Annotated in this window: 38 protein-coding genes and 1 pseudogene; 9 read left to right on the forward strand and 30 right to left on the reverse strand. The window is 63.0% G+C overall.

Annotated features, from left to right (window positions below; translation table 11 throughout):
- Positions 1-103: 103 nt before the first annotated feature.
- Positions 104-1,624, reverse strand: a complete 1,521-nt coding sequence (locus tag ACZYOF_RS22440) for an MFS transporter (RefSeq protein WP_463717135.1) — start codon at positions 1,622-1,624, stop codon at positions 104-106.
- Between the two features lie 176 nt (positions 1,625-1,800).
- Here ACZYOF_RS22440 and ACZYOF_RS22445 point away from each other — a divergent pair, with 176 nt between their 5' ends.
- Positions 1,801-2,658, forward strand: a complete 858-nt coding sequence (locus tag ACZYOF_RS22445; protein ID WP_282527563.1) for a LysR family transcriptional regulator — start codon at positions 1,801-1,803, stop codon at positions 2,656-2,658.
- A 97-nt stretch (positions 2,659-2,755) separates the two neighbouring features.
- Here ACZYOF_RS22445 and ACZYOF_RS22450 read toward each other — a convergent pair whose 3' ends face one another.
- From ACZYOF_RS22450 to ACZYOF_RS22480, 7 genes are all read right to left on the reverse strand, one after another.
- Complete coding sequence (locus ACZYOF_RS22450; RefSeq protein WP_463717136.1) at positions 2,756-3,793, reverse strand: tagatose 1,6-diphosphate aldolase; 1,038 nt, start codon at positions 3,791-3,793, stop codon at positions 2,756-2,758.
- A complete protein-coding gene (locus ACZYOF_RS22455; protein WP_463717137.1) occupies positions 3,790-4,683 on the reverse strand; it encodes a sugar kinase in 894 nt (297 codons plus the stop codon). Before ACZYOF_RS22455 ends, ACZYOF_RS22450 begins: the two co-directional genes overlap by 4 nt.
- Before the next feature lie 62 nt (positions 4,684-4,745).
- Positions 4,746-5,819: an ABC transporter ATP-binding protein gene (locus ACZYOF_RS22460; RefSeq protein WP_463717138.1), complete on the reverse strand. Its 1,074-nt coding sequence runs from the start codon at positions 5,817-5,819 to the stop codon at positions 4,746-4,748.
- Between the two features lie 5 nt (positions 5,820-5,824).
- The gene (locus ACZYOF_RS22465) at positions 5,825-6,829 is read right to left on the reverse strand and encodes a zinc-dependent alcohol dehydrogenase family protein (RefSeq protein ID WP_463717139.1); all 1,005 of its coding nucleotides are present in this window, start codon (positions 6,827-6,829) and stop codon (positions 5,825-5,827) included.
- A gap of 7 nt (positions 6,830-6,836) precedes the next feature.
- Positions 6,837-7,664, reverse strand: coding sequence for a carbohydrate ABC transporter permease (locus tag ACZYOF_RS22470; RefSeq protein WP_130578580.1), 828 nt, complete (start codon positions 7,662-7,664; stop codon positions 6,837-6,839).
- A gap of 8 nt (positions 7,665-7,672) precedes the next feature.
- On the reverse strand, positions 7,673-8,560 hold the full coding sequence (locus ACZYOF_RS22475; RefSeq protein WP_463717140.1) for a carbohydrate ABC transporter permease: 888 nt from the start codon (positions 8,558-8,560) through the stop codon (positions 7,673-7,675).
- Positions 8,561-8,621: 61 nt separating this feature from the next.
- Entirely contained in the window at positions 8,622-9,923 is a 1,302-nt protein-coding gene (locus tag ACZYOF_RS22480; RefSeq protein WP_463717141.1) for an ABC transporter substrate-binding protein, read from the reverse strand.
- 186 nt (positions 9,924-10,109) lie between these two features.
- Between ACZYOF_RS22480 and ACZYOF_RS22485 the strand changes: the two genes are divergently transcribed.
- Both ACZYOF_RS22485 and ACZYOF_RS22490 read left to right on the forward strand, forming a co-directional pair.
- Positions 10,110-11,144 (forward strand): LacI family DNA-binding transcriptional regulator, encoded by a 1,035-nt coding sequence (locus tag ACZYOF_RS22485; protein WP_463717142.1) that lies wholly within the window; start codon positions 10,110-10,112, stop codon positions 11,142-11,144.
- Between the two features lie 15 nt (positions 11,145-11,159).
- Positions 11,160-11,894, forward strand: a complete 735-nt coding sequence (locus ACZYOF_RS22490) for an SDR family NAD(P)-dependent oxidoreductase (protein ID WP_130578560.1) — start codon at positions 11,160-11,162, stop codon at positions 11,892-11,894.
- A 176-nt stretch (positions 11,895-12,070) separates the two neighbouring features.
- On the opposite strand, the gene ACZYOF_RS22495 is transcribed toward ACZYOF_RS22490, so the two are convergent.
- Positions 12,071-13,141: a glycoside hydrolase family 88/105 protein gene (locus tag ACZYOF_RS22495; RefSeq protein WP_463717143.1), complete on the reverse strand. Its 1,071-nt coding sequence runs from the start codon at positions 13,139-13,141 to the stop codon at positions 12,071-12,073.
- Between the two features lie 896 nt (positions 13,142-14,037).
- Here ACZYOF_RS22495 and ACZYOF_RS22500 point away from each other — a divergent pair.
- On the forward strand, positions 14,038-14,628 hold the full coding sequence (locus ACZYOF_RS22500) for a phasin family protein (protein WP_463717144.1): 591 nt from the start codon (positions 14,038-14,040) through the stop codon (positions 14,626-14,628).
- 7 nt (positions 14,629-14,635) lie between these two features.
- On the opposite strand, the gene ACZYOF_RS22505 is transcribed toward ACZYOF_RS22500, so the two are convergent.
- From ACZYOF_RS22505 to urtA, 7 genes are all read right to left on the reverse strand, one after another.
- Positions 14,636-14,977, reverse strand: coding sequence for an FmdB family zinc ribbon protein (locus tag ACZYOF_RS22505; protein WP_394565948.1), 342 nt, complete (start codon positions 14,975-14,977; stop codon positions 14,636-14,638).
- 88 nt (positions 14,978-15,065) lie between these two features.
- Positions 15,066-16,295, reverse strand: coding sequence for a formamidase (gene fmdA / locus ACZYOF_RS22510; RefSeq protein ID WP_463717145.1), 1,230 nt, complete (start codon positions 16,293-16,295; stop codon positions 15,066-15,068).
- A 28-nt stretch (positions 16,296-16,323) separates the two neighbouring features.
- The gene (gene urtE, locus ACZYOF_RS22515) at positions 16,324-17,013 is read right to left on the reverse strand and encodes an urea ABC transporter ATP-binding subunit UrtE (RefSeq protein WP_463717146.1); all 690 of its coding nucleotides are present in this window, start codon (positions 17,011-17,013) and stop codon (positions 16,324-16,326) included.
- Positions 17,014-17,081: 68 nt separating this feature from the next.
- Positions 17,082-17,837 carry an urea ABC transporter ATP-binding protein UrtD gene (urtD, locus tag ACZYOF_RS22520; RefSeq protein ID WP_130580551.1) on the reverse strand — a complete coding sequence of 252 codons (756 nt, stop codon included), beginning with the start codon at positions 17,835-17,837 and terminating at the stop codon, positions 17,082-17,084.
- 11 nt (positions 17,838-17,848) lie between these two features.
- On the reverse strand, positions 17,849-18,988 hold the full coding sequence (gene urtC, locus ACZYOF_RS22525) for an urea ABC transporter permease subunit UrtC (RefSeq protein ID WP_463717147.1): 1,140 nt from the start codon (positions 18,986-18,988) through the stop codon (positions 17,849-17,851).
- 19 nt (positions 18,989-19,007) lie between these two features.
- Positions 19,008-19,934 carry an urea ABC transporter permease subunit UrtB gene (gene urtB / locus ACZYOF_RS22530; protein WP_463717148.1) on the reverse strand — a complete coding sequence of 309 codons (927 nt, stop codon included), beginning with the start codon at positions 19,932-19,934 and terminating at the stop codon, positions 19,008-19,010.
- Positions 19,935-20,058: 124 nt separating this feature from the next.
- Positions 20,059-21,321, reverse strand: a complete 1,263-nt coding sequence (urtA, locus tag ACZYOF_RS22535; RefSeq protein WP_130580554.1) for an urea ABC transporter substrate-binding protein — start codon at positions 21,319-21,321, stop codon at positions 20,059-20,061.
- Positions 21,322-21,496: 175 nt separating this feature from the next.
- Between urtA and ACZYOF_RS22540 the strand changes: the two genes are divergently transcribed.
- Together ACZYOF_RS22540 and ACZYOF_RS22545 are read left to right on the forward strand one after the other, a co-directional pair.
- Complete coding sequence (locus ACZYOF_RS22540) at positions 21,497-24,865, forward strand: hybrid sensor histidine kinase/response regulator (RefSeq protein ID WP_463717149.1); 3,369 nt, start codon at positions 21,497-21,499, stop codon at positions 24,863-24,865.
- On the forward strand, positions 24,855-25,781 hold the full coding sequence (locus ACZYOF_RS22545; RefSeq protein ID WP_463717150.1) for a response regulator: 927 nt from the start codon (positions 24,855-24,857) through the stop codon (positions 25,779-25,781). The genes ACZYOF_RS22540 and ACZYOF_RS22545 overlap by 11 nt, the downstream gene beginning before the upstream one ends.
- 103 nt (positions 25,782-25,884) lie before the next feature.
- Here ACZYOF_RS22545 and ACZYOF_RS22550 read toward each other — a convergent pair whose 3' ends face one another.
- The 8 genes from ACZYOF_RS22550 to ACZYOF_RS22585 form a co-directional block, all read right to left on the reverse strand.
- Positions 25,885-26,787 carry an SMP-30/gluconolactonase/LRE family protein gene (locus tag ACZYOF_RS22550; RefSeq protein WP_463717151.1) on the reverse strand — a complete coding sequence of 301 codons (903 nt, stop codon included), beginning with the start codon at positions 26,785-26,787 and terminating at the stop codon, positions 25,885-25,887.
- A gap of 169 nt (positions 26,788-26,956) precedes the next feature.
- The gene (locus ACZYOF_RS22555; RefSeq protein ID WP_463717152.1) at positions 26,957-29,656 is read right to left on the reverse strand and encodes a nitrate reductase; all 2,700 of its coding nucleotides are present in this window, start codon (positions 29,654-29,656) and stop codon (positions 26,957-26,959) included.
- Positions 29,653-30,861, reverse strand: a complete 1,209-nt coding sequence (locus ACZYOF_RS22560; RefSeq protein ID WP_463717153.1) for an NAD(P)/FAD-dependent oxidoreductase — start codon at positions 30,859-30,861, stop codon at positions 29,653-29,655. Before ACZYOF_RS22560 ends, ACZYOF_RS22555 begins: the two co-directional genes overlap by 4 nt.
- 22 nt (positions 30,862-30,883) lie before the next feature.
- Positions 30,884-31,297: a globin family protein gene (locus ACZYOF_RS22565; protein WP_463717154.1), complete on the reverse strand. Its 414-nt coding sequence runs from the start codon at positions 31,295-31,297 to the stop codon at positions 30,884-30,886.
- A 21-nt stretch (positions 31,298-31,318) separates the two neighbouring features.
- On the reverse strand, positions 31,319-32,113 hold the full coding sequence (locus ACZYOF_RS22570) for an ABC transporter ATP-binding protein (protein WP_130580560.1): 795 nt from the start codon (positions 32,111-32,113) through the stop codon (positions 31,319-31,321).
- Positions 32,114-32,124: 11 nt separating this feature from the next.
- Positions 32,125-33,021, reverse strand: a complete 897-nt coding sequence (gene ntrB / locus ACZYOF_RS22575) for a nitrate ABC transporter permease (protein WP_463717155.1) — start codon at positions 33,019-33,021, stop codon at positions 32,125-32,127.
- Between the two features lie 62 nt (positions 33,022-33,083).
- On the reverse strand, positions 33,084-34,403 hold the full coding sequence (locus ACZYOF_RS22580) for a CmpA/NrtA family ABC transporter substrate-binding protein (protein ID WP_463717156.1): 1,320 nt from the start codon (positions 34,401-34,403) through the stop codon (positions 33,084-33,086).
- 413 nt (positions 34,404-34,816) lie between these two features.
- Positions 34,817-35,740: an intradiol ring-cleavage dioxygenase gene (locus ACZYOF_RS22585; RefSeq protein WP_463717157.1), complete on the reverse strand. Its 924-nt coding sequence runs from the start codon at positions 35,738-35,740 to the stop codon at positions 34,817-34,819.
- A gap of 134 nt (positions 35,741-35,874) precedes the next feature.
- Between ACZYOF_RS22585 and ACZYOF_RS22590 the strand changes: the two genes are divergently transcribed.
- Positions 35,875-37,149, forward strand: a complete 1,275-nt coding sequence (locus ACZYOF_RS22590) for a serine hydrolase domain-containing protein (RefSeq protein ID WP_463717158.1) — start codon at positions 35,875-35,877, stop codon at positions 37,147-37,149.
- Positions 37,150-37,200: 51 nt separating this feature from the next.
- Here the strand turns inward: ACZYOF_RS22590 and ACZYOF_RS22595 are convergent, their stop codons facing one another.
- The 3 genes from ACZYOF_RS22595 to ACZYOF_RS22605 form a co-directional block, all read right to left on the reverse strand.
- Positions 37,201-38,520 carry a TRAP transporter large permease gene (locus ACZYOF_RS22595; protein ID WP_282527540.1) on the reverse strand — a complete coding sequence of 440 codons (1,320 nt, stop codon included), beginning with the start codon at positions 38,518-38,520 and terminating at the stop codon, positions 37,201-37,203.
- Positions 38,517-39,032 (reverse strand): TRAP transporter small permease, encoded by a 516-nt coding sequence (locus tag ACZYOF_RS22600; RefSeq protein WP_463717159.1) that lies wholly within the window; start codon positions 39,030-39,032, stop codon positions 38,517-38,519. The genes ACZYOF_RS22595 and ACZYOF_RS22600 overlap by 4 nt, the downstream gene beginning before the upstream one ends.
- A gap of 76 nt (positions 39,033-39,108) precedes the next feature.
- Positions 39,109-40,107 carry a TRAP transporter substrate-binding protein gene (locus ACZYOF_RS22605; protein WP_463717160.1) on the reverse strand — a complete coding sequence of 333 codons (999 nt, stop codon included), beginning with the start codon at positions 40,105-40,107 and terminating at the stop codon, positions 39,109-39,111.
- A 228-nt stretch (positions 40,108-40,335) separates the two neighbouring features.
- Here ACZYOF_RS22605 and ACZYOF_RS22610 point away from each other — a divergent pair, with 228 nt between their 5' ends.
- A complete protein-coding gene (locus ACZYOF_RS22610; RefSeq protein ID WP_463717161.1) occupies positions 40,336-41,658 on the forward strand; it encodes a dicarboxylate/amino acid:cation symporter in 1,323 nt (440 codons plus the stop codon).
- A gap of 106 nt (positions 41,659-41,764) precedes the next feature.
- Here the strand turns inward: ACZYOF_RS22610 and ACZYOF_RS22615 are convergent, their stop codons facing one another.
- Entirely contained in the window at positions 41,765-42,226 is a 462-nt protein-coding gene (locus ACZYOF_RS22615; protein WP_130581956.1) for a hypothetical protein, read from the reverse strand.
- Between the two features lie 399 nt (positions 42,227-42,625).
- Between ACZYOF_RS22615 and ACZYOF_RS22620 the strand changes: the two genes are divergently transcribed.
- Positions 42,626-43,021 carry a helix-turn-helix domain-containing protein gene (locus ACZYOF_RS22620; RefSeq protein ID WP_130581961.1) on the forward strand — a complete coding sequence of 132 codons (396 nt, stop codon included), beginning with the start codon at positions 42,626-42,628 and terminating at the stop codon, positions 43,019-43,021.
- Between the two features lie 271 nt (positions 43,022-43,292).
- Here ACZYOF_RS22620 and ACZYOF_RS22625 read toward each other — a convergent pair whose 3' ends face one another.
- Complete coding sequence (locus tag ACZYOF_RS22625) at positions 43,293-44,375, reverse strand: isocitrate/isopropylmalate dehydrogenase family protein (protein WP_463717162.1); 1,083 nt, start codon at positions 44,373-44,375, stop codon at positions 43,293-43,295.
- Positions 44,376-44,601: 226 nt separating this feature from the next.
- Positions 44,602-44,733 (reverse strand): annotated as a pseudogene (locus ACZYOF_RS22630) (IS5/IS1182 family transposase); the annotation flags it as partial.

Consider the following 44,733-nt stretch of genomic DNA (forward strand, 5'->3'; position numbering starts at 1 on the left):
GAAGGGCGAAAATCAGTTGCCAAGGGTCATTGCCGGCGTCAAATTTACCGACGGCGTCGCAGAATCGACGACGCCAGCTAACCGCGCCGCCTGATCAGCCCCATCACCCAATTTCGGCCATAGCTCCGAAGATCAGGAAGCTCGACAGAGCCAGGATCCACACCGAGAGTCCTCCATAGAGCATCACCAACCTGAAGCCATGAACCAGTGCGTCTTGCACAGCAGTGTCCGCCGCCGGCAGGGAGTTCAGTTCCGGGAAGTCAGATATATGGGCACTCGCGCCCGCTATCCTTTCTGCAAGATGTTGCAGGCGCGGTGCATCAAGCACTCCAGGAAGCGCGCTCCTCAGCCAGGAGGATATGCCCGCGATCAGGATGAAGCCCATCACGGCGATGTTGATCGCCAGCGAAATCATCCGAGCGCTCATATCGATACCTGACGCCATGCCGGCGCGCGTGCTCGATACCGATGCGGTCGTCGTGTTGGTCACCGGCGTGTTGGTCAGCCCCAGCCCGATCCCCGCAAGCAAACAACCAGGCAGCAGCATCAGCCAACTGGGTTGTTCAACGCCGCTGCCGGCCCACATCAACATGAAGCCAAGGCCGATGACGAAAAGTCCGGTCGGGATGGCGATCCTGGCCCCGAAGCGCAGCAGGATCCGCTCGCCAAATGGTGGCACCACGAGACTCGGCAGCGTGTAGGAGAGCAGCGCCAGGCCGGCCGCGACATTGCCGTAACCGAGCGCGCTTCGGAAGAAAATCGGAAGATAGATCATGAAAGGCCAGAAGCTGAAGTTCATGCCCATCGATCCCAGGAGAGCGCCCGAGAAGGTCCGAACCCGGAAAACGGAGAAGTCGAACATCGGGCGGGTGCTGCGCGTCTCGGCCAGCACGAAGCCTGCGAAACTCAGGACCGCGATTGCAATGATGGCGAAACCTGTCGGGCTCCAAAAGCCCAGGTCGGGCCCTTGTGTGATATAGAAGGCCACGCAGAACACCGACGTCGAGAGCGTCACGATGCCTGCGATATCAAGGTGCTTCGCGTCGGGATCGCGCGATTCTTGCACCCCGGCCGCGGCGGAGACAGTGGTGACCGCGGCGATGACGGCATGGACCAAGAACACCCATTGCCAGTTGGAGATCGCGACGATCGCCGCGCCTATGATCGGACCGAAGCCGAGGCCGATCCCGAAGATGATGCCCCAGGCGGCAAAGGCCCGTGCGCGCTCCGGTCCCTCCCGGAATTGGTGGGAGAGAACGGCGACCTGACAGATCAGCATCGCCCCACCGCTCATGCCCTGAAGAAACCGGCTCACTATGAGAACGAGGGCGTCCTGCGCCAAGCCGCAGATCAGGGAGGCCAGGCCGAAGACGACGATGCTGACGACGAAGACACGCTTTCTGCCGTAACGATCTGCAAGCGTGCCCGTCGCCATCAGTACAGTCGTGACCGCGATCGTATAGGCGTTCATGATCCACTGGAGCTGCTGGAAGTCGGCATGCAGCACCGTCTCCAGCGTCGGCAGAATCGTCGGAACGCTGGAAATCTCCAGCCCGAACATGAGAGACGCGAGGCAGACGGCCGCCAGGGCGACGGTGTTTCGCTGTGTTGCTGAAATCGTCATGACTTTCACCTCCAAGCCTGGTGCCGATCGCTGACATGCAGGCAGGAGGTTCGCTCGATCGAAGAAACTCGGGTCTCGGGTTCGCCGCCGACGTCAGGTGCCGAACATAGGGGGCCCTTGACTACAACAAAACCGGATCAATATAGATTTCAGAGACAACAAATTCGGATAATGGAATGCTCTCGCTCGATGTGGATGCCGTAAGAGCTTTCGTGATGGTGGCCGACCTGCAGAGCTTCACGCGCGCGGCCGAAGCTCTGGGCACTACGCAGGGTGCAATCAGCGTGAAGCTCAAACGGCTTGAGGATCGCATCGGGCATCGGCTGATCGAGCGGACTCCCCGATCGGTGCGGCCGTCGGCGCAAGGGGCTGCCTTTCTGGAGGGGGCTCGGGAATTTATCGCGGCTCACGAGCGCGCGGTTGCCGGACTCAATGCGCCCCCGAGACACTTTGGCCTCGGCATTGCTGCCCATGTCGCGGGGCCGGAGGTTCCGAACTTGCTGGCACGGCTCCACGCCCACGATCCGAAGCTGACGATCGAAGTACAGCTCGATAGCTCGCGCAAACTTCTGGACCTGTTCGATCAGGGACGGCTCGATGCCGCGATCATCCAGCGCGAGGACGATCGCCGGGATGGGGAGACGCTGGCACACGAGCGCTTTGGCTGGTTCGCGGCGCAAGGGTTCGAGCACCGACAGGGAGAGCCGCTGCGCCTGGCTGCGCTGACTCCAACGTGCGGCGTCCGTAACATAGCAACACATGCGCTCGATGCGGCGGGCATAACATGGACCGAAGTGTTTCTTGGGGGCGGTTCTTCCGCTGTCCATGCCGCCGTCGCGGCAGGGCTGGCAATCGCCCCTCTGTCATATCGGATAGCGCCTGCCGGCACTATCGATGTCGGCGAGCGGTTTGGCCTTCCTCCGCTTCCCTCATCCGAAGTGGTGCTCCATTCGTCCTTGACGGACCAGCGGTCGCGGGCAGCCCTAAGGGCGTTGGCGGCGGCGTTCCGAGAGCACCGTGCTCCGTACCGTTGATGCTCTGAAGACTACGATCGCGACCTGGCGCTCGCAAATACCAATGAGGCGCGCTCCTTGCGGCCGCTGTAATACTGTGCCCTCAATCGCCGTAGTCTCAGTAGGCGCGCGCGAAGTCGCCCTCTTGCTTGATGTCGGTGAACACCGGAAAGCGAGCCTTCCACGGGGTTCCCTTGGCCGTCGTCAGATCGTTGAGACGCTCGAGCACGGCGAGGCCATCCTTGCGCAGGCTGGCAGCGACTGCCGCGCGGTCGGGGAAGTTCTTCAGCACGGCATCGAGCCAGATCGTACGGCCCGCAAGGAATCCACCCGCGCCCGCGGCATAGGCGAAGTCGAGGACGCGCTCGAACTTCTCCGGCGCGGCGCCGCCTGACAGCAGCACCCAGGGGATGCCCCGGTCGCGGCAGATATCGCCGATCGCATCGAACTCCTTCTGCGCGGCCTTCGCCGCACCGCTGCCGTCGCGGGCGGGCAGACTGTTGGCGGCAAGCGGACTCTCCAACTTCAAGAGATCAACGCCATATTCCGGCTTGGCAAACTCGCGCACGCTCTCGATGACGAGACCGGGAAGCTTGCCCGGCGCTTCCACGTAGTCGGCGGTGTGATTGGCACTGCCGAGGAACGGGTAGACCAATAGCTCCAGGACATAGGGAATGTCGTGGCGGCCACAATCCTGCCCGACCTCGCGGACAAAGCGCTTCTGATGCTCGTTTACCGCGGGATCGGCATCCGGCCGGTACCACGCCAGCACCTTGACGGCGTCGCCGCCCATGGCGCGGATCTTCTCCACGCTCCAGTTGGTGATCGCCCTCGACTTGCGTCCGCCCGGCGTTTCCTCGACGCGGTGCTCTTCGAGGGTCATGATGAGACCGCAGCGTGGCGGCAGGAGATCGATCGCAGCCGGCACCGCGAAATTCGGATCGAACAGCATCGAGCTGCAATGCGGCGCGAGGTTTTCCACGAGGAGACGCTTCGCCGCCGTGACGTCGGAGTATTCGACCTGGTCCCGCGTAATCCCCTTCGCTTTCGCGATAGCATCGAACAGCGGCGGCCGCTGATCCAGCGCGACCATGCGGAAGTGACCATCTAGGTCAGCCAAACGCGCCAGGCCGCGGTTCTTTCCAATCGTTCTCATGGCTTCGTCCTCATGAATGCAAGACACTCGTTGATGGTGGGGATTCCGTTGCGTCCGCCCGCGTGGCGGCATTTCATCGCAGCCGTCGCTGCCGAAAACGCCATGGCGTCGCGCACATCGAGGCCGACGCCGATCGCAAGCGCATAAGCGCCGTGAAAGACGTCGCCCGCGCCGGTGGTGTCGACGACGTCGACGGCAAAGGCGGCCTGCCGATGCAGGCGGCCGCTCTCGTACCAGCTCACGCCGTCCTCCCCGCGCGTGACCGCGATGGCACGGCAGCCGTAGCGCGCGAGTGCAGCGAGCGATTGATCCTTGGCCGAGCCGGCAAAGGAGGTCAGCGCGGGCTCGGAGAAGATCGCGTGGTCCGTCAGCGGAAGCAACCGCTCGAACACCTTGGCATCGGCCATGTCGCCGTCGAGCACCGTCGGAATGCCTCGCGCGCGGGCTTCGCGAAACAACGTCGCGGCTCCCTCCGTCCAACGCGGATCGGCCAGCACGCAAGATGCGCGTGCGACCGCCTCCAGTGGCAGCCAATCCGCTGCCTCCGGATAGAGGCCGCGGAAATTGACGATCTGCCTCTCGCCGGAGCTGTCGACGATGATCCCGGAGACCGACGAGCGACCATCGGCAAACAGCCGGAAATTCTCGACGTCGACGCCCTCGGCGACGAAGGCCGACCGCATCTCGTGGCCAGCGGCATCATTCCCTGCCCGCCCCCAGAACGCGACCGACGCGCCGAGCCGCGCAACGGTAACGGCGGCATTGGCGGCCATGCCACCGCCGAGGGTCGCATAGTCCAGGCTCTTGATCTTCTCGCTTCCGCTCGCAAAGAGCCGATCGACACGCCAAACCTGGTCGAGCGCGGACAGACCCAGGCAAATGAGCTGCACACACCGGGTCCCGGACGCGACGTCCGCCAGAGCTGACAGATTTCCGATGTTCGCTGGCGAGCTCACCGCAAGACCTGTCCGTTGGCTGCGTCGAACAAATGCGTCTTGCCCGGTTGCGGATGGAGGCTGAGGCTATCACCGACCTTCGGCCGCAGTGACGGATCGACCCGGGCGATGGCAGAGGCGCCGGCGAGATCGAAATGGATCAGCGTATCCGAGCCGAGCGGTTCGACGAGCTTGACGCTCACGGCAATGCCGTCGGTCGTCTCGGCCGCGACGGCAAAATGTTCGGGACGAATGCCAAGGACACCGGTGCCGGCGCGCCGCAGCCGGTTTGCCGCTTCGTCGCCTAACGGCACCACCGTTCCGCCTTGCGAAAGGATCGCGTGCTCCTGTCGCCATTCGACCGGGAAGAAATTCATCGCCGGCGAACCGATGAAGCCGGCCACGAACTGGTTGGCCGGCCGCTCGTAAACCGTCTCCGGCGTGTCGTACTGCTGGATCGTGCCGCTCTGCAGGACCACGATGCGGTCGGCCATGGTCATGGCTTCGATCTGGTCGTGGGTGACGAAGACCATCGTGGTCTTGAGCTCCTGCGACAAGGCCTTGATCTCGGCGCGCACCTGCCCGCGCAGCTTCGCGTCGAGGTTCGACAGCGGCTCGTCGAACAGAAAGGCCTTGGGATTGCGCACGATCGCGCGTCCCATCGCGACGCGCTGGCGCTGGCCGCCGGACAGCTCTTTCGGCTTGCGGTCCAGGTACGGCTCGATGTGCAGCAGGGACGCCGCGCGCTTCACCCGTGCGTCGATCTCCGCCTTTGGCGTTCCCCGCAACTCCAGCGCAAACGACATGTTGTCGTAGACCCGCATATGCGGATAGAGCGCGTAATCCTGGAACACCATGGCGATGTCGCGCTGCGCGGCCTGCACGCCGTTGACGCGCTTGTCGCCGATGTAGAGGTCTCCGGACGTGATCGGCTCGAGGCCCGCGATGATCCGCAGCAGGGTTGACTTGCCGCAGCCGGATGGGCCGACGAAGACGACGAACTCATGGTCCGCGATCTCCAGATTGAGATCCGGGATCACGGTGAAATTGCCGTAGCGCTTGACGAGATTGCGGATCGAGATCGAGGCCATGATCACTAGTCCAGCGCCAGCACAGGCTTGATGAGCTCGCCCCTGGCGAAGCGCGCGAAATTCTCGGGCAGCGCGGAAAGACCGAACTCCCCATCGACGAGCACGCGATACTCGTCTTTGTACTGCCGCAACAGCGCGATGTTCGGCTCGAAATCCGAGACCGGAAAATAGAAGGTCCGGATCATGTAAAAATCCTTGCGGCGGAACACCTTGCCTTCCTCGATGGTCCAGGGCGCCGCATTTTCGCCGACCAGCACCAGCGCGCCGCGTGGCAACACGAGCTCGATCCCGAGATTGCGTGCCACATGCGCGCCGGAGCACTCCATGATGAGGGCGAAGCGCTTCGACGTCTCGCCGACCGGGTGCGCCTTGGCGCCGAAGGACTGCGCGATCTTCAAGCGCGTCACATTCGGATCTGCGACATAAACCTCGTCGTAGCCAAGGCTGCGAAGCACCAGCACGACCCCTAGTCCGACCGGGCCCGCGCCCATCACCAGAACCGGCCCCGCATCGCTCGGTGGCACGACGCGACTGACAAACCGTACGGCATGACCGGAGGTGCCAATCACGTCGAGCAGAAGCGGCGCGAGGCTATCCTCGATGTCATCGGGCACCGGCAGCAGACAGTTTTCCGGCACCGGCACATATTCGGCATAGCCCCCCGGCCTGTTCCAGCCGATCAGGCTTGAGACCTCCAAGCACATTTGCGTATCGCCGCGCTTGCAGGCGGCGCAGTGGCCGCAGTGCAGCGGGATGTAAACGGCGCAGCGGCGCCCATGCAGGCGGTGGCCGGGCTGCTCGACCACGCCAAAGATCTCGTGGCCCGCGGTGAACTCGGCACCCTTGTGCCAGAGCTTGAAGTCCGAACCGCACAGCGCCGTGCGCGAGACCCGCACCAGCACCTCACCTGCCCCGACATCAGGCATCGCCACACGCTCGATGGTGATGCGCTCGTGGCCATGGAAGACCGCCGCCTGCATGATCGAATTCGGACGTGGTGATACGTTCATGAGATACCTAGCCTTTCACCGCACCGAGCGTCAGCCCGGACACCAGCCAGCGCTGAACGAGAGCCGCCAGCACCAGCGGCGGCAATGCGATCAGCGTCGCCGCGGCCATGAGCGCGCCCCATTGCGTCGAGCCTTCACCGATGAAATTGAAGGCTGCCGCGATCAGCGTCTTGGTGTCGCCGTTGGAGAGCACCAGCGCAAACAGGAAGTAGTTCCACGAGAACACGAAGGCGAGGATCGCCGAGACGGCGATGCCGGAGGCCACCAGAGGCAGCGCGATCCGCCAGAGAATCCGCGTCACGCTGCATCCGTCGACCTGCGCCGCCTCGAAGACGCTGCGCGGGATGGCGTCGAACGACGGCAGCAGGATCCAGATCACGATCGGCAGCGTAATCACCGCGTGGCTGAGGATCAGAGCAGTGTACGAGCCGATCATGCCGACCTGCCGGAACATCACGTACCAGGGCAGCAGGAACAGCGTACCCGGCGCCATGCGTGCGGCGAGCGTCAGGATCGCCGGCCATGAAATCCGCGTCCACGAGACGGCGAAGGCCGCCGGGATACCGAACAGCAATCCGAGCGCAGTTGAACCGATGGTGACGATGAGGCTATTGAGGGCGTAGCTCAGGAACGGCGTGGTTTTCGTGAGCTCGACGTAATTGCTCAGCGTCGGCGTGAAGACCAATGTCGGCGGATAGGCCGTCACCTCGAAGGAGGGCTTGAGCGACGACAACACCATCCAGACCGTCGGCGTCATGATGATGATGCCCGCCAGCACGAGCTGCAGCAGGTTGAGGCGGCGGATCCAGCGGTCGGTGGTGGACGCATCCATAATCGCTTCACCTACCAGGCGACCGCGCCGCGCAGGCGGTTGCAGGCGAGCACTGCGCCGAACACGATCGCGGTCAAAGTCAGCATCAGCGCACTGGCATAGCCGATGTTGAAGAACTCGAAGCCGACCCGAAAGCCATAGATGTTGAGCGTGTTCGACGCATTGCCGGGGCCGCCCTGCGTCGTGATGTAGATGATATCGAAGAAGCGCAGCAAATCGACGCTGCGCAGGATCGCCGCGGTGACGATGGTCGGCAACAGCAGCGGCAGCGTGATCCGCTGGAAGGTCTTGAATGCGGACGCGCCGTCGATCTGCGCAGCCTCGTAGACGCTGGGCGGCAGCGACTGCAGTCCGCCAAGCACGATCAACGCCACATAAGGCGTCCACTGCCAGGTATCGATCAGCGCGAAGGTCGGAATGACCCAGGTCGGCGACGCCAGCCACTCCGATGGCGGCAGGCCGAGAGATTGCAGGATATAGTTGGCCGCCCCCAACGACGGATCGAGAATGACAAGCCACATCATGCCAGCCACCACCGGCGGCATCATGAAGGGCGAAATGAACAGCGAGCGCACGATGCCCGGCAGGCGCTTGGCGTGGAACAGGACCAGCGCCAGCCAGACGCCTAACACGAGTTGCAGCGCCAGCGAGAGCACATAAAGCGCGATGGTCACCCAGAGCCCGTTCCAGAACTCATGGTCGGACACGAGCTTTGCATAGTTCGCCAAGCCCACGAAGGATTGCTTGCCGGTCGACGAAAAGCTCTGGAAGCCGAGCCACACCGTATAGATCACCGGAAACGCGATCATCGCGACGGTGAAGATCACCGCCGGCGCCGAGAGCGCCAACAGTTCCAGCCTTTGCCGGTCCTGCGTCAATGTCGCAGCCGCGTCCGACATGCCTACATTCCCTGATCCAATGAGGTTCCAGCCGCGTGAAAGCGGCAGGCATTCTGTGCCGTTACTTCTGCGCGATCAGCGCGTCGAGCGCCTTGTCGGCGTCTGCGCAAGCCTGGTCGACGGTCTTCTGCTTCAGGATCAGATCCTGCACAGCCTGGCCGATGAATTCGCGCGATTCCGGGTTGGCGACGATGGGATAGCCGACCTCGGAAGAGCCCTTCGTTGCGAGCACGTCGAGCGCCGCTTGCCACTCCTTCCGCACCGGCTCCTCGTCGATCCACTTGCGGTATTCAGGGTCGTTGGCGACCGACGGCCGCGGCGGCGCAATCCCCTGGAGCGCCATCCTCTTCTGAACGGCCGGGCTCGTCGCCCATTGCACGAAGTACCAGGCCGCATCGGGCTGCTTGCTGTGCGAGGAGACGGCCATACCCCAACCGATCACGGTCGGCACCTGACCGGCCTCGCCGGCCGGGAACGGGATCAGGGCGGTATCCTTGAGCCGAGCACCGCCGTCCATCACGGTGCGCAGCTCGTTGGAGGACTCGAACGACATGGCGGCCCGGCCGCCGCGATAGAGCGCCGAAATTTGCTGGAAGCTGTAGTTGACGACGCCGGGCGGGCCGAAGTCGCGCAGCAGCCGGCTGTAGGTGTCGAGCGCCTCCTTGCCCTTGGCCGAGCAGAGGTTCGACTTGCCGCCGGCGATATAGCTGCCGCCGATATTGTGCAGCATGTTGCTGAACGTATAGGCGACGGCCGGCTTCAGCCCGCGCGAGACGAACGGCGTGACCGAGCTGTCGCAAGCCTTGATCTTCGCCGCAGCCGCCTCGACATCCTTGATGGTCTTCGGCGGCTCGAGGCCGCACTTCTTGAAGATGTCGGTACGGTAATAGAAGATCGGCCCTTCGATGTTCATCGGCATGCTGGTCAGCTTGCCGCCAAAGGTCGCCGCCTTGAGCAGGGCCTGGCTCAGTCCGGCCGGATCGTACTCCTTCGCCACGTCGTTCTTCGCCATGGCCGAGAGATCGGCATACCAGCCGGTCGCGGCGAACTGCTCGCCCTCGCGCGACGGCAGCGTCATGAACACGTCGACCTCGTCGCTATGCGCGTTCATCACCGTGACCAGGCGCTGGCGCATCTGCTGTTCCTGGTAGCCGTCGACCTTCAAGGTCATGCCGGTCTGCTTTTCGAAATCGGCCTTGTAGGCAAGCAGCGCCTGCGCAACGGGATTGTTGTTGACGAGAAAGGTTACGGTCTTGCCTTGAAATTTCTTCCAGTCGAAATCCGCCGCACGCCCCTCGCTGCTGACAGCGATGACCGCGAGAGCCGGCAACGCGACGCGCGCCGCAAACATCCTGGCGTTCATTTGAACTCCTCCCTGACCCGGCTTGTCCGCCCACCCGGCAGCGCCCTTCTGAAGCGCCTTTCTGAAAACGGTTACATTCTAAGCCTCATCTCACTCCTGTCAAGCAATGGACAATTCGCCCAACGTAGGACATCATTGCAGAAATTTCTCTCTGCCACCCTGAACCACGACTGTAACGTTACATTCATGGATCTGCCGGCCGCCAGATTAGCGAAGCAAGGCATCCGCGCCGTCGCGGCACGAGCCGGCGTGTCGACGGCATCCGTCTCGCGTGCACTCAACAATCCCGACGCGGTGAGTCCGTCCTTGCGTGCGCGCATCGCGCAGGCGATCGAAGCCGTCGGTTACATCCCGCATGCGCCGGCCCGCATCCTGTCGTCGCGACGATCGCGTACGCTTGGCGCAATCGTGCCCACGATCGACAACACCATGTTCGCGCGCGGCATCGCCTCGTTGCAAAAATATCTCTCGTCGGTGGGCTACATGCTGTTCCTCACCACGAGTGGCTATGATCTCGACGTCGAGTTGCAACAGGCGCGCAATCTGATCGGCCGCGGCGTCGATGGCCTCGTGCTTCGCGGCGACTGCCATCACGAAGGGCTGCGCAAGCTGCTTGCCGACAATGCGGTGCCCTTCATCAATGTCGGTATCTATCAGCCGGACCGCCCCTACCCTTGCGTCGGCACCAACAATGAAGCCGCCGCCCATCGTGCCGCAACGCATGTCATCGAGCTTGGCCATCGCAGGATCGGAATAGTGTCCGCGCTCCAGCGCAACAATGACCGCGCCAGCGCGCGCGTTGCCGGCTTTCGCCGCGCGTTGACTGAGGCCGGGCTGGCGCTGCCTTCGCAATGGCATGTCGAGGTGCCCTATACGCTCGACGATGCGCGGGAAGCGGCGCGTTATCTCCTCAGCCTGGAGGACCGGCCCACGGCCGTCGTCTGCGGTAACGACGTCATCGCCTATGGCGTGCTGCTCGAGGCGGAGCGCAGCGGATTTTCGGTGCCGCGTGACCTGTCGGTCGTCGGCTTCGACGATCTCGACTGGAGCCGCCATTTGCGGCCGAGCCTGACCACCATTCACGTTCCCACCGGCGAAACCTGGCAGCGCGCCGGCGAATATCTGGTCCGAAGTCTCGCGGGCGAGCAGACCATCATGCACCACGAGGTCGACTACTCGCTGGTGGTCCGCGAGTCCACGGCGCCGCCTTCAAACCCCTGAAGAATGATGATCCCGATGAATTCCAATTTTGATTTGGCCCCCGGATTCCATGCCGTCGTGATCGGCGGCGCCGGCGATATCGGCGCCGCCATCAGCAACCAGTTCTGCGATCTCGGCGCGACGGTGACCGCAACTGGCGTCAATGACGCCGATCTCGCGCGATCCCTCCTCAAGCCGCGCGCAGGCCTCACGCTCGCGACGCTCGACGTGACCAATGATGCCGAGGTGACGTCCTTCGCCCAACGACACACCCGCGTCGATGCGCTGGTCAATTGCGCCGGCATTCTGGCGCGCGACAAGGAATATGAGATCGAGACCTTCATGAAGGTGCTCGATGTCAATCTCACCGGCACGTTCCGGACCTGTTTGGCATTCCGCCCACTGCTGGCGGACAGCAAGGGATCGGTCGTCAACATCGCCTCGATGAACGCCACGCTGGCGCTGCCGCGGATTCCCGCTTATTGCGCTAGCAAGGGCGGCGTCGTGATGCTGACCAAGGCGCTGGCCCTGGCCTGGGCTGAGGACGGCGTTCGTGTCAATGCGGTTGCGCCCGGCTACGTCGAGACAGCGATCAACGCCGCCGGCCGCACCGATCGCGCTCATTATCAGCGCATTGCCGACCGCACTGCTTTCAAGCGATGGGGGCAGCCGGAAGATATTGCCGGTGCAGTCGCCTTCCTCTGCATGCCGGCTTCGCAATATGCGACAGGTACGGTGGTCGCGGTGGACGGCGGGTTTCTTGCGGGATGAGACCCCTGAGAGGGGACACGACCTGGTCTCGCGATCGATCTTCACACGCCAATCGCGCGCGAGAACAGCCGATCCACAACATGCAGAGCGCCACTGCTTCAAATTGGCCGAGAGTAGATTTCTGTTGATTTCCCGGTGCACACGTCGTGCACATGCCGCCTTCTGATGATGTGATGTTAGTGGACTAGTTCAGATGCAGCCAACAAGAGAGCGCCAGACCCGTAGAGTTGGGTGTCCGTGATCTGAACGGCGTCCGGCCTGTCGCCAATCTGCTGCACGCGGCCGAGCCGGCCGTTGACCGTCGCCGATGCCAGAGCCCGCCAGCCTTGTTCAATTACTGGACTAAACCGCTTTGCGTCGAGAAGTCCCATCCGCACCCCGGCGGCAAGGCCGTAGGTCAGGAATCCAGTGCAACTGGATTCCTGGGTGCCTACCTCGGGCGGAGCGAGCAACGATGTGGACCAGAAGCCATCCGGGCGCTGCAGGCTCGCTACGCGATCTGCGATCTCGACGAACAGGTTGACGTATTTCTCGCGCAGCGGGTCGCCGGGACGAAGCTCTCGCAGGATGTTGGCAAGCCCAGCGAGCACCCAGCCATTACCGCGGCCCCACAATATCTTTTCGCCATGCGCGCCAGTTTTCCCGATGAAGCGGCTGTCGCGGTAGAACAGGTGCTCCTGGCTATCGAACAGGAAGTCCTTCGTGGCCCAGAATTCCCTGTCGGCATAATCGCGGAAGCGCTGATCCTTCTGGATGCGCGCAATACCGAACCATGTCGCCGGCCCCATGAAGATGGCGTCAGACCAGCACCATCGCTGCAGGCACTCTGCGTTGTCGAATTCGAGCGAGACCTGTGGTGGGTGCTGCAGGATGTATTCCAGCCGCTGCACGGTCGGCTCGATCATGCGTCGATCACCGAAATGATCATAGGCGGCGATGTAGACCTGCCCGATGGCATGATCGTCCGCAAGGTAGATCGGGGGCGCCCAGTCGCTGTTGCCGACCTGCCAGCCGGTGCGTTCTCCAAGCTCTCGGATCGCGTCGAAGTACTTCATCTGACCTGGTGTCGCGGCCCATCTTGCGAGACCGATGTAGAAGGCTGCGCGTGTCCAATCTGTTTCAGGCGCCTGGGGTACTTCATGAAAGTGCGACATTTGCCAGCTCGCGACTTGCTCAGCCGTGGTGCGTACGATTTCCGGCGCAAGTGAAGCAGTGAGCAGGATGGCTGTCATTGCAATTGCCTTCATGCTCCCGCTCCTGACGTTCCCAACTGCTGACTACCATCAGTCCATCGGCGGATCGTAGCGCGGCGCGACGGCACAACGCTATCGTAACTGTAACATCGCTTTCAGCCCTTGCAGCAGTGGGTCGGTTTGCGAAATCCGGTTTGCGCCACGAGCTGCCTTCCGCCAAGTCGCCCTTTGTGAAGGGTTTCGGATGCCGGCCGCGTGAAGGACGGCGCCGCGTGCTCGGCGGCCGGCATCCGAAACCCTTCACAGCAGCGGCCGGCGCAGACGCGCATGGCGGCGATTGGTCGGTGCCGAGGCTACTTTCGTCGACGCCGTGTTCGCTTTAGGGGACTCAAGTTCGATTTGCTGAGACGCTTCGCATTCGCTGCTACGCGCCGTCGATAACGACGAACTATTTCATCTCCCGAAGCTCCAGACATTAACCTTGTGCCGGCTTCGACGGCCGCATCGATCTTTTCGCTGATCATGAGTTCGGCCTCGCGCCGGGCTCCTCTGCCACCCAACATCAGCTTCATCAGCCGCAGCGCAATCACATGATTGGCCTCAACCGCCAGCATCGTCAAAGATTTGAACCTTCGCCGACCCCTCAATCCCCGCATTACCAACTCCCCTACTGGACCATTGACCCACGGAGAACTCGCGCGACCTCTTATTGGGCTTGGGCTCCGGTGACGGCGCCGCGATGGCTGCCCAGTATATGAGCCGTGCTTAAGAGAACAAACCTTCCCGTGCCCCAACGCAGCCGGAAATGGGCACGAGATGGCCGCCGGCGCCCCTCCTTCCAAATGTCACCACATGACTGCCACGCGAAGAACAAAGCCCAACCGCGAATCCAGCGCAAACATGACGGAGGCTTGCTGATTAATCGATATTTGATATCCGGAGCGATTCCAATGTTGAGTGCGGATGGGAATAAGCCGGTCGGAAAATCCAGCCAGCGCAAGGGGAAGACAGGACAGCAGCGCAAGAAGGCCGTGCCGAGCAAGGAAGCCCGCGCACAACAAGTTCCCGAGCCGGCGCCCGTGGCGGTCCAACTGGAGGGCGCCCAACAACAAATCAATGAACCTGAGCAGATCAGCGAGGAGATTCAGTTCAACGAGCCGATCAGCACACCGGTCGCGTCGATCGAAAGCGCGTCGGTTGAGGCTTCCGCGACTGATACCGTCCCCGCCCTTCCCATCGTAGCGGCCGAGCCCGTCGCCGTCAGCGTAGCAACGATCGCCGATGCCTACAGCGACTATACCAGGAAATCGCTGAACCAAACCTTATGCTTCCTGGAGAAGCTCGCGGCCGTCCGCTCGCTCGACAAGGTGTTTGAGCTTCAGACGGAATTTGCGAAGCAGGCTTTCGAGACCTTCGTCGCCGAGTCGGAGAAGATCCGCAAACTCCACGGCGAACTGGCCAGGCAGCGAGTCGTGGGCTTCGAAGGGTTCGTCGCTAGGATGACCCAACCCACACTGGAGCTGCGCGCTACGCGCCACTAACTGAGTTCTAATGGCTGATCATCCAGGGGCGCGCGGTTGGAAAGCCCTTGGCGCCGGTCTTGCTCTTGGTCATCAGGCGCGCCGGCTTTTTGCCGGTGCAGCAGCCGCAGCCGGGGCCGTGTGAGGCCTTGTACTGGTCGAGCGTTTTCGGTGCATGCGCGCTGCGCTCATTGGTGGCGTGGGCCTTGCGCTTGTCGGAGGGCATGCAGAAGAAGCTCGGGGCGGTCAGGATGACGCGCGGCGATTGCGCTTCGCATTGCGGGCAGTCTTGCGGCAGGTCGCATTCGGACATCGGCCGCATGTCCTTGAACGGACCGCACTCGTTGCAGAGATATTCGTAGACAGGCATTTTTCCTCCTTGCGCGATCAAACTTGAAAACTCGCGGCGGATGCGGGGCGGCAAATACGCGCCGTCCCGCACCTCGTTGCGCAGGGAGTTACTTGTCCGGCGAGATCGGCATCTGGATGTCGCCCGTGATGTGCTTGATCGGCCCGGCCGACGACGGCATCACGTCGAAGTCGAAGATCTCCGTCGGCAGCCATAGCGTGGCGCAGGCATTGGGCACGTCGACGACCCCGGAGATGTGGCCCTGGCACGGCGCGGTGCCGAGGATCGAATAGGCCTGCGCGCCGGAGTAGCCGAACTTCTTCAGATATTCGATCGCGTTCAAACAGGCCTGGCGATAGGCGATGTGAACGTCGAGGTAATGCTGCTTGCCGGCTTCGTCGACCGAGATGCCTTCGAAGATCAGGAAGTCCTTGTAGTTCGGCGTGATCGGCGACGGCTTGAAGATCGGATTCTTGATGCCGTATTTCGCCACGCCATCCTTGATGATTTCGACCTTGATGTGCAGCCAGCCGGCCATCTCGATCGCGCCGCAGAAGGTGATCTCGCCGTCGCCCTGGCTGAAGTGCAAATCGCCCATCGAGAGCCCGCCGCCGGGCACATAGACCGGGAAGTAGATCTTCGAGCCGCGCGAGAGATCCTTGATGTCGCAATTGCCGCCATGCTCGCGCGGCGGCACGGTGCGCGCGCCTTCCGCGCCGATCTTGGCCTTGACGTCGTCCTTGGCGCGGCCGGCATGCGCGGTCGGCGCGAACGGCGGATTGGCGAGCCCAGGAACGCGGGTCGGATTGGTCGCGATCAGTTCGGCCTCGCGCGCGTTCCAGGTCGACAGCAGTTTTGGATCGGGCAGGCAGCCGATCAGGCCGGGATGGATCAGGCCGGCGAAGTTAACGCCGGGAACGTGGCGCGACGAGGTGTAGAGGCCCTTGATGTCCCAGATCGACTTCTGCGCCAGCGGGAAATGATCAGTCAGGAAGCCGCCGCCGTTCTGCTTGGAGAAGAAACCGTTGAAGCCCCACAGGCTCTCCTTGAGCGGGCCGACGTCGAGGAGATCGACGACCAGGAGATCGCCAGGCTCGGCGCCCTTGACGCCGATCGGGCCGGATAGGAAGTGCACGATCGACAGGTCGATGTCGCGCACGTCATCGGCGGAATCGTTGTTCTTGATGAAACCACCGGTCCAGTCATAGGTCTCGATGATGAAGTCGTCGCCGGGATTGACCCACGCCACGATCGGGATGTCCGGGTGCCAGCGGTTATGCACCATGTCGTTGTCGTAAGCCGATTTGGTGAGATCGACCTTGATGAGTGTCTCTGGCATCAAAAGCTCCCCTTTTTACTTGCCTTGGTTAGACGGACAGATATTTCGAGATCTGCGCGGCATCGACAGCATCACGCGGATCGTCGCGGACGATCTCGCCGTTCTCGATGACAAGCACACGGTCGGCGATGTCGAGCGCGAAGCTCAGGACCTGCTCGGAGACGACGATCGACAGGCCACGCTCGTCGCGGATGCGCCTCAAGGTGCGCGCCATCTCCTTGATGATCGAGGGCTGGATGCCCTCGGTCGGCTCATCCAGCAGCAGCACTTTCGGCTTGGTCGCGAGCGCCCGCGCAATCGCGAGCTGCTGCTGCTGGCCGCCGGACAGATTGCCACCGCGGCGGTTCTTCATCTCCAAGAGCACCGGGAATAGTTCGTAGATATCCCCGGGCACCTCGGATTCGCCGTGCACGACCAGCCCGGTCTCGATGTTCTCCTTCACCGTCATGGTCGAGAAGATCATTCGGCCCTGCGGCACATAGGCGAGACCTTTTGCCACCCGCTCGTAGCTCTCGAGCTTGTTGAGCTCCGCGCCGTCCATGGTCACCGAGCCGCTCTTGGCCGGCAAGATGCCCATCAGCGACTTCATCAGCGTGGTCTTGCCCATGCCGTTGCGGCCCATGATCGCCACGATTTCGTTGGGCGCGACTGACACGTTGAGCCCGTGCAGCACCTCGCTCTGGCCATAGGCGACGTGAAGATCGGAGATTGCGAGCATCGACGTGTTCCTTATTTCTTGCGCATGATCTTGTCCGGAAACCGGACGCCACTTTCCGGGATCATGCGCTAGTGCCCGAGATAGACTTCGATGACCTTTGGGTCGTTCTTGACGTGCTCCATCGTTCCCTCGGACAAAATCTGCCCCTGATGCAGCACGGTGACCTTGTGGGCGATGTCCTCGACGAATTTCATATCGTGCTCGATCACGAGCACGGAGCGGCCCTTGATGATGCGGTTGAGCAGTTCGGCGGTCTTGGCGCGCTCGGACACGCTCATGCCGGCGACGGGCTCGTCCAGCATCAGGAGGTCCGGGTCCTGGATCAGCAGCATGCCGATCTCGAGCCATTGCTTCTGCCCGTGGCTCAACTGGTCCGCATAGGTGTGGAGGCGATCTTTGAGGAAGATCATCTCGGCGACTTCCTCGACGCGCTCTTTCACCGTAGCGTCGCGCTGGAACGTGAGCGAGCCGAACACGGTCCGGCCGCGCGGGAAGGAAATCTCCAGGTTCTCGAACACGGTGAGGTCTTCGAACACCGAGGGCGTCTGGAACTTGCGGCCGACACCGGCCTGCACAATCTCGTTCTCGCGCAGCTTCGTCAGCTCCTGGCCGCGGAACTGGATCGAGCCCGAGGTAGCTTTGGTCTTGCCGCAGATCAGGTCAAGGACGGTGGTCTTGCCGGCGCCGTTGGGGCCGATGATGACGCGGATCTCGTTATCCTCGACATAGAAGGAGAGATCGTTGACCGCCTTGAAGCCGTCGAAGGAGACGGTGAGGCCGGAGACCGCGAGCAGGAAATCCTTGGGCTGATGACCGATGAGCATGACCCTCTCCCCTACTCTGCCGGTGCGCCGTCGGCGACGGGGAAGCCGTTACCGGGTTTCGACTTACGCGAGGCCAGCAGGCGATCGATGTGCGGCTGGACGTAGTCCTGCCAGATCCCTGAGAGCCCGTTCGGGAATGCCAACACGACCGCGATGAAGAGCGCGCCCAGGCCGAACAGCCAGAGTTGCGGAAACGATTCCGACAGGCTGGTCTTGGCGAAATTGACCAGCAATGAACCCCAGACCGCGCCGAAGATCGACATCCGGCCGCCGACCGCGGTGTAGATCACCATCTCGATCGACGGCACGATGCCGACGAAAGATGGCGACATGAAGCCGACTTCGAGCGTGAACATGGCGCCGCCGATCGCGGCGAAGATCGCGGCAGCGCAGAAGGCGAAGATCTTGAAATTGGCGACGCTGTAGCCGGAGAAGCGAACGCGGTCCTCCTGCTCGCGCATTGCCACCAGGATGCGACCGAGCTTCGTCAGTCGGATGAACTGCGCGGCGATGATGCAGGCGAACAGCAGCACGACCTCGACGAAATAGAGGATGAACTTGGCATGATCGGTGCGGATGTCCCAGCCGTGCAGCGTGCGGAGATCGGTGATGCCGTTGATGCCGCCGGTGTAGCCCTGCTGTCCGACGATCAGGATGGTCATGATCGCAGCGATCGCCTGCGTGATGATCGCGAAATAGACGCCGCCGACGCGCCGCTTGAACATCGCCGCGCCGATGATGAAGGCGAAGATTCCCGGCACCAGCATGATGGCGATCAGGGTGATCGGGAAGCTGTGGAACGGCTTCCAGAAAAAGGGAAGCTGCGTGAGCTGGTTCCAGTCCATGAAATCGGGAATGCCTGGAGTCGACTGAATCTTGGTGTTCTCGACGCTGGAGGCCTCGAGCTTCAGGTACATCGCCATGCAGTAGCCGCCGAGACCGAAGAACACGCCCTGCCCCAGGCTCAGGATGCCGCCATAGCCCCAGCACAGCACCAGACCAATGCCGACGAACGCGTAGGTCAGATATTTGGCGACCAGGTTGAGGCGGAAGATATCGAGCGACAGCGGCAGGATGACGAAGAGGAGGAGCGCGAGCGCGACGAAGCCGATCAGCTCGGTGCGGTTGAAAAAGCGCGAGTTGATGATCATGACCTTTGCCTGCTTGTTCTTACTTGCGGACCTTGAGTGCAAACAGTCCCTGCGGCCGCATCATCAGGATCGCGACGATTGCCAATAGGGTGAGCACCTTCGCCATCGAGCCCGACAGGAAGAACTCCATGGTCGACTGCGCCTGCGAGATGGTGAAGGCGGAAGCGATGGTGCCGAGCAGCGAGGCCGCGCCGCCGAACACGACGACCAGGAAGGTGTCGACGATGTAGAGCTGGCCGGCGGTCGGCCCGGTCGAGCCGATCATGGTGAAGGCGCTTCCCGCGATCCCTGCGATGCCGCAGCCGAGGCCGAAGGTGTAGCGGTCGACCTTCTCGGTGTTGATGCCGACGGCGCCCGCCATCACGCGGTTCTGCACGACGGCGCGGACCTGGCGGCCCCAGCGCGACCAGAACAGCACATAGGCGACGACGATGGTGATCAGCACGGTGAGTCCCATCACGAACATGCCGTTGATCGGGATCTGGATCGCGTCGGTCGCCTGCCAGGAGCCCATCATCCATTCCGGCAGTTCGACGCCGACCTCGCGCGCGCCGAACAGCGAGCGATAGGCTTGCTGCAGGATCAGGCTCAATCCCCAGGTTGCCAGCAGCGTATCCAGCGGGCGCTTGTAGAGATGGCGTATCAGCGCCCATTCGACCAGCATCCCGAGCGCGCCGGAGGCGATGAACGCCAGGATCATCGCGAGGAAGAAGTAGCCAGGGAACAGCGACGGCAGATATTGCTGGAAGCCGTTCGACGTCATCCAGGTGACGTAGGCGCCCAGGATCATGAACTCGCCATGGGCCATGTTGATGACGCCCATCTGGCCGAAGATGATGGCGAGCCCCAGCGCCATCAGAACGTAGACCGAGAACAGAATCAGTCCGGCAAAGCCTTGCATGGCGAAGATGGCGCCGAGATCGCTGAGCGAATAGTCACCGAACATGATCCGTCCTCTGCATGGGGCAGCTTTACGCGCGCGCACGGCGCGTGCGTTTTGGGTGGCGCGGGCCCTGCGGCCCACGCCGACGTCATGAGAGTTGAGACGCGGCCTCAGGCGTGGCGCGTTCTCACTGGTAGCCCTTCGGGAACGGATCGGGCTCGACGAGATCGGCGGTCTCGTAGATCAGTTCGTACTGGCCGTCGGCCTTGGCGCGGCCGACGCGCGTCTTGGACCAGAGGTGATGGTTCTCGTGGATGCGGACATAGCCTTCGGGCGCGCCCTTGAACTCGACGCCGGGCGATGCCGCCGCGATCTTGTCGATGTCGAAGGAGCCCGCCTTCTCCACCGTCAACTTCCACAGCCACGGGCCGAGATAGGCGGCCTGGGTGACGTCGCCGATCACGGTTTTCTCGCCCCACATCTTTTTGAAGGCGGAGACGAAAGCCTTGTTGTTGGGATTGTCGAGCGACTGGAAATATTTCATGCAGGCATAGGCGCCCGCGATGTTTTCACCGCCGATGCCGTCGATTTCGTCTTCGGTCACCGAGATCGTGAGCAGCGTCTGCTTGGAAAGGTCGATGCCCGCTGCCTTGAGCTGCTTGTAGAAGGCGACGTTCGATCCGCCGACGATGATGGCGTAGATCACGTCCGGCTTGGTCAACTTGATCTTGTTGATGACCGAGTTGAACTGGGTGTGGCCGAGCGGGAAGTATTCCTCGCCAACGACCTTGGCGCCCTGCAGATGGCCCTCGATGTGCTTGCGCGCGATCTTGTTGGAGGTGCGCGGCCAGATGTAGTCGGAGCCGAGCAGATAGAAGGTCTTGGCGCCCTTGGTCTTGTTGACCCAGTCCAGCCCCGCGATGATCTGCTGGGTGGCTTCCTGGCCGGTGTAGATGACGTTCTTGGACTGCTCGAGGCCTTCGTAGAAGGTCGGGTAGTAGAGCATGCCGTTGTACTGCTCGAACACCGGCAGCACCGCCTTGCGCGAGGCCGAGGTCCAGCAGCCCATCACGGCCGCGCATTTGTCGTTGACGAGGAGCTTCTTCGCCTTCTCGGCGAAGGTCGGCCAGTCGCTGGCGCCGTCCTCCTGGATGAACTTGATCTTGCGGCCGAGCACGCCGCCTTCCGCATTGATCTGCTCGATTGCCAGTTTTTCCGCTTCGACCGACCCGGTCTCGGAGATTGCCATGGTGCCGGTGACGGAGTGCAGGATGCCGACGGTCACTTCGCTATCGGTGACGGCAAGGCCGGTGGTGTTGACCGCGGACGTTGGCGGAGCTTCCGCAAACGAGGCGCGTGGAAGCATCGAGATGGCCGGCAGCGCCGCCATTCCCATCAGGAGCTTGCGCCGAAGCGGCGACCGCAGGCCCGGTTTCTTTTCGTCTGACATGAGCACCCCAACTGGTTCGAGAACGCGCTTAATGGTCAGGCGAGGATTGCCCAGATTTGTGCAGCGCACTGATACGCAAGATTGCGTATACTGCACCGCAAAATAGCGACGTAGGTTCTGGTACGGGATTTGCGAGCCAACGGGCGAGACCGACGTCGGCTCAGGAGGTGGGGAATTGGCAGGGCGGCAGCGGATAGACCGCGTCAGGCGCCAGTATAATCAGTGGGTTGCCAACCAGACGCTGGAGGACTACGCGCTGCGCTTCACCGCAAAGAGCGCGCGCCGCTGGTCCGCCGCCCGCGTTGCCAACACCGCGCTGGGCGCGATCTCGTTCCTGGCGCTGGAAGCGATCGGCGGCACCATCACGCTGAACTATGGCGCGATGAACGCGACCGCCGCCATCCTCGTGGTCAGCGCCATCATCTTCTGCTGCGGACTGCCGATTGCCTATAACGCCGCCAAGTTCGGCATCGATATCGACCTGCTGACGCGCGGCGCCGGCTTCGGCTATATCGGCTCGACCATCACCTCGCTGATCTACGCCTCCTTCACCTTCATCTTCTTTGCGATCGAGGCGGTGATCCTGGCGACCGCGCTCGAGATGTGCTTCGGCATCCCGCGGCCGATCGGCTACGTCATCAGTGCGGTCGTGATCATCCCGCTGGTGGTCTACGGCATCACCCTGATCAGCCGCTTTCAGTTGTGGACGCAGCCGATCTGGATCGTGCTGCACATCCTGCCTTTTGCCGCGATCGCCTATGCCCATCCGCGCTCCTTCATCGAGTGGCGCAACTTCGCCGGCGAGCATGGCGACCCCTCCGGCCAGATCGACTTGCTGCTGTTCGGCACCGCGGCGTCCGTGGTGTTCTCGCTGGTGGCGCAGATCGGCGAGCAGGTCGACTTCCTCCGCTTCCTGCCGCGCGACCGGCGGACGTCGCGGCGGGCATGGTGGATCGCGCTGCTCAGCGCGGGGCCGGGCTGGATCGTGCTGGGCGCGCTGAAGCTGCTGGCGGGATCGTTCCTTGCCTTCTTCGCGCTGAGCCACGGCGTTTCCTACGAGCACGCCGCCGAGCCTGCCAACATGTATCTGGAAGCGTATCGCTACGTGCTGTCGCAGCCGGATCTGGCGCTGGCGCTGACCGGGACATTCGTGATCCTGTCGCAGGTGAAGATCAACGTCACCAACGCCTATGCCGGCTCGATCGCCTGGTCGAACTTCTTCTCCCGCCTTACCCACAGCCATCCCGGCCGCGTGGTCTGGCTGGTCTTCAACGTGATCGTCGCACTCCTGTTGATGGAGATCGGCGTCTACAAGGCGCTGGAGCAGACGCTCGCGCTCTATTCCAATGTCGCGATCGCCTGGGTCGGTGCTCTCGTGGCCGACCTCGTCGTCAACAAGCCACTGGGCCTCCGACCGCAACACATCGAATTCAAGCGCGCCCATCTCTGCGACATCAACCCGGTCGGCGTCGGCGCGATGCTGATTGCGACCATCGTCTCGATCAGTGCTTTCTATGGCGTGTTCGGACCGACAGCGAAAGCGCTCTCCGCCTTCGTCGCGCTGGCCGTGGCCTTCGTCACTGCGCCACTGATCGCCTGGGCCACCGACGGCAAATACTACATCGCGCGCAAGCCGAAGCGGAGCTGGCAGAACCTCGATCAGATCCAGTGCTGCATCTGTGAACATTCGTTCGAGCCTGAGGATATGGCCGCCTGCCCTGCCTATGCCGGCCCGATCTGCTCCTTGTGCTGCTCGCTGGATGCGCGCTGCCATGACCTCTGCAAGCCGCATGCGCGGATCCAGGCGCAGGTGTCGGAGACCCTGGGCAAATTGCTGCCGCAGCCGATCTATGCCCGCATCAATTCGCAGCTCGGGCATTATCTCGGTGTATTCGCGGTCTCCGCTGGCCTGGTCGGGCTGGTGCTCGGCCTGATCTATCTGCAGACCTCGGCGACTGTTGAAGCCGGCGACCTATTGTCGGACGTGCTGTGGAAGGTATTTTTCGGGCTGACCATCATCATCGGCGTGGTCGCCTGGCTGTTCGTGCTGGCGCAGCAGAGCCGACGCGCGGCGGAGGAAGAGACCAGACGGCAGACCGCGCTCCTGATCCAGGAAATCGACGCCCACAAGCGCACCGACGCCGAATTGCAGCGGGCCAAGGAAGTCGCCGAATCCGCCAACCTCGCCAAGAGCCGCTATGTCGTCGGCCTGAGCCACGAGCTCCGCTCGCCGCTGAACGCGATCTCCGGCTATGCGCAATTGCTGGAGCAGGACAACAGCCTGCAGACGCGACCGCGCGAACAGGTGCGCGTTGTTCGCCGTAGCGCCGACCATCTCTCCGGATTGATCGACGGCATTCTGGACATCTCCAAGATCGAGGCCGGCCGGCTGTATCTTTCCCGCGACGAGGTTCGCCTGAATGATTTCCTCGACCAGCTCGTCGGCATGTTCCGCCTGCAGGCGGCGGCGAAAGGCGTCGAATTCATCTTCAAGCGGCCGGCCGTGCTGCCGGTCGTGGTCTATGCCGACGAGAAGCGGCTGCGGCAGATCCTGATCAACCTGCTGTCGAACGCGATCAAGTTCACGCAAGCCGGGCATGTGCAATTCGTCGTGCACTACCGCAGCCCGGTCGCCGAATTCGAGGTGATCGACACCGGCCCCGGCATCCAGCCGGACGATCTCGAGCGCATCTTCGCGCCGTTCGAGCGCGGCGCGCTCGGCATCTCCCAGCCGCAGACCGGCACCGGCCTCGGGCTGACCATCAGCCGGCTGCTGGCGGGCGTGATGGGCGGCGACATCAAGGTGACCAGCGCCGTCGGCGCCGGCAGCACCTTCCGCGTCAAGATATTGCTCTCGGAAGTGACCAATCCGCGGCGCAGCGCGCCGACCGATGCACCCGTCTATGGCTATCACGGGGCGCGCAAGACGATCCTGATCACCGACGATGATCCGACGCACCGCGATCTCCTGCGCGAGGTGCTCGCGCCGCTCGGCTTCATCCTGCTCAGCGCGCCCGATGGTCCCGGCTGCTTAGCGCTGGCGCAGCATTGCCGGCCCGACCTGTTCCTGCTCGACATCTCCATGCCCGGCATGGACGGCTGGTCGGTGGCGGAAGCGCTGCGTTCGGCCGGCCATCACCAGGCACGCATCCTGATGATCTCGGCGAGCGCGCTGGAGGCGCATGGCGCGCCGCTGGCGCAACCGTTCCATGACGGCTATCTGATGAAGCCGATCGATCTTCCTCGCCTGTTGGAGACCATCCGCCTACTGCTCAAGCTCGAATGGCAGCATGACGCCGACGAGGTGGCCGTGCCGCGGTGGCAGCCGGAGAGCGGCTCGCGGCCGCCGGTGAAATATATCGAGGAACTGATCGGCCTCGGGCAATTGGGCTATATCCGGGCGATCCAGCTCAAGCTCGACGAAATCGGAACTGAATACCCTGAACATGCCGATTTCGTCGCGCAGATGCGCTCACTGGTCGATCGCTTCGACCTCGATCAGTACATGGCGACCCTGAAGGCGCTGCACAGTTATGACCACTGAAAGCAAGAAGCGCGACGTCGCGCTCGTTGTCGACGACTCGCCGGAGACGCTGCGGCTCCTGACCGACGCGCTCGACGGCGCCGGCATGACCGTGATGGTCGCGCTCGACGGCGCCTCCGCGATGCGGATCGTGGACCAGATCACGCCCGACATCGTGCTGCTCGACGCGGTCATGCCCGGCATGGACGGTTTCGAGACCTGCCGCCGGCTGAAGCGCGATGCCGGGCTCGACAATGTGCCGATCATCTTCATGACCGGCCTCGCCGAGACGGAGCACATCGTGCGCGGATTGGAGGCCGGCGGCGTCGACTATGTGACAAAACCGATCGTGGTGCAGGAGATGCTGGCGCGCATCCGCGTTCATCTCGCCAATGCGCGGATGACGCAGAGCGCGCGCGCCGCGCTAGACGTCTCCGGCCGCTATCTGCTCGCGGTCAACGCCGCCGGCAAGATTCTGTGGGCCACGCCGCAGGCGCAGAGGCTGCTATCGGACACGCTGGCGGAAGACGGCGATGACGTCGTGCTGCCCGATCCGATCCCGCAATGGCTGGAGCAGGCGCAGAAAGGCAAGACGGCAGCGAAGACCACGACCATGGCCTCGTTTCCCGGCAACGAGCAATTGCGGCTGCAATATATGGGCAAGCTTGGCGCCAACGAATTCCTGCTGCGGCTGGCGAAAGACACCAGCGCCGATATGCCCGCGGAATTCTCCAGCGAGCTCGGCCTCACCACGCGCGAGGGCGAGGTGCTGTCATGGCTCTCCAAGGGCAAGACCAACCGCGACATCGCGCAGATCCTGGGGCTAAGCCCACGCACGGTCGACAAGCATCTCGAGCAGATCTACTCCAAGCTCGGGGTGGAGAACCGCACCGCGGCGGCGGCGATCGCTGTGAATGCGAAGAACAGGAAGTCGTGAGGCAAATTTCACCGTCCGTCATTGCGAGCGAAGCGAAGCAATCCACCTCTCCACTTGCGGAGACACGGATTGCTTCGTCGCTTCGCTCCTCGCAATGACGGCGCTACTTATCAAGCACGCTGATATCAGCGACCAGCACGCTGCCCGTCGCAGATTCCGTAATGTAGAGCCGGTCACGGTTCGGGCCGCCGATCGCGACATTGGTGACGGCATTTCCGGCGCAGGACTTGATGCGGGCGATCAGCTCGCCTGACGGCGCGAACACGAAGACGTGGCCAAGCGAGACATGGGCGACGAACAGCCGGCCGGCTTTGTCCATCGTGATCCCGTCAGGCCCGCCAGGGCCGAACATCGTGCAGAAGCGGCCGACCTTCGACACGCTGCCGTCCTTCATGAACGGCGCGCGCCACACCGCGTTGTCGCGGGTCATCGCGACGAACAGCACGGCCTCGTGCGGATCGAGCACCAGCCCGTTGGGGCTGACGCCGGTCTGGATCAGGCAATCGAGCTGGCCGCTTGCCCGCAGGCGGTAGACCCGGCCGCTCGGATCGTGCAGGCCGGTCTGGCCCTGGTCGGTGAAATAGATGTCGCCGTTGGAGGCGATGTGCAGATCGTTGCAGCCGCGGAAGGATTCCGAATTGCGCGAGGTCAGCACCGGAATCATCCGCCCTGCCCGCGCGTCGAGCTCCATGATGCCGTGCCGATAATCGGCGACAAGGATGCGCCCCTTGGAATCGATCTTCAGCCCGTTCGGCCATCCCTGATATTCAACAGCCAGCGACCATTTCCTGTCAGGCGAAATCCTGAAGATGCGACCGAAGGGGATATCGACGATGTAGAGATTGCCATCCGCGTCGAAGGACGGGCCTTCGATGAAGCAATCGGTTGGCTGCCCCGGACGATTGGCATCGGCCCATTCGGTCGACTGATTGCGCCGGAATTCGTCCGGCACGGCTGAGAAGATCGCGGTCTCGATCAGTTTCGGCGGCGTTTCCAGGTACAGCATTTCTTGGTTCACCCGTTGGCGGAACGGGCGGCACCATAGAGGACATCGAAGGCGACGTCGATTGGCTCCCCACCGTCATTGCGAGGAGCCCTTGCGACGAAGCAATCCGTGCCTCCACGAGCGGCGAGATGGATTGCTTCGCTGCGCTCACAATGACGTGGGGAGAGACCTAATTGGCCGCAGCCAATGGTGGTTGTTCAGAATCTCGCGCCCCCGTCTGCGCGATGAGCAGCTTCAATTCCGGGATGCAGGAGCCGCAATTGGTGCCGGCCTTGAGCTTTGCACCGATCTCGGCCGGAGAGCTCGCGCCGGCGGCGATCGCATCGCAGATTGTGGCGCGGCCGACGCCGAAGCAGGCGCAGACGATCGGGCCGGCGTTGGCGAGGCCGTCTGCCGATTTGCCTGATAGCAGCATGCGCCGCTGCCCGTCGCTGAGCGCATCGGCGGCGAACAAGCCTTTCACCACGTTCCAGTCGCCGGCATCATCAGCGGGGCCGAGAAACAGGCAGGTCTCGATGCGGCCGTTATTGAACGAGGCGCCGCGGTAGATGCCGCCGCCGAAATCCTTGTATTCGGCGAGATCGCCCTCGGTGTTCATCCTGAGCCAGAGCTGCCAGCCCAACAGGTCGGCATTGTCTGCGAACAGGTAGCCGTGGCCGCCATTGACCGCGACGCGCGCGACCCAGGCATGAACAGGCAATTGCAGCGGCTGGCGCGACAAGGCAAAGCCGCGGAACACATATTCATAGGGCGCGATCGAGGCCGGCGTCGCCTTGTTCTCGGGCTGGCCGGAGAACGGATCGGTGAAGGGCGCGACCAGCGATCCGACGCGGGCGCCGGTCGCGGTGGCCTCGCTCCAGTGGATCGGCGCGAACAGCATGCCGCGCTGCTGGCGCTCGCTGACGACGACGCGGAGCGTGCATTGCCCGTAGTCGGTGGTGACGCGGGCAAAGCTGCCGTCGCTCACGCCGTAGCGCAGCGCATCATCAGGATGAACCTCCACGAACGGCTCGGGCAGATGCTGGCCGAGCCTCGGGCTCGCGCCGGTGCGCGTCATCGTGTGCCACTGGTCGCGGATGCGGCCGGTGTTGAGCCGCAACGGCCGCGCCGGCGTCGTCTCGGTCCGCAGCGACGGAATCTCCGGCGCGACGAAGCGCGCCTTGCGGTCGTTGGCGAAGAAGCCGCCTTCCGCGAAGAAGCGCGGCTGCGGCGATGCATCCTGCCGCACCGGCCATTGCACCGGCGGCATCACGTCAAAAGCCTCGTCCGACAGCGACGTCAGCGCGCCGATATCGAAATCTCTGATGCCGTTGTTTTCGAACGCCGACAGCGCCGCGTGCTCGCGGAAGATATCAGCCGCGGATTTGAAGTCGAACGCCGCACCAAAGCCGAGGCGCCTTGCGACCTCGCACAGGATCCACCAGTCCGGCTGCGCTTCGCCAGGAGACTCCAGGAACGTGCGCTGCCGCGAGATGCGGCGCTCGGAATTGGTCACCGTGCCGGATTTCTCGCCCCAGGCCTGCGCCGGCAACAGCACATGCGCTCCGGCATCGACGGTGTCGTTGGAGCGGACATTCTCCGACACCACGAACAGCTCCAGCTTCTTCAACGCTTCGCGCGCAGCGTCGGCGTCCGGCAGCGACACTGCCGGATTGGTGCCCATCACCCACAGCGCCTTGATCTCGCCGCGTCCGATCGCCTCGAACATCTGCACTGCCTTCAACCCCTCATGGGTGGCGATGCGCGGCGCCTTCCAGAACCTGCGGACGCGGTCGATATCCGGCGGCGTGAAGACCATGTGGGCGGCGAGCTGGTTGGCGAGCCCGCCGACTTCGCGCCCGCCCATCGCGTTCGGCTGTCCGGTCAGCGAGAACGGCGACGCGCCGACCTTGCCGATGCGGCCCGTGGCGAGGTGACAGTTGAGGATGGCGTTGACCTTGTCGGTGCCCTGCGCCGACTGGTTGACACCCTGCGAATACAAGGTGACGACGCGCGGCGTGTTGGCGAACATCTTGAAGAACGTCGCGACGTCCTGCTCGGAGAGGCCGGTCGCGAGCGCCGTCGCGCCGACGCTGCCGGCCATGCCGCGGGCGCGCGCAAGCGCCTCGTCGAAGCCAACCGTATAGTGGTCGATATAGGTGTGGTCGAGCGCGCCGCTGTCAGCAAGATGCACCAGCAGGCCGCAGAACAATGCGGTGTCAGTGCCGGGCTTCAGGCCGAGGAAGAGATCGGCATCCTCAGTCGTATCGGTGCGCCGCGGATCGATCACCACGATGCGCGCGCCACGCTGCTGCTTGTTGGCGAGCATGCGCTGGAACAGCACCGGATGGCACCACGCGGCGTTGGAGCCGACCAGCACCAAGAGGTCGGCCTGTTCGAGATCCTCGTAACAGCCGGGTACGGTGTCGGCGCCGAAGGCGCGGCGGTGGCCTGCGACCGAGGACGACATGCACAGCCGCGAATTGGTGTCGACATTGGCGCTGCCGATGAAACCCTTCATCAGCTTGTTGGCGACGTAGTAATCCTCCGTCAGCAACTGACCGGAGAGATAGAACGCCACCGCGCCCGGGCCGTCGCGCGCGATGATGTGCTTCAAGCGATGCGCGACATGGTCGAGCGCGTCGCTCCAGGCAATGCGCTCCATCCCGTTGTCGCAGCGGATCATCGGATAGAGCAGCCGGTTCGATAGCCCGAGCGTCTCGCCGAGGGCGGAGCCCTTCGAGCACAGGCGTCCGAAATTGGCGGGATGGTCGGGATCACCCGCGATCGCGGCGCCGCCCTTGCGATCAGGCGTCGCCAGCACGCCGCAGCCGACACCGCAATAGGCGCAGGTGGTCTTGACAGTGCGAAGCGCGGGATCGGCGCTCATGCCGCCTCCGCCAGCGAACGGCCGAACATCATGTCGCCGCGGATCTTCGCAATCGGCCTCGCGCTGCGGATCAGGTCGAGATACCAGAGCGCATCTGGCGTGTCTCCGATCAGGACCGCACCGGTCAGCCGCCCGTCTGCAGTCACGAGCTTCTTGTAGGTGCCGTGGTTGACGTCGCTGAACACGATGCTCTCGCTGCCCTCGGCGCCCATGAAGTCGCCGGCGGAAAACACGCTGACACCGGACACTTTCAAATTGGTTGCCACGATGCTGCCGGCATAGGCGACATCCTGCCCGGCGAGATGCCGCGCCAGCACGCGCGCCTGCTCATAGGCCGGCTCGACCAGGCCGTAGCAGACGCCGCGATGCTCGGCGCATTCGCCGACCGCGAACACGCCTTCCGCAGCGGTCTGTAAGCAATCGTCAACCACGATGCCGCGATTGACGGCAATGCCGGCTTCCTTTGCCAACGCGATGTTCGGCCGGATGCCGGCGGCGAAGATCACCGCGTCCGCCTTGATCAGGCGTCCATCCGCAAGCTCGATGCCTTCAACGCGGCCTTCGCCATGGATGCGCGCGGTGCTGGCCTCGAGCAGGATCTCGATGCCCTTCTGCTCGACCAGCGATTTCAAGAGTGCGCCTGCTGGAACATCGAGCTGGCGCTCCATCAACCGGTCCATCAGGTGCACTAGCGTCACCGGCGCCCCGGCCTTGGCAAGGCCATAGGCGGCCTCGAGCCCGAGCAGTCCGCCGCCGATCACGACCGCGCGCGTCTTGCGCGCGGCGAGCGCGAGCAACAGGTCGACGTCGCGGCTGTCGCGAAACGTGTGCACGCCGGCGAGATCGGCGCCCGGCACGTTCAAGCGCAGCGCCGACGAGCCGGTGGTCAAGACCAGCTTCGAGAAGACGATGCTCTCCTCGCCTTCGATCTTCAGTTCGCGGCGGCCGACATCGATCTCGGTGGCGATGCAGCCATATTTCAGCGTGACGCCGCGGTCGCGCCACCATGATGCCGGCTGCAGCTCGATATCCTCCGACGTGGTCTCGCCGGCAAGGACGGAGGACAATAGCACGCGGTTATAGGCGAGCCGCGGCTCGCTACCGATCACCGCGATGGCGTAGCGCCCGAGCGCCACCTTCGACAATTCGTCGACCAGGCGCGCAGCCGCCATCCCGTTGCCAACAATGACCAGAGGTTCGCTCACGGCGCATTCCCTATTCGGCAGCTCAGGTGCTGCCGTAAGCTTCCGAAATCATGTAGCCGGACAGCGTACCGTAGGCCGCAGTCCAGGCATCGGCGACATCAGACGTCCAGGCTTCGCCGAGCCCTTTCTCCAAGGTCCACAACAGCGCGCCGCCGACAACGGGATAATGCTCCGGCTTGGTCCCGTAGCTCACATGCCGCTTGGCGAGCGCGCTTGCAGCGGGCAGCACGGATTGCAGATTGCTGAGCCCATTCACCACCACAGCCAGCACCGCCATCAGTTTCTTGCGCTGTTCGGTCATGTCGTCCGGAAACATCGCCCTCACCGCCGGCGCGACCTCGAACAAGCGATCATAGAAGAGGGTCGCCGCCTGCTCGGAGATCGGCGCGACCTTGGAGAAACTCTCTTGCACGAGTTTGACTTGCTCCGGTGTCATGCTGCGCTCCGTGGTTGGAACCTACGCCGCCTCGACGAAGCGATGCCGCTCGTAGAGGAATTCGAGCACGCGCTGCCGGCACTTGAGGTAGCTGGAGTTGGTGGCGAGCTCGAGCCGCTTGCGCGGCCGCGCCAGCGGCACTTCCAGCACTTCACCGATCCGTGCGCTCGGACCGTTGGTCATCATCACGATGCGGTCCGACAACAGCACCGCCTCGTCGACGTCATGGGTGATCATCAAGATGGTGTTGCCGAGCTTCTGGTGCAGAGCCATCACGGAATCCTGCAGATGCGCGCGGGTCAGCGCATCGAGCGCGCCGAAGGGTTCATCGAGCAATAGCACCTTCGGCTCCATGGCGAGCGCCCGCGCGATGCCGACGCGTTGCTTCATGCCGCCGGAGATTTCGTTGGGGCGCTTGTCCTTGGCATGCGCCATCTGCACGAGGTTGAGATTGTGCATCACCCAGGCGTCGCGCTCGGCCCGCGTCTTGGTCTTGGCGAACACTTTGTCGACGCCGAGCTTGACGTTCTCGTAGACCGTCAGCCAGGGCAGCAGGCTGTGGTTCTGGAACACCACCGCGCGATCCGGACCCGGCGAGTTGACCTCGCGGTTCTCCAGCAGCACGCCGCCATGGGTGGCGCCAGTGAGGCCGGCCACGATGTTGAGCAGCGTGGACTTGCCGCACCCGGAATGGCCGATGATCGAGACGTATTCGCCCTTCTCGATCGTCAGGTTGATGTCCTTCAAAACCTCGGTCGTGGAATTGCCGCGGGTGAAGGTCTTGTCGATGTGATCGAGCTTCAGATAGGCGTGCATGACATTTCCCTTCAGTTCACGGCGGTGCCGTGGGTCACGAACTTCGCCAGCCCGGCGATCAGGCGGTCGAGCACGAAGCCGATGATGCCGACATAGAACAGCGCCAGGATGATTTCGCTGATGTGCGAGGAATTCCAGGCATCCCAGATGAAGAAGCCGATACCGACGCCGCCGATCAGCATTTCGGCTGCGACGATCGCGAGCCAGGACAGCCCGATACCGATGCGCAAGCCAGTGAAGATGTAGGGCGCCGCCGCCGGAATCATGATCTTGGAGAAGAACTCGAGCGGATTGAGCTGCACGACCGCGGCGACGTTGCGGTAATCCTGCGGGATATTCCGGATGCCGACCGCGGTGTTGATGATGATCGGCCACACCGAGGTGATGAAGATCACGAAGATTGCCGACGGATGGCCGTCGCGGAAGGCCGCGAGCGACAGCGGCAACCAGGCGAGCGGCGGGATCGTGCGCAGGACCTGGAACAAGGGATCAAGCCCGCGCATCGCCCAGACCGATTGACCGACCAGCGTGCCGAGCGCAACTCCGACGAGCGCCGCGATCGAATAGCCATAGGCGACGCGCTGCAGGCTCGCCGACAGGTGCCAGAACAGGCCCTTGTCGATGCCGCCATGGTCGAAGAGCGGATCGAAGATCAGTTCCTTGGTGTCGCTGAACACACGCGAGGGCGGCGGCAGCGCCGAGCCGGCGCGCCGGCAGATCAGCTCCCAGACCACGAGCAGGAGCGCGACCACGATCAGCGGCGGCACCACGCGCACCGCGACCTCCTTCGCCATCTTGGCGTATTTCTCGGACTGCGGCGCACGCTTCGGCGTCATGGTCACGACCGGCGCGGAGGCGACCGGAAGCGCCGTCGTCGCGGCGTCGGTTTTCACTGCAGGCATAGACATCGAAAATCTCTCTCCGTGTTCAGGTGCCGGGCCACGCACACATGCGCGCGGCCTTGCGCGGATCAGACGTCAACACGCTTGATGGACAGCGACTTCAGGTAGGCCGACGGATTCTCGGGATCGAACACCTTGCCGTCGAAGAAGGTCTCCTTGCCGCGCGAGGTCGAGGTCGGAATTTCGGACGCGGGCACGCCCATTTCCTTGGCCGCCTCGCGCCACATATCTTCGCGATTGACCTTGGCGATCAGCGCCTTGGTGTCGAAGCCCGCTTCATACTTGCCCCAGCGGATGTCTTCCGTGAGGAACCAGAGATCGTGGCTCTGGAACGGATAGGACGCGAAATCGCGCCAATACTTCATGACGTGCGGCGAGTTCTCGACCACCTTACCGGGGATGCCGTAGTCGAACTTGCCGGCGGTGCGGTCATAGACGTCCTCGACCGGGCAATTCATCCATTGCCGCTTGCCCATGATCGAAGCGAGTTCCTGCTTGTTCTCCGCCTTGTCGGACCATTGCTGGGCTTCCATCACCGCCATCAGCAGCGCCTTGGCGGCTTTCGGATATTTGTCGACGAAAGCGGCGCGCATGCCGAACGACTTTTCCGGATGCTTGTTCCATATTTCCCCGGTCGTGACAGCGGTGTAGCCGATGCGCTGGTGGATCAACTGCAGATTCCAGGGCTCACCGACGCAAAAGCAATCCATGGTGCCGACCTTCATATTGGCGACCATCTGCGGCGGCGGGACAACGATGGTCTCGATGTCTTTGTCGGGATCGATGCCGCCGGCGGCGAGCCAATAGCGGATCCAGAGATCATGGGTGCCGCCTGGGAAGGTCATGGCCGCCTTCACGGCCTTGCCGGAGGCCTTCTTCTTTTCCAGCGCCGCCTTGAACGGCGTGGCGTCGACGCCGAGTTTGAGATCGGCATATTCGCCGGCGACCGAGATGCACTGACTGTCGAGGTTGAGCCGCGCCAGGATGTACATCGGCGTCGGCTGGTTGTTCTGCGTCACCTTGCCGGCGGAGATCAGGTAAGGCATCGGCGTGAGGATATGTGCGCCGTCGATGCCGTTGCCTTCCGAGCCGAGCACGAGATTGTCGCGCGTCGTGCCCCATGAGGCCTGCTTCTGCACGTCGACATCGGGCATGCCGTATTTGGCGAAGATGCCCTTATCCTTGGCGACGAACAGCGGGCCGGCGTCGCTGAGCGCGATGAAGCCGAGCTTGGCGCCCTTCACCTCGGGGCCCGCGCCTTGCGCGAATGCGCCGGCCGGTAAATTCAGTTTCGCCGCGGCGAGCAATGCGGCCGCTCCGCTTGCCGCCTTCAGAAGGTGGCGGCGGCTGACGCCATGGCGGCAGGTCTCTTTGGTCGGCTTCGTCATGCGTGCAAATGTCCTTTGCGTCTGAATGCCCGTCCGCTTGTGGCGCCGCGCTAAAGCGCACGGGGTCGCGTGCTGGGGAGGCCCCAGTCTGGCGGTGTCACAATTCGGATGATTGGTTTCGAGGGACGGCTTCAATGGCGTCGCAACATAGCCATTCAAGCTTCGTGCCAAGCCGCGACGTTGGAAAAATTCTAAGGAATGTAACGAGTTGGGAGTCGCATCGGTCTGCGCGGCTCGCCCGGTTCCGCCGCCAAAATTTGCGATTCGCTCAATCCTTGTGCGCCGCACAAGAATTGAGCAGATCATGTTCGGACCCGTAGCCCGGGTGGAGCGCAGCGCAACCCGGGACATCTGCGCGCGTGGTTACGAGCGATCCCGGGTTACGCTGGCGCTCCACCCGGGCTACGCGTGCCTTACGCGTCTTCGCCAATCTTTTCCGCCTTCACGCCGAGCGGCGCCGGCGGCGTTCCCTCGCCGGGCTTGATGCGGAAGTCGTAGGTCATCAGGTGCCACGGCTCGCTCGTTTTCGTGCCGTCGGGCATCACAGGATCGGTGCGCTTCTCGATCTTCGCGACCAGTTCGTCCTTGACGCCGAACACCACGTCGGAGTCGAGGTATTTGTCGCCCTCCATGAAGACGTGGGTGATCAGCGGCTCATAGCCCTTCGCCGCGACCAGGAAATGGATGTGTGCAGGACGCATCGGGTGACGCCGCGTCTGCATGATCATCTCGCCGACCGGGCCGTCGGTCGGGATCGGATAGCTGCAGGGCAGGATAGTGCGGAAATGGAAACGGCCGTCATCGCCGGTGATGAAGCGCGCCCGCGACGACGGGCCCTGCGTCGCGTAACTCGGCTTCTGTGAATCATAGAAGCCATCATCATCGGCATGCCAGACGTCGACCGGCGCGCCCGCGACCGGCTTGCCGTCGAGATCGATGACGCGCGCCTGCACGTACAGCCGCTCGCCCGGCAGCGTCGCCGAGATATCGGTGCCATCAGGCGTCACCTTGTGCTCGCCGACATAGAACGGACCGAGCACCGTGGTCTCGGTGGCGCCGTCGCGGTCGCGGTGGTTGACGGCATCGACCAGCATGGAGACGCCGAGCACGTCGGAGAGCAGGATGAACTCCTGGCGGATATCGGTGCATTTGTGGCCGGTGCGGGTCAGGAAATCGATCGCATATTCCCACTCCGCGAAGGTGAGGTCGGTGCGGCGGACATAGTCGTGCAGCGACTTCACCAATTCCTGAAGCAGGAATTTTGCCCGCGGGCTTGGCGTTTCCTCGAAACTCTGGATGACGGCGGCAGTCAGCTCAGTGTCGTTGAATTGCGGCATTGCTTCCATCCCTGCGAAATCGGTATCGCCTGGCTTCAGCCTACACGACGGCCCACGGCGGCGTAAGCGCCAGGTGATTGGAACACAGGACACTTTTCGGCTATCAAGGCCTGCCTCACAACCGGAGAAGAGCGATGCTAGCCCCCACCCCCGCTTCCCCCGAATCCGCCGGCATGTCGCAAGCGGCGCTCGATCGCCTCGAGGACCATCTGAAGCGGCGCTACATCGAGGCCGGGCGGTTTCCGGGCACCCAGCTCCTGATCTATCGCCGCGGCAAGATCGTGCATTCGACCGTGCAGGGCTTTGCCGATGTCGAGCGCAAGGTGCCGGTCAAGGACGACACCATCTTCCGCATCTATTCCATGACCAAGCCGATCACCTCGGTCGCCTTCATGATGCTGGTCGAGCAAGGCCTCGTGGCGCTCGACGAGCCCGTCCACAAATATATCCCGGAATGGAAGAACCTCGGCGTGTTCCAGGCCGGCACCGCGCCAGCGTTCCTGACCAAGCCGCCGTCGCGGCCGATGCTGATCGTCGACCTGCTCCGGCACACCTCGGGGCTCACCTACGGCTTCCAGCAGCGCTCCAATGTCGATGCCGCCTATCGCGAGAACAAGATCGGCGAAGTCGTCAAGGCCGGCACGCTCGACAGCATGATCGATGATCTCGCCAAGATCCCGCTGGAATTCTCACCTGGCGAGGCCTGGAATTATTCAGTTGCCACCGACGTGATCGGCTATCTCGTCGGCAAGATCAGCGGCATCCCGTTCGAGCAGTTCCTGAAGGAGCGCATCTTCAACCCACTGGGCATGAACGATACCGATTTCTTCGTGCCCGCAGACAAGGCTCATCGCCTGGCGGCCTGCTATTCCGCCGACCCACAAGGCGGCATGACGTTCCACGCCGCCGAGCGCAAGGGCGGGCTGACGCTGCAGGATGACCCGGCCACCAGTTCGTTCCTGTCGCCGCCTTCGCTGATCTCCGGCGGCGGCGGATTGTGCTCGACAGCCGCCGACTATCTCACCTTCTGCCGCGCGCTGCTCAATGGCGGCGAGGTCGGCGGCGTGCGGCTGATCGGGCCGAAGACGTTGAAGCTGATGACATCGAACCACCTGCCCGGCGGCGTCGACCTGCCGGCACTGTCGCGCTCGCTGTTCTCGGAGGCGGCCTATAACGGCATCGGCTTCGGTCTGGGCTTTGCCGTGACCATGAACCCGGCGCAGACGCTGCTCGCCGGCAGCCCCGGCGAATACAATTGGGGCGGCGCCGCAACCACGTCGTTCTGGATCGACCCGGTGGAGGAATTGATCGCGATCTTCATGACCCAGGTGCTTCCCTCCAGCGCCTACCCGCTCCGGCGCGAGCTGCGCACCATGGTCTACGCCGCGATCACCGACAGCAATCTCTGACGCCCAAAGATTCCGCGGCGCAGATTTTCGGCGCCGCGGAATGGCTCAAAGCTATTTCAGCATCTCCGGAACGATCAGGCGCGGCAGAAACAGCGACACGCTCGGCCAGATGATGAGCGACGCCAGCACGATCAGCATCGGCACCAGCATGATCGCAGTATCCTTCAGAGCATAGCGCAGCCGTACGCCGGCAACGGCGCAGGCAATCATCAGGCATAATCCATATGGCGGCGTCACCAGCCCGAACGCCAGCGAGACGATCGAGATGATCGCAAACTGCACCGGATGCAGATCGACCGATCTTGCCAGGGGCTCCAGGACGGTGCCGACGATCACGATTGCCGGAATCGCGTCAAGGAAACAGCCCACGACAAGGAAGCAGAAGGAGATGAAGAAGCCAGCCGCAATCGGCCCCATGCCCCAGGTCGAGACGTTGGCCAGCAGTTCCTGTGGAATCCTGTAATAGGCCAGCAGCCAGCCGAATGCGCTGGCGGTGCCGACGCAAAACAGCGCGACCGCGGCCAGACGCCCGGTATCGAGCAGTGCCTTGTACAGTTCCCGCCGGCCAGTCTCGCGGTAGAAGAACGTCGACAGCGCCATGGAATAGAGCACTGCGACGCAAGCGGACTCGGTTGCCGTGAACCAGCCGAGCAGAATGCCGCCGACGATGATGAACGGCGTCGTCAATGCCGGCAACGACCGCCAGACAGCGCGTCCGAAATCCACCCAGCCGTCCTTCGGATAGGTCGGATAGCCGCGGCGCACCGCATAGACATGCACGGTCAGCATCTGCGCGCCCGCGATCAATAGTCCGGGCACGATGCCCGCCAGATACATGGCGGCGATCGAGGTGGAGATCAGCCCGCCCCACACGATCATCAGGATCGAGGGCGGGATGATGACGGCAAGCACCGCCGAGACCGCTGTAATCGCAATCGAGAAGGAGAGGTCGTACCCCTCCTTGGTCTGGGCATCGATGAAGATTTTCGACTGGCTCGCCGCATCCGCGGTCGAAGAACCCGAGATACCGGCAAAGAACACCGAGAGCACGACGTTGATCTGCGCCAGCGATCCCGGCCAATGCCCGACCATCGAGCGGGACAGCGCAACCAGCCGATCCGTGATGCCGCCGATGCTCATCAGGTTCGCGGTCAAGAGGAAAAACGGCACCGCGAGCAGGATGAATGAATTGTAGGCGTTGAAGGTTTCCTGGGCCAGCGTCATCGCCGACAGATGTGGTTCGACCAGAAGGATGGGCAGGCATGCAAGGCCGAGCGCGAAAGCGACCGGCACACGGACGATCAATAGCGCGACGAAGCAGCCAAACAAGATCAGAGCGGCCTGTCTGGCGGAAAGGATGTTTCCGCTCATTGCGCAGCTCCAAACAGGATGCGCGCTTCATCGATGATCTGCTCGCCGGCGAACACGATCCAGGTGACGCCCGCCACCGGCCAGGCAACGTGAATAAGCCAGAGCGGCAACTCCGCCAATTCCGATGTCCTGTTCCAGGCAAACTGCGTGAACTCGAGCCCCGCCCATACAAACACCAGCGCCAGCCCCAAGATGCCAAGACGCGCAAGGATCCGCACCGCGGCCTCGGCCCGCCGCGAGAGGTCCGGCCACACGTCGACCTCGAAATGCAGCGCCTCCCTGACACCGACCATCGCGCCGATCATGATCGTCCAGATGAACAGGACCCGCGCCATCTCCTCGGTCCAGATGTAGGACGGGATGAAGGGGGTGTAGCGCGAGATCACCTGCAGCGTGACGGGGACGACCAGGATGCCGACGCACGCCGCCAGCAGGATTTCCAGGAGTTTCGCGTAGCCGGCTGTGACGCGACGCCACAAACTTGGCCTGGTTGTCAGCGGCATTTCGGTCATTGGCCCCCGCGCTCTCAGTCGTCCCCGCGGCAAGCAACAAGGCTTGCCCCGACATCTCATTCAATGGCTTGCCGGCTTACGCGACGTTGATCTTTTCAAAGATGCCTTCGGCGCCGATTTCCTTCGCGTAGGTGGCCATCACGGGATCAGCGAGCTTCTTCATGGCGTCGCGCTCCTCGAACGGGACGCGCTTGAGCTTGCCTGCCTTCTCCAACGCATCGAGCTTGACGACTTCTTCGCTCGATTCGAGCTGCCGGCCGAAATCACCGGCCTCCTTGCCGGCCTTGAAGATCGCGTCCTGCAGCTCCTTGGGCAGGGTCTTGAGCGTCTTCACCGAGAAGCAGATCGGCCGGATCGACACGGCGTGCTGCGTCAGGCTGAGGTGCGGCGCGACTTCGTAGAACTTCATCGCCTCGACCCCTGCCGCCTCGTTCTCACCGGCCGCGATCACGCCATTCTGGATCGCGTTGTAGACCTCGTTATAGGCGATCACGGTCGGGCTCATGCCGGCGGCAGCGAACGTCTTCGACCATATCGGCGCGCCCTGCACGCGGATTTTGAGACCCTTGATGTCGGCAAGCGTCCTCAGCGGCTTGTTGGCGAAGATGTTGCGGACGCCGCCGCCTGCGTAGCCGACGAGAACGACCTCGGCCTTCTTCGCCACTTCATCGGCGATCGGCGCCAGGATATTCTGTTCAACGACCTTGTTCATGTGCTCGATGCCCTTGAACACGAAGGGAGCATCGATGAAGGGCGCGGCCTTGGCGAAGGTCGACATGTGGGCCGGCGAGACGATCGCATAGTCGACGGCCTTGCCCTGCGACATATATTCGAAATACTGCTTTTCGAGACCCAGCGACGAGTTCTTGTGCAGCGTGAAATTGAGCGGCTTGCCGTAGTATTGCTGCACCAGCTCCTGGAATCGCACCAGCGCCTTGGTGAACGCGTGATCGTCGTTGAACTGCACTGCGCCATTCAGCGAGACAGGCGTTTGGCCTCTGAGAATTGACGGCGCGCCGAATGTGCAGACAACAGCCGTAGCGCCAAGCCCGGCGAGCACGGATCTTCGCTTCATCGTCTCCCTCCCTGTGATGCCCCGCCCCTGTTAACCGGGGTCGTGGGTGCCGCCGACGAAGCGGCAGCGATCTCGAAGCGTATGCAAAAGAATGGAGCGATGGAAGCTGATTTCAAGGCAGGGATCGAACGCCCATTCGAGCCGCGCGCTGCACGGCAGACGGCGATCTCCTGCGACCTTTTGGCACGCAAGTTGCTACGAATGGACGAAACCTATGGGGAACACGCCATGTCGACCATGACAGCAACGGCCGCCACCGAAACCCGCAAGCCGCTCTACACATCCCTTTTCGTCCAGGTGCTTGCCGCGCTGCTGCTCGGTATCGCGCTCGGCGTGATCGCCCCTGACTTCGCGATCGGACTGAAGATCTTCAGCGACGCATTCCTCAAGCTGATCTCGATGATCGTGGCGCCGATCGTGTTCTGCGTGGTCGTGCACGGCATTGCCGGCGCCGGCGATCTCAAGAAGGTCGGTCGCGTCGGCGTCAAGGCGCTGATCTATTTCGAGGTGATGACGACGATCGCGCTGGTCGTTGGCCTCCTGCTCGCCTATCTGTTCGGGCCCGGCCATGGCATGAACATCGACACCTCAACGCTCGATGCCAAGGCGCTCAACACCTATGCCGACAACGCCCACAAGCTGCAAGGCGGCGGCATCGGCGCTTTCCTCCTGAACATCATTCCGACCACCTCCTTCGATGCGCTGTCGCGCAACGATGTGCTGCAGGTCTTGTTCTTCGCGGTGATCTTCGGCGTCAGCCTGGCGCTGGTTGGCGGCGAAAAGGGCGAGAAGGTCACGTCCATGATCGACGCAGTGTCGGCGGTGCTGTTCCGCGCGATGGGGCTGATCGTGCGCGCCGCCCCGCTCGGCGTGCTCGGCGCGGTGGCCTATACGGTCGGCAAATACGGCGTAGGCTCGCTCAAGCAACTGGTCTCGCTGGTCGCGCTGTTCTACGTCTCGGTCGCGATCTTCGTGTTCGGCGTGCTTGGCGGCGTCATGGCCCTGGCCGGCATCAACATCCTCAAATTCCTGGGCTACCTGCGCGAGGAATTGACCATCGTGCTTGCGACCGCCTCTTCCGACGCGGTGCTGCCGCAGATCATGCGCAAGCTGGAGCGGTTGGGCGTCAAGGACTCCGTCGTCGGGCTCGTGATCCCGACCGGCTATTCGTTCAATCTCGACGCCTTTTCGATCTACCTCACGCTGGCTGTGGTGTTCATCGCACAGGCGACCAACACGCCGCTGTCGTTCGGCGATCTGTTGCTGGTGCTCGGCGTCTCCCTGATCACCTCGAAGGGTGCACACGGCGTGCCGGGCTCGGCGATCGTGATCCTGGCGGCGACGCTGAACGCGGTGCCGACCATTCCCGCCATCGGCCTCGTGCTGGTGCTGTCGGTCGACTGGTTCATCGGCATGGCCCGCGCCGTCGGCAACCTGATCGGCAACTGCGTTGCGACGGTCGTGGTGGCGGCGTGGGAAGGCGATCTCGACCGCGAGAAGGCGACGCGCGTCCTCGACGGCGCCGAACTGGTCGACGTGACGGCGGGCTAGAGAATCGTAGCCCTGATGGAGCGCAGCGTAATCCGGGGACCACACGATTCGTCTGGCCAGGTCCCGGATTGCGCTTCGCTCCATCCGGGCTACGCGCTAACGGGCGCTATTTGACCAGTTTCAGATACGGCGGCAGCGGCCTGCCCGAGACCGACCTTACTTCCTGCGGCGGCCGCTCCTCCGGAGTCATCAGATCGCACAGCGCCTTGAGCTCGGCGTCGGTCACCTGATGCAGTTCCATCCTGAGTTCGAGGATTGCCAGCGACAGCAAACGCGCCGTTTCCGGACTTGCCTTGTCCGTGAGGAAGTCCCTGCACTCCTCAAGCGTCGCAAGCAGCGAGAGCAACCGTTCTTCGGTATGGGCAACCGGCATTTCTTCCGCTCCCGAACTTGCGAGATAGATTCGCGGCGTTTCATTTCTTCGCTTCATGAGCCTCTCCACAAAAGCCTGCGGGTGGTCGGGCGCGTGAATGAGCAGATGATCCAGAAATTTTGCGAAATTGTCCAGCGGGTGATTGGTCCTCTGTTTTCCTTCTAATGCGCGTAACGCGCGGGAGGGATGCGCCACGCGGCTACGTCCGCTGTCATTTTTCGGCGAAATCCGAGCCGTTCAGGTCCCGTACAAGTACGGGGTGTAGGATTACGTATGCAGAGGCGAGGTAGTAAGCATGCGTTCAAAATCTGTGTCGATCCAACCCGTAGTAGTTGTGGTTTGTCCAATATTTTGCCAAATGTACGTGGCGGGATATCGCAAGTTATCCCGGGCGTTGACGACTTTAGGTAGTCTGACGGCGCCGGTATCCGGATACTTCCAAAGCGCGTGGCGTTTGGCTACCATTCGACAGTCTGCTTGGAGTACCGTGGTTCGCGAACGAACTCACGATCCGGACAAAGTTAACGCGGAAGTATGGACGAATCCCTGACCAATCTGCGCAGGGCCTCCCGATTTGAAGGACGGGTAACCAGAATGAACAGATCAGCAGCAAAGAAGATGAAGCAACGCAGTGCCGGCAAGCCCGACATTGAGTTGGGCAAGCGGATTCGCCTGCGGCGTGTGGAGCAAAAGATCTCGCAAGCGGAGCTTGGCGAAAAGCTCGGCGTCAGCTTCCAGCAGGTCCAGAAGTACGAGAAGGGCGTGAACCGCGTCGGCGCTGCTCGCCTTCAGCAGATCGCTTCCGCGCTCGACGTGCCTGTCACGTTCTTCTACGACGGCGACAACAAGTCGCGCGAGGTCGAAAGCCTCCTTTTCCTGGACAGTGCTTTCAGCCTGAGGTTGCTGCGAGCCTACAGCAAGATCAAGGACCAGACAGTTCAACGTCAACTGGTGTCCTTGATGGAATCGATCGCCGCGAACGAAGGCTGAGCCGTCGGCCCTTCTCCGTTTCGTGGCGCGGACCGCATCGATCCGCGCAAGCGCGTCGAACCGTGGCAAAACGCTGCACCGGGCTATGCGTTGGTTCGGATCGAGGCTTTGCTGAAGCGCTGCCATCGAGATGGCGGCGCTTTTTGCTTTTCGCGGCTCTCAATGCGATGCGCAGCCGCGCATTCGTTCCAGCAGCGATGCCGGGAGCGACAATTGGTCGCGCGATCGCCGGCGACGTGACCGCGTCCCTGGGGCGGCTGGCGCGTTCGACCTACAACAGCGCCAGCACTACCTTGGCGATGTCGGCGGTGCCGTTGCTGCCGCCGAATTCGGTCGGCTTGATGCCGCCGGCATAGGCCTTGTCGACTGCGCGCTCGATCCGCTCACCGGCTTCCGCCGCACTCTCAAGCCCGTGCTTGTCGGCGAGCCAGTCCAGCATCATCGCAACCGAGAGGATCATGGCGGTCGGATTGGCCTTGCCCTGCCCCATGATATCGGGCGCGGTGCCGTGGCAGGGCTGAAACACCGCGTAGCGGTCACCGATGTCGGCTGACGGCGCCATGCCCATGCCGCCGATCAGGCCGGCAGCAAGGTCGGAGAGGATGTCGCCGAACATGTTCTCCGTCACCATGACGTCGAAATCCCACGGACGCTTCACCAGCAGCGCCGCACAGGCATCGATATAGAGGTGGTCGGCCCTGACATCCGGATGTCGCTTTGCCGTCTCGTCGAAGATCCCGCGGAAGAACGCAAAGGCCTTGAACACATTCGCCTTGTCGACGCAGGTCAGCCCGCCGCCAACGCGGCCGCGTGCCTTGCGGCGTTCGGCGAGGCGGAACGAGAACTCGAACAGGCGCTCGGAGGTCCTGCGCGTGATCAGCATGGTCTCGCGCGCCTCGTCCTCGGTGACGACACCCTTGCCCATCGAGGCGAACAGGCCTTCGGTCGATTCCCTGATCACGACGAAATCGATGCCGCGCTGCTCGGCGCCGACGATCGGGCTTGGCACGCCCGGGATCAGCCGCGCCGGCCGCACGCCGGCATAGAGATCGAAATGGAAGCGCAACTCGATCTGCGGCGCGATCTCGGTGTTATCGGGGTAGCGCACCGACGGCAGGCCGCAGGCCCCTAACAGGATCGCATCCGCCTCCTGGCATAGCCTGACCGTCGATTCCGGCATCGAGGTGCCGGTCTCTCTATAATAGTTGGCGCCAGCGGGCGCCTCGGTGAAGCGGAACCTGAGCTCCGTCGTCGCTTCGATCTTGCGCAATACCTCGAGTGCCGGCGCCATTACCTCCGGACCGATGCCGTCGCCGCCGAGCACGGCGATATGGAGCGCGTTGTTTGCGGACATGGGATTTTCCATTCGAGACAATGGAAGTTTTGGACTCGTCATGGCCGGGCCTGTCCCGACCATCCACGCTCTTCCCGCTGATCGACAACAAGACGTGGATGCCCGGGACCCGGCTACGCCGAGGCTTCGCCGGGCACTCTAATGTCAGTCCGGCGAAGCGATAGCGAAGACGGGCAAGCCCGGGCATGACGGCGGAGTACCGTGGCGGCCTAGGTCGCGTGGACAGTTATGTTAGCCAGAGCAGAGTTGCGGCGATAGCGACGACAGCGAAGTAATTTCGTGCGGTTTTTTCGTAGCGCGTAGCAACGCGCCTGAAACGCTTCAGTTTCGAGAAGCAGCATTCGATTAGATGACGCTC

This window comes from Bradyrhizobium sp. LeoA1Lang (genome assembly GCF_055413685.1).

Coding starts and splice junctions, on each gene's coding strand:
- ACZYOF_RS22610 (WP_463717161.1), top strand. CDS start 40,336: ATGTCGACCATGACAGCAACGGCCGCCACCGAAACCCGCAAGCCGCTC.
- ACZYOF_RS22595 (WP_282527540.1), bottom strand. CDS start 38,520: ATGAGCGGAAACATCCTTTCCGCCAGACAGGCCGCTCTGATCTTGTTT.
- ACZYOF_RS22480 (WP_463717141.1), bottom strand. CDS start 9,923: ATGAACGCCAGGATGTTTGCGGCGCGCGTCGCGTTGCCGGCTCTCGCG.
- ACZYOF_RS22440 (WP_463717135.1), bottom strand. CDS start 1,624: ATGACGATTTCAGCAACACAGCGAAACACCGTCGCCCTGGCGGCCGTC.
- ACZYOF_RS22600 (WP_463717159.1), bottom strand. CDS start 39,032: ATGACCGAAATGCCGCTGACAACCAGGCCAAGTTTGTGGCGTCGCGTC.
- ACZYOF_RS22490 (WP_130578560.1), top strand. CDS start 11,160: ATGAATTCCAATTTTGATTTGGCCCCCGGATTCCATGCCGTCGTGATC.
- fmdA (WP_463717145.1), bottom strand. CDS start 16,295: ATGCCAGAGACACTCATCAAGGTCGATCTCACCAAATCGGCTTACGAC.
- ACZYOF_RS22485 (WP_463717142.1), top strand. CDS start 10,110: ATGGATCTGCCGGCCGCCAGATTAGCGAAGCAAGGCATCCGCGCCGTC.
- urtD (WP_130580551.1), bottom strand. CDS start 17,837: ATGCTCATCGGTCATCAGCCCAAGGATTTCCTGCTCGCGGTCTCCGGC.
- ACZYOF_RS22605 (WP_463717160.1), bottom strand. CDS start 40,107: ATGAAGCGAAGATCCGTGCTCGCCGGGCTTGGCGCTACGGCTGTTGTC.
- urtB (WP_463717148.1), bottom strand. CDS start 19,934: ATGTTCGGTGACTATTCGCTCAGCGATCTCGGCGCCATCTTCGCCATG.
- ACZYOF_RS22580 (WP_463717156.1), bottom strand. CDS start 34,403: ATGACGAAGCCGACCAAAGAGACCTGCCGCCATGGCGTCAGCCGCCGC.
- ACZYOF_RS22475 (WP_463717140.1), bottom strand. CDS start 8,560: ATGTCGGACGCGGCTGCGACATTGACGCAGGACCGGCAAAGGCTGGAA.
- ACZYOF_RS22495 (WP_463717143.1), bottom strand. CDS start 13,141: ATGAAGGCAATTGCAATGACAGCCATCCTGCTCACTGCTTCACTTGCG.
- ACZYOF_RS22445 (WP_282527563.1), top strand. CDS start 1,801: ATGCTCTCGCTCGATGTGGATGCCGTAAGAGCTTTCGTGATGGTGGCC.
- urtC (WP_463717147.1), bottom strand. CDS start 18,988: ATGATCATCAACTCGCGCTTTTTCAACCGCACCGAGCTGATCGGCTTC.
- ACZYOF_RS22565 (WP_463717154.1), bottom strand. CDS start 31,297: ATGACACCGGAGCAAGTCAAACTCGTGCAAGAGAGTTTCTCCAAGGTC.
- ACZYOF_RS22555 (WP_463717152.1), bottom strand. CDS start 29,656: ATGAGCGCCGATCCCGCGCTTCGCACTGTCAAGACCACCTGCGCCTAT.
- ACZYOF_RS22590 (WP_463717158.1), top strand. CDS start 35,875: ATGCTAGCCCCCACCCCCGCTTCCCCCGAATCCGCCGGCATGTCGCAA.
- ACZYOF_RS22500 (WP_463717144.1), top strand. CDS start 14,038: ATGTTGAGTGCGGATGGGAATAAGCCGGTCGGAAAATCCAGCCAGCGC.
- ACZYOF_RS22505 (WP_394565948.1), bottom strand. CDS start 14,977: ATGCCTGTCTACGAATATCTCTGCAACGAGTGCGGTCCGTTCAAGGAC.
- ACZYOF_RS22550 (WP_463717151.1), bottom strand. CDS start 26,787: ATGCTGTACCTGGAAACGCCGCCGAAACTGATCGAGACCGCGATCTTC.
- ACZYOF_RS22625 (WP_463717162.1), bottom strand. CDS start 44,375: ATGTCCGCAAACAACGCGCTCCATATCGCCGTGCTCGGCGGCGACGGC.
- ACZYOF_RS22585 (WP_463717157.1), bottom strand. CDS start 35,740: ATGCCGCAATTCAACGACACTGAGCTGACTGCCGCCGTCATCCAGAGT.
- ACZYOF_RS22450 (WP_463717136.1), bottom strand. CDS start 3,793: ATGAGAACGATTGGAAAGAACCGCGGCCTGGCGCGTTTGGCTGACCTA.
- ntrB (WP_463717155.1), bottom strand. CDS start 33,021: ATGTCTATGCCTGCAGTGAAAACCGACGCCGCGACGACGGCGCTTCCG.
- ACZYOF_RS22460 (WP_463717138.1), bottom strand. CDS start 5,819: ATGGCCTCGATCTCGATCCGCAATCTCGTCAAGCGCTACGGCAATTTC.
- ACZYOF_RS22570 (WP_130580560.1), bottom strand. CDS start 32,113: ATGCACGCCTATCTGAAGCTCGATCACATCGACAAGACCTTCACCCGC.
- urtE (WP_463717146.1), bottom strand. CDS start 17,013: ATGCTCGCAATCTCCGATCTTCACGTCGCCTATGGCCAGAGCGAGGTG.
- ACZYOF_RS22465 (WP_463717139.1), bottom strand. CDS start 6,829: ATGAACGTATCACCACGTCCGAATTCGATCATGCAGGCGGCGGTCTTC.
- ACZYOF_RS22545 (WP_463717150.1), top strand. CDS start 24,855: ATGACCACTGAAAGCAAGAAGCGCGACGTCGCGCTCGTTGTCGACGAC.
- ACZYOF_RS22620 (WP_130581961.1), top strand. CDS start 42,626: ATGAACAGATCAGCAGCAAAGAAGATGAAGCAACGCAGTGCCGGCAAG.
- urtA (WP_130580554.1), bottom strand. CDS start 21,321: ATGTCAGACGAAAAGAAACCGGGCCTGCGGTCGCCGCTTCGGCGCAAG.